The sequence below is a fragment of the Mesorhizobium sp. M0045 genome (assembly GCF_040323385.1).
GTDB lineage: Bacteria > Pseudomonadota > Alphaproteobacteria > Rhizobiales > Rhizobiaceae > Mesorhizobium.
The window spans coordinates 168,140-223,131 of the sequence record NZ_JAMYUY010000007.1 but is presented as its reverse complement, the minus strand read 5'-3'; the positions used below and the strand labels follow the sequence as shown (position 1 = coordinate 223,131).

The 54,992-nt window shown below is 62.9% G+C and carries 56 protein-coding genes and 2 pseudogenes (2 of these 58 running past the window's edge); 29 read left to right on the top strand and 29 right to left on the bottom strand.

The genetic code is table 11. The features are described 5' to 3' along the window. Together NKJ72_RS14505 and NKJ72_RS14500 are read left to right on the top strand one after the other, a co-directional pair. On the top strand, positions 1–267 hold the final stretch of the coding sequence (locus tag NKJ72_RS14505; protein WP_352477693.1) for a helix-turn-helix transcriptional regulator. The gene continues 564 nt to the left of window position 1, outside the view; 267 of the gene's 831 nt are visible here — the last part of the coding sequence; its start codon lies off the left edge, out of view; the stop codon is at positions 265–267. 70 nt (positions 268–337) lie between these two features. After that, entirely contained in the window at positions 338–769 is a 432-nt protein-coding gene (locus tag NKJ72_RS14500; RefSeq protein ID WP_352477692.1) for a cupin domain-containing protein, read from the top strand. A gap of 55 nt (positions 770–824) precedes the next feature. Here the strand turns inward: NKJ72_RS14500 and NKJ72_RS14495 are convergent, their stop codons facing one another. The 3 genes from NKJ72_RS14495 to NKJ72_RS14485 form a co-directional block, all read right to left on the bottom strand. Continuing rightward, positions 825–1,271, bottom strand: a complete 447-nt coding sequence (locus NKJ72_RS14495) for a nuclear transport factor 2 family protein (protein ID WP_352454540.1) — start codon at positions 1,269–1,271, stop codon at positions 825–827. Between the two features lie 147 nt (positions 1,272–1,418). Then, a complete protein-coding gene (locus NKJ72_RS14490; protein ID WP_352477690.1) occupies positions 1,419–1,760 on the bottom strand; it encodes a nuclear transport factor 2 family protein in 342 nt (113 codons plus the stop codon). 137 nt (positions 1,761–1,897) lie between these two features. Beyond that, positions 1,898–2,806 (bottom strand): LysR family transcriptional regulator, encoded by a 909-nt coding sequence (locus tag NKJ72_RS14485; protein ID WP_254818258.1) that lies wholly within the window; start codon positions 2,804–2,806, stop codon positions 1,898–1,900. Between the two features lie 168 nt (positions 2,807–2,974). Here NKJ72_RS14485 and NKJ72_RS14480 point away from each other — a divergent pair, with 168 nt between their 5' ends. Then, positions 2,975–3,673 carry a type 1 glutamine amidotransferase domain-containing protein gene (locus NKJ72_RS14480; protein ID WP_352477689.1) on the top strand — a complete coding sequence of 233 codons (699 nt, stop codon included), beginning with the start codon at positions 2,975–2,977 and terminating at the stop codon, positions 3,671–3,673. Positions 3,674–3,910: 237 nt separating this feature from the next. On the opposite strand, the gene NKJ72_RS14475 is transcribed toward NKJ72_RS14480, so the two are convergent. Genes NKJ72_RS14475 through NKJ72_RS14465 form a run of 3 tightly spaced genes read right to left on the bottom strand, consistent with a single transcriptional unit; the run spans position 3,911 to position 6,008 of the window. Further along, the gene (locus NKJ72_RS14475) at positions 3,911–4,465 is read right to left on the bottom strand and encodes a nuclear transport factor 2 family protein (protein ID WP_352477688.1); all 555 of its coding nucleotides are present in this window, start codon (positions 4,463–4,465) and stop codon (positions 3,911–3,913) included. Further along, entirely contained in the window at positions 4,462–5,445 is a 984-nt protein-coding gene (locus NKJ72_RS14470; protein ID WP_352477687.1) for an alpha/beta hydrolase, read from the bottom strand. The genes NKJ72_RS14475 and NKJ72_RS14470 overlap by 4 nt, the downstream gene beginning before the upstream one ends. Positions 5,446–5,504: 59 nt before the next feature. Continuing rightward, a complete protein-coding gene (locus tag NKJ72_RS14465; RefSeq protein ID WP_352477686.1) occupies positions 5,505–6,008 on the bottom strand; it encodes a nuclear transport factor 2 family protein in 504 nt (167 codons plus the stop codon). A 128-nt stretch (positions 6,009–6,136) separates the two neighbouring features. On the opposite strand from NKJ72_RS14465, the gene NKJ72_RS14460 reads away from it, so the two are divergent. Then, positions 6,137–7,039 carry a LysR family transcriptional regulator gene (locus NKJ72_RS14460; protein WP_352477684.1) on the top strand — a complete coding sequence of 301 codons (903 nt, stop codon included), beginning with the start codon at positions 6,137–6,139 and terminating at the stop codon, positions 7,037–7,039. Here NKJ72_RS14460 and NKJ72_RS14455 read toward each other — a convergent pair. Together NKJ72_RS14455 and NKJ72_RS14450 are read right to left on the bottom strand one after the other, a co-directional pair. Next, a pseudogene (locus NKJ72_RS14455) lies at positions 7,021–7,457 on the bottom strand (carboxymuconolactone decarboxylase family protein). The gene NKJ72_RS14460 and the pseudogene NKJ72_RS14455 sit on opposite strands and share 19 nt — an antisense overlap. Before the next feature lie 72 nt (positions 7,458–7,529). Beyond that, positions 7,530–7,973, bottom strand: a complete 444-nt coding sequence (locus tag NKJ72_RS14450; protein ID WP_352477683.1) for an SRPBCC family protein — start codon at positions 7,971–7,973, stop codon at positions 7,530–7,532. 226 nt (positions 7,974–8,199) lie between these two features. Between NKJ72_RS14450 and NKJ72_RS14445 the strand changes: the two genes are divergently transcribed. Both NKJ72_RS14445 and NKJ72_RS14440 read left to right on the top strand, forming a co-directional pair. Further along, positions 8,200–8,964: a copper homeostasis protein CutC gene (locus tag NKJ72_RS14445; RefSeq protein WP_352477682.1), complete on the top strand. Its 765-nt coding sequence runs from the start codon at positions 8,200–8,202 to the stop codon at positions 8,962–8,964. A 20-nt stretch (positions 8,965–8,984) separates the two neighbouring features. Continuing rightward, the gene (locus NKJ72_RS14440; RefSeq protein ID WP_352477681.1) at positions 8,985–9,482 is read left to right on the top strand and encodes a GNAT family N-acetyltransferase; all 498 of its coding nucleotides are present in this window, start codon (positions 8,985–8,987) and stop codon (positions 9,480–9,482) included. Between the two features lie 20 nt (positions 9,483–9,502). Here NKJ72_RS14440 and NKJ72_RS14435 read toward each other — a convergent pair whose 3' ends face one another. After that, the gene (locus NKJ72_RS14435; protein ID WP_352477680.1) at positions 9,503–10,525 is read right to left on the bottom strand and encodes an acyltransferase family protein; all 1,023 of its coding nucleotides are present in this window, start codon (positions 10,523–10,525) and stop codon (positions 9,503–9,505) included. Between the two features lie 317 nt (positions 10,526–10,842). On the opposite strand from NKJ72_RS14435, the gene NKJ72_RS14430 reads away from it, so the two are divergent. From NKJ72_RS14430 to NKJ72_RS14415, 4 genes are all read left to right on the top strand, one after another. Then, the gene (locus NKJ72_RS14430) at positions 10,843–11,982 is read left to right on the top strand and encodes an FIST N-terminal domain-containing protein (protein WP_352477679.1); all 1,140 of its coding nucleotides are present in this window, start codon (positions 10,843–10,845) and stop codon (positions 11,980–11,982) included. Between the two features lie 10 nt (positions 11,983–11,992). After that, positions 11,993–13,333 carry an ATP-binding response regulator gene (locus NKJ72_RS14425; protein WP_352477677.1) on the top strand — a complete coding sequence of 447 codons (1,341 nt, stop codon included), beginning with the start codon at positions 11,993–11,995 and terminating at the stop codon, positions 13,331–13,333. A 60-nt stretch (positions 13,334–13,393) separates the two neighbouring features. Next, entirely contained in the window at positions 13,394–13,864 is a 471-nt protein-coding gene (locus NKJ72_RS14420; RefSeq protein WP_352477676.1) for a hypothetical protein, read from the top strand. 862 nt (positions 13,865–14,726) lie between these two features. After that, positions 14,727–14,954 (top strand): hypothetical protein, encoded by a 228-nt coding sequence (locus NKJ72_RS14415; RefSeq protein ID WP_352477675.1) that lies wholly within the window; start codon positions 14,727–14,729, stop codon positions 14,952–14,954. A gap of 50 nt (positions 14,955–15,004) precedes the next feature. Here NKJ72_RS14415 and NKJ72_RS14410 read toward each other — a convergent pair whose 3' ends face one another. After that, positions 15,005–15,688 (bottom strand): response regulator, encoded by a 684-nt coding sequence (locus NKJ72_RS14410; protein WP_254818245.1) that lies wholly within the window; start codon positions 15,686–15,688, stop codon positions 15,005–15,007. A gap of 223 nt (positions 15,689–15,911) precedes the next feature. Here NKJ72_RS14410 and NKJ72_RS14405 point away from each other — a divergent pair, with 223 nt between their 5' ends. From NKJ72_RS14405 to NKJ72_RS14395, 3 genes are read left to right on the top strand one after another with little or no spacing between them, the layout of a single operon-like run. Beyond that, positions 15,912–16,622, top strand: coding sequence for a fumarylacetoacetate hydrolase family protein (locus NKJ72_RS14405; RefSeq protein ID WP_352477674.1), 711 nt, complete (start codon positions 15,912–15,914; stop codon positions 16,620–16,622). 4 nt (positions 16,623–16,626) lie between these two features. Further along, complete coding sequence (gene maiA, locus NKJ72_RS14400; protein ID WP_254818243.1) at positions 16,627–17,277, top strand: maleylacetoacetate isomerase; 651 nt, start codon at positions 16,627–16,629, stop codon at positions 17,275–17,277. 33 nt (positions 17,278–17,310) lie between these two features. Continuing rightward, complete coding sequence (locus NKJ72_RS14395; RefSeq protein WP_352477672.1) at positions 17,311–18,351, top strand: zinc-dependent alcohol dehydrogenase family protein; 1,041 nt, start codon at positions 17,311–17,313, stop codon at positions 18,349–18,351. Positions 18,352–18,370: 19 nt separating this feature from the next. On the opposite strand, the gene NKJ72_RS14390 is transcribed toward NKJ72_RS14395, so the two are convergent. Further along, complete coding sequence (locus tag NKJ72_RS14390; protein WP_352477746.1) at positions 18,371–19,264, bottom strand: LysR family transcriptional regulator; 894 nt, start codon at positions 19,262–19,264, stop codon at positions 18,371–18,373. Positions 19,265–19,403: 139 nt separating this feature from the next. Here NKJ72_RS14390 and NKJ72_RS14385 point away from each other — a divergent pair, with 139 nt between their 5' ends. Continuing rightward, positions 19,404–20,825: an MFS transporter gene (locus NKJ72_RS14385; protein WP_502901848.1), complete on the top strand. Its 1,422-nt coding sequence runs from the start codon at positions 19,404–19,406 to the stop codon at positions 20,823–20,825. Here NKJ72_RS14385 and NKJ72_RS14380 read toward each other — a convergent pair. Both NKJ72_RS14380 and NKJ72_RS14375 read right to left on the bottom strand, forming a co-directional pair. Next, the gene (locus NKJ72_RS14380) at positions 20,803–21,660 is read right to left on the bottom strand and encodes an alpha/beta fold hydrolase (protein WP_352477670.1); all 858 of its coding nucleotides are present in this window, start codon (positions 21,658–21,660) and stop codon (positions 20,803–20,805) included. The two genes, NKJ72_RS14385 and NKJ72_RS14380, sit on opposite strands and share 23 nt — an antisense overlap. 180 nt (positions 21,661–21,840) lie before the next feature. Further along, a complete protein-coding gene (locus NKJ72_RS14375; protein WP_352477669.1) occupies positions 21,841–22,749 on the bottom strand; it encodes a DMT family transporter in 909 nt (302 codons plus the stop codon). Between the two features lie 104 nt (positions 22,750–22,853). Between NKJ72_RS14375 and NKJ72_RS14370 the strand changes: the two genes are divergently transcribed. Further along, positions 22,854–24,257: an aminotransferase-like domain-containing protein gene (locus NKJ72_RS14370; protein ID WP_352477668.1), complete on the top strand. Its 1,404-nt coding sequence runs from the start codon at positions 22,854–22,856 to the stop codon at positions 24,255–24,257. A 38-nt stretch (positions 24,258–24,295) separates the two neighbouring features. Here the strand turns inward: NKJ72_RS14370 and NKJ72_RS14365 are convergent, their stop codons facing one another. The 3 genes from NKJ72_RS14365 to NKJ72_RS14355 form a co-directional block, all read right to left on the bottom strand. Beyond that, positions 24,296–24,793, bottom strand: a complete 498-nt coding sequence (locus NKJ72_RS14365; RefSeq protein WP_254818237.1) for a MaoC family dehydratase — start codon at positions 24,791–24,793, stop codon at positions 24,296–24,298. A 138-nt stretch (positions 24,794–24,931) separates the two neighbouring features. After that, on the bottom strand, positions 24,932–25,360 hold the full coding sequence (locus NKJ72_RS14360; RefSeq protein ID WP_352477667.1) for a phasin family protein: 429 nt from the start codon (positions 25,358–25,360) through the stop codon (positions 24,932–24,934). An 84-nt stretch (positions 25,361–25,444) separates the two neighbouring features. Next, a complete protein-coding gene (locus NKJ72_RS14355; protein WP_352477666.1) occupies positions 25,445–26,743 on the bottom strand; it encodes a DUF445 domain-containing protein in 1,299 nt (432 codons plus the stop codon). Between the two features lie 191 nt (positions 26,744–26,934). Here NKJ72_RS14355 and rirA point away from each other — a divergent pair, with 191 nt between their 5' ends. Continuing rightward, positions 26,935–27,396: an iron-responsive transcriptional regulator RirA gene (gene rirA, locus NKJ72_RS14350; RefSeq protein ID WP_352477664.1), complete on the top strand. Its 462-nt coding sequence runs from the start codon at positions 26,935–26,937 to the stop codon at positions 27,394–27,396. A gap of 13 nt (positions 27,397–27,409) precedes the next feature. Here rirA and NKJ72_RS14345 read toward each other — a convergent pair whose 3' ends face one another. From NKJ72_RS14345 to hemP, 5 genes are all read right to left on the bottom strand, one after another. Beyond that, complete coding sequence (locus NKJ72_RS14345) at positions 27,410–28,198, bottom strand: heme ABC transporter ATP-binding protein (protein ID WP_352477663.1); 789 nt, start codon at positions 28,196–28,198, stop codon at positions 27,410–27,412. Between the two features lie 155 nt (positions 28,199–28,353). Beyond that, the gene (locus NKJ72_RS14340; RefSeq protein WP_352477662.1) at positions 28,354–29,457 is read right to left on the bottom strand and encodes a FecCD family ABC transporter permease; all 1,104 of its coding nucleotides are present in this window, start codon (positions 29,455–29,457) and stop codon (positions 28,354–28,356) included. A 5-nt stretch (positions 29,458–29,462) separates the two neighbouring features. Then, positions 29,463–30,371 carry a heme/hemin ABC transporter substrate-binding protein gene (locus NKJ72_RS14335; protein WP_352477660.1) on the bottom strand — a complete coding sequence of 303 codons (909 nt, stop codon included), beginning with the start codon at positions 30,369–30,371 and terminating at the stop codon, positions 29,463–29,465. Between the two features lie 11 nt (positions 30,372–30,382). Next, positions 30,383–31,441, bottom strand: coding sequence for a hemin-degrading factor (locus NKJ72_RS14330; protein WP_352477659.1), 1,059 nt, complete (start codon positions 31,439–31,441; stop codon positions 30,383–30,385). Positions 31,442–31,450: 9 nt separating this feature from the next. Continuing rightward, positions 31,451–31,657 (bottom strand): hemin uptake protein HemP, encoded by a 207-nt coding sequence (hemP, locus tag NKJ72_RS14325; RefSeq protein WP_352477658.1) that lies wholly within the window; start codon positions 31,655–31,657, stop codon positions 31,451–31,453. A gap of 288 nt (positions 31,658–31,945) precedes the next feature. Between hemP and NKJ72_RS14320 the strand changes: the two genes are divergently transcribed. From NKJ72_RS14320 to NKJ72_RS14310, 3 genes are read left to right on the top strand one after another with little or no spacing between them, the layout of a single operon-like run. Then, on the top strand, positions 31,946–34,093 hold the full coding sequence (locus NKJ72_RS14320; protein WP_352477657.1) for a TonB-dependent hemoglobin/transferrin/lactoferrin family receptor: 2,148 nt from the start codon (positions 31,946–31,948) through the stop codon (positions 34,091–34,093). A gap of 5 nt (positions 34,094–34,098) precedes the next feature. Next, positions 34,099–34,530 (top strand): hypothetical protein, encoded by a 432-nt coding sequence (locus NKJ72_RS14315; protein WP_352477656.1) that lies wholly within the window; start codon positions 34,099–34,101, stop codon positions 34,528–34,530. Positions 34,531–34,566: 36 nt separating this feature from the next. Continuing rightward, entirely contained in the window at positions 34,567–35,865 is a 1,299-nt protein-coding gene (locus NKJ72_RS14310; protein WP_352477655.1) for a TonB family protein, read from the top strand. 69 nt (positions 35,866–35,934) lie between these two features. Here NKJ72_RS14310 and putA read toward each other — a convergent pair whose 3' ends face one another. Further along, positions 35,935–39,546, bottom strand: a complete 3,612-nt coding sequence (putA, locus tag NKJ72_RS14305; protein ID WP_352477653.1) for a bifunctional proline dehydrogenase/L-glutamate gamma-semialdehyde dehydrogenase PutA — start codon at positions 39,544–39,546, stop codon at positions 35,935–35,937. Positions 39,547–39,709: 163 nt separating this feature from the next. Here putA and NKJ72_RS14300 point away from each other — a divergent pair, with 163 nt between their 5' ends. Further along, entirely contained in the window at positions 39,710–40,162 is a 453-nt protein-coding gene (locus NKJ72_RS14300) for an Lrp/AsnC family transcriptional regulator (RefSeq protein ID WP_352477652.1), read from the top strand. 66 nt (positions 40,163–40,228) lie between these two features. On the opposite strand, the gene NKJ72_RS14295 is transcribed toward NKJ72_RS14300, so the two are convergent. Next, complete coding sequence (locus NKJ72_RS14295) at positions 40,229–41,428, bottom strand: cytochrome-c peroxidase (RefSeq protein WP_352477651.1); 1,200 nt, start codon at positions 41,426–41,428, stop codon at positions 40,229–40,231. Positions 41,429–41,435: 7 nt separating this feature from the next. Beyond that, on the bottom strand, positions 41,436–41,882 hold the full coding sequence (locus tag NKJ72_RS14290) for a FixH family protein (RefSeq protein ID WP_352477650.1): 447 nt from the start codon (positions 41,880–41,882) through the stop codon (positions 41,436–41,438). Between the two features lie 157 nt (positions 41,883–42,039). Between NKJ72_RS14290 and NKJ72_RS14285 the strand changes: the two genes are divergently transcribed. Continuing rightward, positions 42,040–42,969: a sugar kinase gene (locus tag NKJ72_RS14285; RefSeq protein ID WP_352477649.1), complete on the top strand. Its 930-nt coding sequence runs from the start codon at positions 42,040–42,042 to the stop codon at positions 42,967–42,969. Here the strand turns inward: NKJ72_RS14285 and NKJ72_RS14280 are convergent. Together NKJ72_RS14280 and NKJ72_RS14275 are read right to left on the bottom strand one after the other, a co-directional pair. Further along, positions 42,962–43,916, bottom strand: a pseudogene (locus NKJ72_RS14280) (NADP-dependent oxidoreductase). The gene NKJ72_RS14285 and the pseudogene NKJ72_RS14280 sit on opposite strands and share 8 nt — an antisense overlap. Before the next feature lie 53 nt (positions 43,917–43,969). Further along, on the bottom strand, positions 43,970–45,019 hold the full coding sequence (locus NKJ72_RS14275) for a LacI family DNA-binding transcriptional regulator (protein WP_352477648.1): 1,050 nt from the start codon (positions 45,017–45,019) through the stop codon (positions 43,970–43,972). 147 nt (positions 45,020–45,166) lie between these two features. Here NKJ72_RS14275 and NKJ72_RS14270 point away from each other — a divergent pair, with 147 nt between their 5' ends. The 5 genes from NKJ72_RS14270 (at position 45,167) to NKJ72_RS14250 (ending at position 49,975) form a co-directional block, all read left to right on the top strand. Then, complete coding sequence (locus NKJ72_RS14270; protein ID WP_352477647.1) at positions 45,167–46,207, top strand: ABC transporter substrate-binding protein; 1,041 nt, start codon at positions 45,167–45,169, stop codon at positions 46,205–46,207. 127 nt (positions 46,208–46,334) lie between these two features. After that, positions 46,335–47,372, top strand: a complete 1,038-nt coding sequence (locus tag NKJ72_RS14265; protein WP_352477742.1) for an ABC transporter ATP-binding protein — start codon at positions 46,335–46,337, stop codon at positions 47,370–47,372. Then, a complete protein-coding gene (locus tag NKJ72_RS14260; protein ID WP_352477646.1) occupies positions 47,369–48,256 on the top strand; it encodes an ABC transporter permease in 888 nt (295 codons plus the stop codon). Before NKJ72_RS14265 ends, NKJ72_RS14260 begins: the two co-directional genes overlap by 4 nt. Next, on the top strand, positions 48,249–49,040 hold the full coding sequence (locus tag NKJ72_RS14255; protein ID WP_352477645.1) for an ABC transporter permease: 792 nt from the start codon (positions 48,249–48,251) through the stop codon (positions 49,038–49,040). The genes NKJ72_RS14260 and NKJ72_RS14255 overlap by 8 nt, the downstream gene beginning before the upstream one ends. A 14-nt stretch (positions 49,041–49,054) precedes the next feature. Further along, positions 49,055–49,975 carry a phosphorylase family protein gene (locus NKJ72_RS14250; protein ID WP_352477644.1) on the top strand — a complete coding sequence of 307 codons (921 nt, stop codon included), beginning with the start codon at positions 49,055–49,057 and terminating at the stop codon, positions 49,973–49,975. Between the two features lie 111 nt (positions 49,976–50,086). Here NKJ72_RS14250 and NKJ72_RS14245 read toward each other — a convergent pair whose 3' ends face one another. From NKJ72_RS14245 to NKJ72_RS14235, 3 genes are all read right to left on the bottom strand, one after another. Then, positions 50,087–51,112 (bottom strand): aldose epimerase family protein, encoded by a 1,026-nt coding sequence (locus tag NKJ72_RS14245; protein ID WP_352477643.1) that lies wholly within the window; start codon positions 51,110–51,112, stop codon positions 50,087–50,089. 80 nt (positions 51,113–51,192) lie between these two features. After that, positions 51,193–52,650 (bottom strand): NAD-dependent succinate-semialdehyde dehydrogenase, encoded by a 1,458-nt coding sequence (locus NKJ72_RS14240; RefSeq protein WP_352477642.1) that lies wholly within the window; start codon positions 52,648–52,650, stop codon positions 51,193–51,195. Positions 52,651–52,820: 170 nt separating this feature from the next. Next, a complete protein-coding gene (locus NKJ72_RS14235) occupies positions 52,821–53,771 on the bottom strand; it encodes an AEC family transporter (RefSeq protein ID WP_352477641.1) in 951 nt (316 codons plus the stop codon). A 149-nt stretch (positions 53,772–53,920) separates the two neighbouring features. Here NKJ72_RS14235 and NKJ72_RS14230 point away from each other — a divergent pair, with 149 nt between their 5' ends. The 3 genes from NKJ72_RS14230 to NKJ72_RS14220 form a co-directional block, all read left to right on the top strand. After that, entirely contained in the window at positions 53,921–54,568 is a 648-nt protein-coding gene (locus tag NKJ72_RS14230) for a caspase family protein (protein ID WP_352477640.1), read from the top strand. A 98-nt stretch (positions 54,569–54,666) separates the two neighbouring features. Then, a complete protein-coding gene (locus tag NKJ72_RS14225; protein ID WP_352477639.1) occupies positions 54,667–54,870 on the top strand; it encodes a hypothetical protein in 204 nt (67 codons plus the stop codon). 106 nt (positions 54,871–54,976) lie between these two features. Beyond that, positions 54,977–54,992, top strand: partial view of a histidine phosphatase family protein gene (locus NKJ72_RS14220; protein WP_254818209.1) — the 5' end (the start) only. It continues 533 nt past the right edge of the window; 16 of the gene's 549 nt are visible here — the first part of the coding sequence; it begins with the start codon at positions 54,977–54,979; the stop codon falls past the right edge of the window.

Genomic DNA, 54,992 nt, shown 5'->3' with positions numbered 1-54,992 from the left:
GGCTCGCAACTCGACCTCAAGCGGCTTGCCGGCGCGGCTGGCGTGACCCGGTTCCAGGTCATCCGCGATTTCAACAAGGTAATTGGCCTGACGCCGGCGGCCTATATCCGCGACCGGCGATTGCGCCGGGCGAGCGCGCTGATCGAACAGGGATTTGGCCTCGCCGACGCCGCTATTACGGCGGGTTTCGCCGACCAGAGCCATTTTTCCCGTACATTCCGGGCCATGCATGGCATGACGCCGGGCATGTTCAGAAGAGCGGGATAAGGCGCTCCTGAACAGACAAGCTTGCGCCTCAAAGCTTGCTGCGCAATGCTGACGCAGTTCGGGGGGAATCATGCGCAAAATCTTGGCACCGACGCTGCTGCTCACGGCTGCACTGTTTGCAAACAGCGCCCAGGCGCTGGATGCCAGCGGGACGCCGGTTGTCGTGACCCCGCTTGCCTCTCGCACCGAGACCGCGTCTGGCCAGCCGATCACGCTGCCCCAGAAGAATGTCCAGGTCCTGGTCTCGGCCTATCAGATCGCGCCGGGCGCGACCTTGCCGGTCCACAAGCATCCGTTTCCGCGCTATGCCTATGTCGAGGCCGGCACGCTTCAGGTCACCAACGTCGAGACCGGCAAGAGCAACACCTATCAAACAGGTGATTTCATCATCGAGATGATCGGGCAATGGCATCAGGCGACCAATGTCGGCGCCGATCCGGTCAAGCTGCTGGTCATCGACCAGGTCGAAGAAGGTACCAAGAACACCGTGTTGCGCCAGTAGCTGCCACGTCTGAAAACGGCGTCCGTGGCGAATCCAGCGCAGCGCGTAATAGACGTCAGAACGCGAACCCCTCCGGCAAATTGTGATTCCAATAGCCTTCCTCGACAAGTTCACTTATGCGCCAGCCCTCGGACGTGCGTACGACGCGGTCGCGATACCAGAGCCCTTGGAAGAAGACCTGCCTTTTGCCTTCGCCGAGGTCGACCACCATCGGGCATGAACAATGCACGCGCGCGCTGGCCTCATCCCCTCGGAGGTCCAGAAGGATTGTCGAAATGGCGTGTTGCGAGATCAATATCTTCGAAAGGGCGCCTTTCATGTAAGCAACATGCTCATCCACACCGCTCCTGATTCCACCTGTTACAGTGTCGTCAAGCACGGCATCGGGTGTGAATATTTTGCGATAGGCTTCCCAGTCGCGATCATCCACCGCATAGCAATAGCGGACAAGCAGCTGTTCGATCTCAAGCCTATCGGAAACCTCCTGCAATGAAAGGGTCATGTCCTGTCTCCGCGGTTGGCGGCACGAATTCCGCATGCGCCAAGCCTGCCCCGACATTTCGATCAATATTCACGTTGCCGATGCTCCGAGCAACCTCGCCGCGCGACTGGGCATGCGCAAACCCGAACACTCATTTGGCCTCCGCCTTTACCCGGTCGGCAGCGGCGGCCAGAACGGCGCGATCCCCCTCTTCGTACAAGCGGCGGATGGAGATTGCCTTGACGCGCCAGCCTTCCGGCGTCCGCACCAGCCGGTGGAGATAGCTGCCATCGACCGTCCAGAACCGCCCGTGATCCAGTGGGCTGCGCGGACATGGCTGCGTGCAACCGCGTCATTGCCTGCGCCTTCGACAATGATGTTGGTGATGAGGTGCTGGGTGGCGTCGAAGCCCGGCAGCAGCCCTTGCCACTGCGCGATCAGCGCGTCGCGGCCACTGGTCGCGGCTGCGCCGCCGAAGAGGCTGGTATAGTCGGTCGTGACGGACAGCACTTAGTTGGCGGCATGGTGCGACCCTAGCTGCCGCTTGCTGATAGCTCGGGCAAGTCCGGATCTGGTGCTCAGCATACGCACGATGAATGGCCCGGTTTGGCCTTTGCGGACATCAACGCGAATACAAGAAAGCCGTCTTAGGTCTCCGACGTCATTTCTTTTGCCAATTCGCCGATCATCGAACGCAACCACCTGTGGGCTGGGTCGTGGCGGTAGCGAATGTGCCAAGCCATCTGCACTGGAAAAGTGCCGAGGTCGACGGGCGGCGGTAGTATCTTCAGGCGCGGATCCCTCTCAAGGCTGCGGCAGATCAGTCTCGGCAGCGTTGCGCAGTAATCCGTGACGGCAAGCATCTCTGGCACGGCCAGGAAGTGCGTGACAGAAAGGGCAATCTCTCGCTTGAGGTTTTGTTGCTCCAATGCCTGGAAGAGGCCCGCCCGCAGCCGGCCCGGCGGGAGCACGTTCACGTGCTTGAGCCTTTCATACTGTTCTCGGGAAATATGGTCTCGAACGTCGGGATGATCCTTGCGCACCGCGCAGGCGAGCCCATCGTCCATAAGATGCTGGACGACAAGATTGCCCGGCGGATCGACGATCCGGCCAATCACCATGGCCGTGGTACCGGAAATGACGCCGGTCTCGGCGAGATCGTTGCCAAATGCTGTCATGCGGAGCTTGATACCAGGCGCCAGCTCACGCGTCCTCGCGACGAGGGCCGGCATCAACACAAGCTCCACGTAACTGTTGGGGGCAAGCGTGAACAGCCGTTCGGCCTTTGCTGGCTGAAATTCCTGCTGGTTCAAAATGAGATCGTCCAGTTGCGCCAGCGCTGCTTCGATCGTCGGAGCGATCTCCTCAGCCAATTGCGTCGGCTTTATGCCATACCTTTCCCGGATGAATAGCGGATCCCGGAGGGTGTCGCGCAGGCGGTTCAACGAATTGGACAGCGCCGGCTGGGTGATGCCCAGTCGCGCTGCTGCCCGTGTCACGCTCCGCTCTTCCATCAGGGCGAGGAAAACCGGGAGCAGGTTCAGATCGTATCTCATCGAGATATAATCTGACATGAATATATAAAATAAATGAAATAAATTTCTGAAATACATGGGCAGGTGCCATTATCCGTGCATCGACAGGCCGACGCGGCCGATTGAGCTCCAAATCAACCAACTACGACGCCTCATCGGCGCGGCATCACCTGAGAAAAGGATCCGACAATGAAAGTCCTGATGGTACTCACCTCCCACGACACTCTCGGTAACACCGGCAAGAAGACCGGCTTCTGGCTCGAGGAACTGGCAGCCCCCTACTACGTCTTCAAGGACGCCGGCGCCGAGATCACCCTCGCCTCGCCGAAGGGCGGCCAGCCGCCTCTCGATCCGAAAAGCGACGAGCCTATGTTCCAGACCGACCTTACACGGCGCTTCAGTGCTGACGATGTTGCCAAGGCGCAGCTCGCAGAAACCGTGCGCCTGGACAGTGTCGACCAGAAGGACTTCGACACGGTCTTCTACCCCGGCGGCCACGGCCCGCTGTGGGATTTGGCCGAAGATCCGAATTCGATCAAGCTGATCGGATCCTTCATCGCGGCCGGCAAGCCGATCGCCCTCGTTTGCCACGCACCGGGCGTTCTGCATCGCGTGACCAGTCCCGACGGCACGCCGTTTGTGCAGGGACGCTACGTCACCGGCTTCACCAATAGCGAGGAGAAGACCGTAGGTCTCACGAATGTCGTGCCGTTCTTGGTCGAGGACGAGCTGATCAGCCTCGGCGCGGTTTTCTCCAAGGTCAAGGACTGGGGCGTCCACACAGTCGTCGATGGCCAGCTTATCACGGGTCAGAACCCAGCATCATCTAGCGAGGCAGCTGAGGCGCTGCTAGGCGCTTTGAGCCAGAGGAAGAGCAAGACCGCCTGAGCGGTCTGGAACAACCGTGATCTGCCGACGGCTCGCGTCGGCAGATCAACTTCAGAACCCGCTACAGTCTCAAGCCGATCCGAAACGTCTTGCCGTGAAAGGGTCATGTCTCGTGTCCGCGGTGGCGCCACTAATGCCGCATGCGCCAAGCCTGCCCCGACATCTTCGATCAATATTCACGTTGCCGATGCTCCGAGCAACCTCGCCGCGTGGCTGGGCATGCGCAAACCCGAACACTCATTTGGCCTCCGCCTTTACCCGGTCGGCAGCGGCGGCCAGCACGGCGCGATCCCCCTCTTCGTACAAGCGGCGGATGGAGATTGCCTTGACGCGCCAACCTTCCGGCGCCCGCACCAGCCGGTGGAGATAGCTGCCACCGACCGCCCAGAACCGCCCGCCGATCCAGTGGGTTGCGCGGACATGGCTGCGCGCAACCGCGTCATTGCCCGCGCCTTCGACGGTGATGTTGGTGATGAGGTGCTGGGTGGCGTCAAAACCCGGCAGCAGTGCTTGCCACTGCGCGATCAGCGCGTCACGGCCGCTGGTCGTGACCTCGCCGCCGAAAACGCTGGTATAGTCGGTCGTGACGCGGGCCGCGAAATAGGATTTGACCCGGTTCCAATCACGCAGATCGGCATGCAGCCCGATCCCCGCCACTGCCTCGGCGATGGCCATCCTGTCTTCAACCATCAGCGCAGCTCCCGAGGCGCTCGAAACGGACGCCGAGACGGCGGAAACCATCGCAGCGGAAACCGCCGAGGCCAGGACATGCCGGCGGGTGACGACGCTCATTGTCCCGCCTCCCCTGCACTGCCGAGCGTCGCGCGGAAGTGCGCGGCGGCGGCGTCGCTCGCCGCCTTCACCGGCGCGGCGCGATCGTAGAAATCGAACTGGGTGACGTTGTCGAGCCACAGCTCCTGCCTGGAACTGGTCAGCCGCGCGTAGAATTTGTGCGTACCCTGCGGAATGGCAGCCGCCTCGCTATGCACCATCAGAAAGGGCTGGTGCAGACGCGTGGCAGCCTGGATGGCGTCGAACGTCAGCCAGCCGCGCCAGAAGGCCGGATCGGCCTCGTTGCGCCAGGCCGGGATCATGCCGCGATCGGGTTCGGTGTAATAAGGCACCTTGAACATGATCGCGCGCTTGTCGGACAGGCTCGCAGCCGGCAGGAACGCCTGTTTGCCAGTGCGGCGATACGCGGCCTCGGCCGCATCGCTCGCGGCCTCAAGCCTGGCGACGCCGTGCCTGCCGCCGTAGGCCTGCTCCACCACTTCGGCATCCTGCAACCAGGGCGCAACGAGGGCGACCGATTTGATCGCGGCATTTTCGGCCGCTGCGGTGACCATATAGCCGGAGCTGGCGCAAATGCCGAGGCCGCCGATGCGGTCCTGATCGGTCTCGGGCCGGGTCGCGAGATAGGCGACCGCCGCTTCGATGTCGGCGATCTTGGCCTTAGGATCCTCGTACTGGCGGCGTATGCCGCCGCTTTCGCCCCAACCGCGAAAATCGAAGGTCAGGGCGACGAACCCGCGATCCGCCATCTCGCGGGCGTAGCGGGCCGGCATCTGTTCCTTCACCGTCATCCAGGCGCCGGTCACGACCAGCGCGGGCCGAGGTTTTGCCGCGTCCAGATCCTCAGGCAGATAGAGCTCGCCGACGAGCTGCTCACCGTGCGAGGAGAATGTGACGCGCTCGACCCGCGGTGCGGCGACGGTATTGGAGACGGCGAGCGCTACGGCGGTTGCTGCAGCAAATGTCAGGGCTTTAAACATTGCAAGTCTCCTTTGGCTTGGAGTGAGAAGCGCGGCGCGTAGCGAAAAAGACCGCCGTCTTAGCGCTCGCCAGCAAGTCGGCCGGGCAGTGGCTTCAGCAGGTAATGCGCCCAGTAGAAGGCGTCCGACTGGTACATGTCGGTCAAAAAATTCTGTGCCTCGGTGATCTTGCCGTCCTTGATGCGGAACATCAGGGCGTAGAGCTGGTCGATCTCGGGACCCGAGCCGACATTCGACCAGCCGCGATGGACATCGACGACAAGGTCGCCTTGCGCCTGGAAGAAAATCGGCTCGGCCTTGAATTTGCCGTCGGCCAGGCCGCGGAAGAAGGCGACCACCTCGTCCGGCCCGCGCTTGTCGCCGGCAAGCGGATGATGGCCGGGAATGCGCCACACGATGTCGGGCGCGAGGAAGGGCCGGACGGCCTCGGGATTCCCGGTCGCATAAGCGGCGTAGTAGTCCTTGACGAGTTGGATGTTGCTGTCTTCCAGCGGGCCGGCATTCGCCGGGGCGGCAGACACCGCCAGAAGAGCGGCGGCGGCGAGCGAAGCGAGCCTGGTCATCGGTCCTGTTTCCTTCCCTGTTCGAGCCGTTCCCAACACCGAGGCCCGTTCGTCGGACTCAACATGACGCCTTTTGTTCACCGGAAAAACCAGTAGAATTCGACAGGGCTATTTGGAAAATCCTTACAATGCGCCTCGACCAGTTCAGCGGCATCGTCGCCTTCGTAAAAGTTGCGGAGGCCAAAAGCTTCACCCGCGCCGCCGCCGAGCTCGGCGTCGCTCCGGCCTCGTTGAGCGAGGCGGTCAAGGGGCTCGAGGAGCGTCTGGGGGTGCGGCTGCTCAATCGGACGACTCGCAGCGTTGGCTTGACCGAAGCTGGCGCTCAATACCTCGACCACGTGCGCCCGGCAGCCGAAGATATCCGGGCGGCTGGTGCGGCACTGCGCGAAGCTCGCGACCGTCCCGCCGGCACGCTGCGCCTCAGCCTGCCCTGGATCGCCGCCCCGCTGCTGATCGAGCCACTGATGCGGCCGTTCATGGATGCTTATCCCGAAGTGCGGCTTAGTCTGATTTTCGACGACAGCTTCGTAGACATCGCCGCCGAGGGCTTCGATGCCGGTCTGCGCATCGGCGAGCTTCTCGACAAAGACATGATCGGCGCGCGCCTGGGCGGGCCTCTGCAGATGGTCGTGGTGGGCAGCCCGGACTATTTGGCGCGCAATGGTACGCCGAAGCGGCCGGCCGACCTCGCCGCCCATCGCTGCATCGCATTCGCCCTCACCCGCGCGATTTCGCCCTGGGAGTTCATCGTGGAGGGACGCGAAGTCGCATTTACGCCGGACGCATGTCTGGTCGTGAACACGCTTCCGCTGTGCATTACCGCCGCCGAGCAGGGGCTTGGCCTCGCCTTCGCGGTCGAGGGCCTCGCCGCGCCGCTTCTTGCCTCAGGCGCGCTGGTCAAGGTGCTGGAGCCTTTCTGTCCCGCTTACGAGCCGCTCCACCTCTATTATCCCAGCCGCCGCCTTGTACCGCCGAAGCTGCGGGCCTTCATCGACTTCGTGCGCGCGAACGCTCACAAGCTGCGCATCTGATGTGACCTTTCGAGAACCCGGCTCCGTTCAGCCCCAGGCGCCGACATCTGCCTGGTAGTTGCGTTGAGCCGGGTGAATGCGTTGATCAGGGCAATCTGGATGACCAGGGCGGCAAGGGCCTTTTCGGCACCGGATCCGGCCGGTCAGCCAACCGGGTTGCCGCCTCGGTCAGCGCCAGCGCGGCGCGCTCGGCGTCCGTGAAGTAAGGTGTTTCCCGCCAGGCGGACACGGTGAAGACGCGCTCGTCCTTTTCACCGGCCTTCTTCAATTCGCGCGCATGCATATCGATACAGACGCTGCATCCGTTGATCTGGCTGGCGCGCAAATGGACGAGCTTGCGCGTCACATAGGACAGATCGGCCGTTTCCGTCGACTTGTCCAGCGCGAACAGCGCCTGCAGGGCCCGGGGAATGAGCATCACATCCGGGGTCTCGACATCCTTGGCTCTGTCAGTTCGCCGGCCGCCGCGTTGCGGCGAGCGCAGGGATCTTCAGCTTTGCGAGGCAGTCACCTGCTCAAGCCGCTCGAGAATGCGCGGCCAGCCGCTTCCCATTCCGATGTACCCGCGCTCGTCCTCGGCCCGGAACCCGGAATGCTCCATGCGCACCCGGGTCGCCGTACCTTCGGGCGTCAACGACCATGTCACGACGGTCTTCAGACCGCTGTCGGATTCGGTGCCGTCGCCCCAGCTGTAGGCGAGTAGGCGCGGCGGCTCGATCTTCAGCACCTCGCAGTTCGTCACGCCCGACCAGCCCGGTACCGGCGTCGCGCGAAAGGTGAAGCGATGGCCTTGCACAGGCGCAAAGTCGTTCTTCATCAGCCATTCGGCAACCAGATGCGGCACGGTCAGTGCGCGCCATATCTTTTCAGCCGCGTGCGGTATGAGACGCTCGACGACAATGGATTTGGTTTCGACTGTAGTTGCTCCAGTCATAACTTCGGACCCGTTGTTTGCGGTTTGGCTGGTCTGTTCACCAACACGCTCTCCACGAGAACCAATAACCCACCAGCTATCGTTTACGTATAACCCTGAAGTTATGAATGTGTCAAGCGGCGGAATGGCAGGCGCGATCGCGAGCACATTGAGCCAACACTTCCGGCTTTCATCGCACCATGCCCGATGCTACCGCTGGGCAGCTGAAATCATCGACGGATCGCCTATGATCGAGACCGAACGCCCTCGCCTGCCGCTGATCGAGATCTGCGTCGAAGGCATAGACGGCCTGCTGGCCGCGCAAGCCGCCGGCGCCGACCGGGTCGAGCTCTGTGCCAGCCTGATCGAAGGCGGCATCACACCGAGCTTCGGCACGGTGCGCACGGCGCTCGAGCTGGCGACGATCCCGTTCCACGTCATCGTGCGGCCGCGCGGCGGCGATTTTCTCTATAGCGAAGCCGAGTATCGTTCGATGCTCGCCGATGTCGGCGCCCTTGCCGACACCGGCGTCGCCGGTGTCGTTATCGGCTGCCTTAATGCCGACGGAACGATCGATGAGCAGCGCATGAGCCAACTGGTGAAGGCGGCGGGAAGCTTGAACGTCACCTGCCACCGCGCCTTCGACATGACCCGCGACCCGACAGAGGCGCTGGAGACACTGATCCGCTGCAAGGTCGGCCGCGTGCTGACCAGCGGCCAGCGCGACACGGCGCTCGAGGGCGCTGACCTGCTCGCCGATCTTGTCAGGCAGGCCGGCGACCGCATCATCATCCTCGGCTGCGGCGGGCTTGACCCAGAGAACATCGGCAAGGTGCGGAGGAAAACCGGGTTGAGCGAAATGCATTTCGCCGCGCTCAAGAACGTGCCGAGTGCCATGTGTTACCGCAACCCAAGGGTCGGCATGGGCGGCACCGATCTCGACCGCGAATACCGCAACACCGTGACCGACGGGGCGATGGTGGCGGCGACCATCGCCGCCGTCCGGACATGATCCCGGAAGACAGAAAAAACATGATCGAAACGCGTTTGCCGATCGAGCGGGTTTCGCCGCGTGATGAGCCGGCCGTCCTCGCGCTCAACAACGAGCACGCCGCCGAATTGTCATGGCTCGAACCCGAGCGCCTTTCCTTCCTGCTCGGCGAAGCGTTTTACGCGCGCCGTATCGGTTCGCTCGAAGCCTTCATCATGACCTTCGACCAGGACGCCAGCTACGACAGCCCCAACTTCCTGTGGTTTCGCCAGCGCTATCCGCGGTTCGTCTATGTCGATCGCGTCGTGGTCGCCGCCGCAGCGCGCGGGCGCGGCCATGCCCGCCGGCTGTATGAGGATCTGTTCGAGCAGGCGTCGCGCGCCAGCCAGGCGATCGTCACCTGCGAAGTCAATGCCGAGCCGCCCAATCCGGCTTCGGACGCCTTCCATGCCGCACTCGGCTTTGCGGAAGTGGGCGACGCGGTAATCCACGGTGGCAGGAAAGCCGTGCGGTATTATGCAAGGCGGATCGCCGGCTAAAACGGCGGGCGCCGTTCGCCCTACCAATTGCGGTTCAGCCAGGAGCGGGCCGGCCTTTCGATGATGTAGTAGCTGCACAGCGCGCAAGCGAACGCCGCCGCCAGCATCAGCCACGGCGAACTGCCTTTTATGTCGACGAATTGATAAAAGGGCTGCTGCCACAGATAGAGCGAATACGACCACAGCCCCAGCATCGTCATTGGCAGGGACGACAGAAACCTGGTCAGGTAGCGGCTGCTGAAGTCGAGCAAATTGACGGCGAGCGCCAGCAGCGGCACCGCGACCAGATAGTGAATGGGGGTTGGCACGGCAGCCATGAAAAGGAGCACAGCCACGACTGTGGCCGCCAGGGCAACGTGCGGCCCCTTGAGCAGCGCCGGCAGCCTGTCGTCGGCCTTGAGCAGGCATAACACCGCCGACAGCAGGATCGAGGCGATGTGCACGTCGGTGCGCCAATAGGTGCCCTCGTAGCCTATTGCGAGCACCCAGTAGGAGATGGCGCCGTTCGCCATGGCCAGCAGCGACAATGCGCCGAGCAGCATGATGACGCGGGACCGTCCCGGGACGACGACGCTGATCAGAGCCAGAATGATATACGCATGCTCTTCGACGCAGAGCGACCAGATATGGTCGAGCGAGCCGGCGCGGGTAACGAGAACTCCGGCGTAATTGTAGGTGAACGTCAGCGCCGTCAGCGCCGCCTTCCACTTGAAGGCGATGAACGTGCCGGACAAGGCGATCATCGCGACGACGACGAAAACCAGCAGTGCCGGATAGATGCGAGAGAACCGGCGCTTGAAGAATTTCTTCAGCGGATAGTATTCGACGAACAGGATCTCGGCCATCAGCCGGCCGCTGAGCACGAAGAAGAATTCGACGCCCAGGACGCCGAGATTGATGCCGGGGACGGGGAAGAAATGGCCGATCAGCACCAGCGCGATCGACAGGCCGCGCCAGCCGTCGAGATAGGCAAGCCTCGCCCTTGACGATGTGTCGGCGACAGGCCTGGCCACGACAAGACGCGTCGCGGAGATGTCCGTCATGCCGGTCCCCTCTGCGAAAGGCGGGCTCAAGGCCGCATTCTCAGCTATATTGCAGTGCACTACAACTTTGTGCAAGTGCGAGATAACGACACGCCCGAAGTACGGGACGCACAGCTTCCGTCCGTGAGCGGCTGCGCTGACGCCGTCAAACGGCAGAAACTTCAAATCCATCATGTTGGCTGATTGCCAAAGCACCGCTTCAAGACAACAATGACCTCGACGCCGGCGCGCCAGACGCGCACAAAAAAGAGCGTTGGAGGAAATGGAGGAGGAAGCCGCTGGCCAAGTCACGGACGCGCTATGCATGCGGCCTTTCGGTGCTCACCACCGACGAATCCGATGCGGATGCGTTCGCCCGGGCGGTGGCAGCGGAAGCAGCGGCCATTGACGCCGGGTTTGCCCTCCTGTTTTTCTCGCAGAGCCTCATAGAGGCCGTCGCCCTGTCGGAAGCGCTGAAGACCCACGCGCCGGCGCTCCACTATGCCGGCTGCTCGACGGCCGGTGAGATAACGCCCAAGGGGCTGGAGGAAGGCCAGATCCTGGCTATGCTGCTTCCCTCCGCATCGTTTTCGGCAGCCAGCACCATGGTCGAAAATCTGTCCTCATCGGGCATGGACGGGATTACCGGCGAAGTCGAGGCGCTGAGGCGTTCGTTACGCGAGCGCCTCGGGCACGAGCGAGCCGACACCACTTTCGCGCTCTGCTTGATCGACGGGCTGTCCTATGCCGAAGAAGCGGTGACCTCCGCCATCCATTGGGGGCTCGACGATATTCCATTGATCGGCGGGTCGGCTGGCGATGACTTGAAATTCGAGACAACGCGGCTGATCTCGAACGGCAAAGTGACCTCCGACAGCGCCATCATCGTGCTGATCACCACGGAAATTCCTTTCCACGTGTTCAAGACCGACAATTTCGTTCCCACCGACGAGAAGCTGGTGGTGACGGCATCCGATCCCGACCACCGCATCGTGCGCGAATTCAACGCCACCATTGCCGCCGAGGAATATGCCGCCTCGGTCGGCGTCGTCGCGCAGATGCTGACGCCACTGAGTTTTGCCTCGCACCCGGTGGTGGTGAAAGTCGGCGGCGAATTTTACTGCCGTTCAATCCAGAAGATGCACGCGGACGGCTCGCTGTCGTTCTTCTGCGCCATCGACGATGGTGTCGTGCTTGCCGTCGCCCAGCCTAAGGACATGGTCGAGGCGACCCGCGCCGCTCTCAGCGACGTCAGCGAAAGGCTTGGCGGCATCGACCTGATCCTCGGTTTCGACTGCGTGCTGCGCCGGCTCGACGCGCGCAATCGGCAGGTCTATCGCGAGATTTCGGAACTCTACAAGGTCAACAACGTCCTCGGCTTTGGCACCTATGGCGAACAGTACCGTTCGATGCATCTGAACCAGACCTTCACCGGCATCGCCTTCGGTGAACGCAATGCGGCCGAAGCGGCGGAGTAGGAAATCCGGCATGCCGCTCAGGAACATCGACGACCTGGAAAGGCTGAAGAAGATCAACGCCGCGCTGATCAGCCGCGTCGAGCGCTCCATGGACCAGCAAGGCAATGCTTTTTCGCTGTTCCAGACTGCCATTTCGCTTGAGAGCCGGGTGCGCAGCCGCACCGAAGAGCTGCATTCGACCTTGCGCAGGCTGGAGCAGTCGAACATCGACTTGAACGCAGCCAAGGAAAACGCCGAGCTGGCGAACCTGTCCAAGACCAGGTTCCTTGCGGCGGCCAGCCATGACGTGCTGCAGCCGCTGAACGCCGCGCATCTGTCGGTCTCGGCGCTTGCCGAAGTACAGACCAGCGAGGAAGGCAGAAACCTGGTCCGCCAGGTCGAGCGATCGCTGGAGACGATGGAGGACCTGCTCCGCACCTTGCTCGACATTTCCAAGCTCGATGCCGGCGTCGTGCAGCCCGACATCACCGATGTCAGCCTGGAGACGCTGTTTTCGTCTCTGCGCTCGGATTTTCAGCCGGTCGCGGAGATGAAGGGGCTGACGCTGAAGTTCCGGCCGGTCGATGCGCTCGTTCGTTCGGACCGAACCTTGCTGCGCCGCATCCTGCAGAACATCCTGTCCAATGCACTGCGCTATACCCGCTCGGGCGGCGTGTTGGTCGGCACCAGGCATCGCGGCGACACGATCCGCATCGACGTCGCCGATACCGGCTGCGGCATCCCCGACGACCAGCGCGAGGCGGTGTTCGAGGAATTCCATCGGGGCGTGATCCCGACGGATGCCGGGCTTGCCGCCGGCGGGCTGGGGTTGGGGCTGGCCATCGTGCGCCGCATCGCCGCGGCGCTCGACCATCCCGTCACGTTTTCGTCGAAGGTCGGACATGGCACGATTTTCCATATCGACGTTCCGGTCGGGATCGGCGACACGGCCGATCCAATCGCCGGCACCGTCGACATGGAGCGGCCGCGCGGCTACGGTCTGTTCGGCACAAGGGTGCTGCTGGTCGAGAACGACATCGAGGTGCTGCAGGCGATGACCTCCCTGCTCGAGCGCTGGCAATGCCTGGTGCGCCCCGCCACCTCGACCGGTGACGCGCTCGACATGCTTGGCGATACCGACTGGTTGCCAGACATTGTCATAGCCGACCAGCATCTCGACGGCGGCGACCTCGGCACCACCACCATCGCCGAGGTCCGTGATTATCTCGGCCGCGCCGTGCCGGCGCTGATCGTCACCGCCGACGGTTCGGAGACCGTCGCCAACGCCGCCCGCGCCGCTGGCATCGAGCTGATGCGCAAGCCGCTGAAGCCCGCGCAGCTAAGGGCGCTGCTGGCGCATTTGCTGGCTTGATCCCATCTGAGGGCATGGGCGAACTGCATCAGGCAGAACCAAATTTTGAAAAGGCCAAGGATGTATTGGAGAATAGAAGAAAACGCCCGAGACTACTGTATTCTCGTCGACGACGGAAATACAAATGGATCCCAGGCTTTCCTCGAGATGGAGGAGGCTGGGCCTGTCGACAAAAGTAAGTTGCTTTTTCGCTTTGATGACGAGCGGCCGCTGCATATCTCGGATTTCGTACCAAGCTCTCATCCAGGCGTCTTGTTTGCAAAGCGCGAGATATTCGAGGCGTTTGGTCCGATTGTTTCGAGAAGCAAGCACCTCTTTTATACGGCCAAGACGGATAGGGGCGACTTGAAAATATATGTACCCATGGAGGAGATAAAAGGGTTCGACTTTTCCGAGTCTACTTTCGAAACATTTGAAGACGGAGACATATACCGCATTGATCAGCTAAGGCTTGTTGATGGTTTCTCGACCGAGTTTGATATTTTTCGCCTGAATGACAACTTCGGGACGAGATTCCATATAATTGTTTAAATTCAAGTACATGTATGAGTCGCATGGAATGACGGGGCTGCGGTTTTCTGCGACATGAGCCGCTGAAGCCGGCGCGACTGCGCGGCGTGCTGGCGCATGTGCTGGCTTGACGTCTCAGAGGCGTTAGCTTTGCGCAAGGGATCAGGTGTTCCATGTATACAATGGACACGACGAACGCTCGTTATTGGATTTTCGCATATTGGTCCTTGTTCACTTTGAGGGTTTGTAGGCAGTGCAAGAATTCCAGTTGCGATACGATCATGGTCTGGGCTCTTGGAGACGAGCAAGGGCTCCTACCCTCTCAGCGAGGTGAGAGATTTTTTCCGCTTTTTCATCCTCTTAGACGAACCGTTTGAGCGAGCGTCCAATATCATCGCTCGATCGCTAATTGGAGGCAGCGGCCAGCAGTTTCCTCTTTGGAAAATTGTGGCGGCGGCGTTTTTGTCGACGTCCGAAATCAATGCTCAGACGGCTCTGGTTGGCTGCCGTCACTCTCGAGCGAGGATCGATAATAATTACAGCCGTATTTGTCATCAATGTCATCGTCCCGATCGGCCAACCAGAAGACGCGCCACCTCGTAAGGAAATACGTCAATCGTGTTCCTTGAAGCGACAAGCTGCAGAATTTGGAACAAGCAATGACGCCAGGAATGAAAGTTCGGATCTAATAGATGCAATTACAGCAACAGTGCACTTTTCTACTGTTCGCCTGGCCGTAGTTGTCCGTAGATCGACTGCATGGCTCGCCTCGCCCGCCCTATCGTTCCCGGTCTGCCGCACTAAGTAACGCAGCTGACCGGGTTGCGCTGCAAATCGACAAAGCCGTGAACCCACGAAAAATAAGGCAGGCGACGCAAGAAACATGGTGCGCTGTCACCGGATTTGGATTGCAGACATTGAAGCCGTCGCGGGCAAGACCAAGAACGACGTTGCAGAATATCTGATGATTAACTCTGTCGGATTCAACTACGATAAAACGTTTGACAGCGATTCAGACCGCGGTCTTCGCCTGCACGATGGAGGAAGTATTCATTTCTATAACAAAGATGGAATATTCTATCTTGGTTCAGTTTTTTTGATGAAAATTTAGAACAACAGAAGGCGTGAAGAGTCCGTCTTTATTCGCAGACGACCGTGCGATCAAAACCCCGCCGGATCGCGAAACAGCTCGGCATTGTCCAGCTTCGAGACCTCGATCACCGCCTGGGTGCGGCTGTAGACGTTGAGCTTGCGCAGGATTTCCGAGACATGCGCCTTGACGGTGGTCTCGCCGACCTGCAGCTCGTAGGCGATCTGTTTGTTGAGCAGGCCCTGGCGCAGCATCTGCAGCACCTTGAGCTGCTGCGGCGTCAGCGTGGCCAGGCGCTGTACCATCTCGGCGCGGTCGGTGCTGTCGGCGTCGGGCGGCCGGCCCTCATAGGTCTGGGGAACATAGATCGCACCTTCCATCACCGAGCGGATGGCCGCGGCAAGATCGCTCTTGCGTGCCGATTTCGGGATGAAGCCGGCCGCGCCGTAGGACAGCGCCTCGGAAATGATCTTCGGCTCCTCATAGCCGGACACGATGACGACCGGCAGGCGCGGATAACGCGTCCTGAGCTGCAGCAGCCCGTCAAAGCCATGCACGTCGGGCATACTGAGATCGAGCAATGCGAGGTCGAACGGCTTGGCATCCGTCAGAAGCTCGAGCGCCTCGGCAATCGAGCGCGCTTCCACCGTGTCGACCTCCGGATAGGCCATCTGCACTGCGCTGTGCAGGGCCTCGCGAAACAGCGGATGGTCGTCGATGATGAGGAACCGGGCGCGATCGTTGACTGCGGTCATTAGCTTCACTTCGGTTCGGTCTGGTCTGGTCTAGAATAGTCCGGCAACCATGGCCAGCTTATTGCCAAATAGTACATTGCCATCTTGGCTGGCTAAAGCAGGATGGACCGACGATTTCCGCGGCACCGTGCGGCAGGCCTGCTCTTCCGCCATCCAATGCCTTGCCCGTTTGCCCAAATCGGCCGAATGTGCCGGCGACAGATCCACTGAACAGAGACAGTGCATGACCGGCTTCGTCCTTCCCCTGCCCGCAACCCCGTCGGTGGCCGTGGCCGGCTCGCCGGAGCGTTTTGCCGTGCGCCGCATTTTCTGCGTCGGCCGCAACTACGCCGCCCATGCCCGCGAGCTCGGCAATGACGAGCGCGATCCGCCCTTCTTCTTCACCAAACCGGGCGACGCAGTGGTCGACGCGGTAGTCGGTTCGGGCACCACGGTCCCCTACCCGCCGCTGACCCAAAACCTGCATCACGAAATCGAGCTGGTCGTCGCCATCGGCAAGGCCGGCTTCCGCATCCCGCGCGAGCGGGCGCTGGAGCATGTCTGGGGCTACGGCGTCGGCGTCGACCTGACCCGCCGCGACCTTCAGGACGAGGCGAAAAAGGCGGCACGACCGTGGGACTGGTCGAAATCCTTCGACCGTTCAGCACCCTGCGGCCCGCTGGTCCCGGCGCAACAATCCGGTCATCCCGAAAACGGCCGCATCTGGCTCGCGGTCGACGGCGAGATCAGGCAGGACGGCGACCTTGCCGAACTGATCTGGCCCGTTCCCGACATCGTCTCGATTTGCAGCGAGGCGGTAGAACTTAGGCCCGGCGACCTGATCTTCACCGGCACGCCGGCCGGCGTCGGCGCCGTTGGGCCGGGCGAAAAGATCACCGGCGGCGTCGACGGCATCGGCGAAATCGAACTGACCATCGGCCAACCGAGCCCGTGACACAATGAGCGATATCGTCCTTCACAACTACTACCGTTCCTCGACCTCTTACCGGGTGCGGATCGCGCTGGAGATGAAGGGCTTGGCCTACGAGTACGTGCCGCATCATTTGCGCCACGGCGAACATCTGGATCCCGCCTACCTCGCGGTCAATCCGCAAGGGCTGGTGCCGGCGCTGGTCCTAGGCGATGGCACGCTGCTGACGCAATCGCTGGCGATAATCGAATATCTCGACGAGACCACGCCCGAGCCGCCGCTGCTGCCCAAGGATGCGCCTGGCCGCGCCCGCGTCAGAATGCTGGGGCAGATGATCGCCTGCGACATCCATCCGGTGAACAATCTGCGCGTGCTGACCTCGTTGCGCACGCTGTTCGGCGCCGGCGACCAGGATGTCGTCAACTGGTTCCGGCACTGGGTCAACGAAGGCTTCCAGCCGCTTGAAAAGATTCTGGCTTCCTCCCCCGAGACCAAGACATTCTGCCATGGCGACACGCCGGGGCTGGCCGACATCTGCCTGGTCGCACAGGTCACCAGCAATGCCCGCTTCGGCGTCGACATGACGCCCTACCCGACGATCGCACGCATCCACGCCGCCTGCATGGCGCTGCCGGCATTCCGGAAGGCCGCGCCGGAGAACCAGATCGATGCCGAATAGACCGCAATTGCATGAAGTGATGAGGAACTGCCGATGAAAGCCGTCGTTTTCGAAAAGTTCGGCGAAACGCCAACGATTCAGACGGTGCCGGATCCGACGCCTTCGCCGGAAGGCGTCGTCATCAAGGTGGAGGCGACTGGCCTCTGCCGCAGCGACTGGCATGGCTGGATGGGCCACGACGACGGCATCCGGCTGCCGCATGTGCCGGGCCACGAACTGGCCGGCGTCGTGGTCTCCGCAGGCAACCGGGTGACCCGCTGGAAGGGCGGCGAGCGCGTCACCGTGCCGTTTGCCGTCGGCTGCGGCCGCTGCTTCGAATGCACGTCGGGCAACCACCAGGTCTGCGAGCACCAGTTCCAGCCCGGCTTCACCGCCTGGGGGTCGTTCGCCGAATATGTCGCCATCGACCATGCCGATACCAATCTCGTACGCTTGCCCGACGAGATGGAATTCGCCACCGCCGCCAGCCTCGGCTGCCGCTTCGTCACTTCGTTCCGCGCCATCGTCGATCAGGGCCGCGTGACGCCCGGCGAATGGGTGGCCGTACATGGCTGCGGCGGCGTCGGCCTGTCGGCGATCATGATCGCCAGCGCCATGGGCGCCAATGTCGTCGCCATCGACCTCACCGACGAGAAGCTGGACTTTGCCAAAAAGATCGGCGCGGTGGCGACGATCAACGCGGCGAACACGCCGAACGTGGTCAAGGCGGTCAAGCAGATTACTAATGGCGGCGCGCATATGTCGATGGACGCGCTCGGCCACCCGACAACCTCGTTCAACTCGATCGCGAACCTGCGCCGCCGCGGGCGCCACGTGCAGGTCGGCCTGATGCTCGGCGACCATGCCAGGCCGCAGATTCCGATGGACAAGGTGATCGCATTCGAGCTCGAAATTCGCGGCAGCCACGGCATGCAGGCGTTTCGCTACGAGGCGATGATGGAGATGATCCGCACCGGCAAGCTCAAACCCGAACTCCTGGTCGGCAACAAGATCAGCCTCGAGGAAGCGCCGGCCGCTTTGATGGCGATGGGCGGCTTCGAAGGCATCGGCATCGGCGTGGTTACCAGATTCTAGATCACGCCCCGACTCTGGATCAACGAAACGACGCGCAGACCTCCCGCACGCAGGCTCGCAGCCAGCGCTGCGCCGGATCGACATCGAGCCGCGGATGCCAGAGCATCGAAATGGTGACCTCCTCGATATCGACTGGCAACGGGAAGCTGTACATGCCTGCGCGCGCGCCCAGCGTGTGCCGTTCGGGGACGCTGGCGATCAGATCGGAGGCGCGCGCCATGGCGAGCGTGGCCGAGAAGCTGGAAACCATGCACGCAACCGTCCGCTGGAGACCCAGCAGTTTCAAGGCCTCGTCGATCGGGCCCTTTTCGCGGCCACGCCGCGACACGCTGATGTGGCGACCGGCCGCATAACGTTCCGGGCTCACCGGGCCCTCGCTCAGTTTATGTCCCGTTCGCACCACACCGATGAAGCGGTCGCGAAACAGCGCCTGAATGCGCATTTCAGGGCTCGTTTCACTGGCAACCCCGATTTCGAGATCAATCGCCGCGTCGCGCAACGACGTGTCGCTCTTGTCGGATTTCGGCGCAAAACGCAGCCGCACGCCGGGCGCATCCGCTTCGACACGGGTCACAAGACGCGGTGCGAACTCCTCGACAAAACTTTCGTTGGCGCGCAGCGTGAAGACCTTGTCGAGAGCGGAGAGGTCGAGGGGCCTGGCCGGGCGGAGCAGCGCTTCCGCATCCTGCACGACGCGGCCCACTTGCTGCTGCAATTCGAGCGCGCGCGGCGTCGCAACCAGGCCACGGCCAGCCCGAACCAGCAATGGGTCGCCTGTCGCCTGGCGCAACCGCGCCAACGTCCGGCTCATCGCCGAGGGACTGAGGCGCAGCCGCCCGGCGGCGCGCGCGACGCTGCCTTCGCTCAGCAGCACATCAAGGGCGACAAGCAGATTGAGATCGGGCGATGACATGGAAGGACCGTAGCACAGCTCAGCCGTAATGTGGCGTTTCATGCACGAATAAGATGCAAATACTGCGCCTTCCGCCACATCATGCGAGGGAATAGCCTCCGACAGCTCCGATTTGGGGCTGACGGCAAAGGAGTTCACCTTGGCATCGACCGCTGAAAAGACCTGGGGCGAAGTTGCCCCGGTGAGCGCCCGCTCGACCCGATGGGCATTGGCAAGCCTGTCGCTTTCAACGCTGCTGTCGTCGCTCGCCACCAGCATCGCCAGCGTCGGGCTGCCATCGCTGATGCAGGCGTTCGGCGCATCGTTCCAGCTCGTCCAATGGGTCGTTCTTGCCTATCTGCTCGCCATCACCACCTTGGTCGTCAGCGCCGGGCGGCTCGCCGACATATTCGGCCGCCGCCCGCTATTGCTCGGCGGCATTGCCCTGTTCACCTTCGCATCCGTGCTTTGCGGGCTTGCCCCGACGCTCTGGCTGCTGATCGCCGCACGGGCGGCACAGGGGCTCGGCGCGGCTGTCATGATGGCTCTTACGCTGGCCTTTGTCGCGGACACGGTTCCCCGGGGAAAAACGGGCAGCGCCATGGGCCTGCTCGGCGCCATGTCGGCGATCGGCACCACGCTTGGCCCGTCGCTTGGCGGATTGCTGATCGCCGGCCTCGGCTGGCGCGCGATCTTCCTCATCAATCTGCCGTTGGGGGCGCTGGCTTTCGCGCTTGCCTGGCGCGTCCTGCCGGCCGGAAAAAAGACGCCAGATCGGCGCGGTTTCGACGGCATAGGCACGGCTTTGCTCGCGCTGACGCTGGCCGCCTATGCGCTCGCCATGACTCTTGGGCGCGGCAGTTTTGGTTCTCTCAATATCGGCTTGCTGATTGCCGCCGCCGTGGGTGGCCTGCTGTTCGTGATTGCGCAGACAAGGGCCGAGAACCCTTTGATTCAGCCTGGGAGGTTCCGCGATCAGGCGTTGAACGCAAGCCTCGCCATGAGCCTGATCGTCGCCACCGTGATGATGGCGACGCTGGTGGTCGCGCCGTTCTATCTGTCGCGTGCGCTCGGACTGGACGCAGCCATGGTCGGGCTGGTTCTGTCGACCGGCCCTCTGGTTACCGCACTGGCGGCGCTGCCGGCCGGACGCCTGGTCGATCGTTTCGGGGCGCACCGGATGACGATCGTCGGCCTGTTCGATCTCGCTATTGGTACTTTTGCTCTGTCGCGGGCGGAATTCGGTGTTGCCGGCTATATCGTGCCGATCATCATCGTCTGCACCGGCTACAGCCTGTTTCAGACCTCCAACAATTCAGCCGTGATGACCGGCGTGGCACCCGACCAGCGCGGCGTCGTCTCCGGCCTTCTCAATCTCTCGCGCAATCTCGGCCTGATCACCGGTGCGTCGGTGATGGGCGCGGTGTTTGCCTTCGCATCGGCTGGCGGAAGCGAAGGTACCGGTCAGCAGATATTGGCATCTGCGACAGCCGCACGCGGCATGCAGGTCACTTTCCAGGTCGCGACGGCCCTGGTAATGGCGGCGCTGATCCTTGCGATTATTTCGGGTCGCCGCGGCTAGCGCGCTTAGCTGAGCCGCCAGCGACGAACTCCAGCATCAGTTCAGCAGCTTTGAGCGCATGCGTCTCTAGGAGGAAATGGCCTGCGTCGAAGACGTGAGCCTCCATCCGGGGAAGATCCACAAGCCAGGATTGAACCTCTGCAATGTCGAAGAAGGCATCGTGGCGACCCCAAAGAAGCATCGCTCGGGGCTGATGCTTCGCCAGATAATCAGCCACTTCCCCGAACCGGTCGACATACCGGCCGTAGTCGGCAATGAGCGCCTTCTGCAGATCAAGTCGTCCCGGCAGGCACATGACCCGCCAGTCTTCAATCCAACCACCTGGATCGATCTGCGCCGCGATCTCGCCGGGCAGGCCGGCGACATACTGGTCGCGGGTTCCCTCGAGGGTCAGATGGGCGGTGGCGGCCTGCTCATTCGCCGCATTCGGCGCAGCCCAGAAGTCCAATGTGTCTGCCCATTGCGGACCAAAACCGGAGCGGTGGGCATTGGCATTCTGGATAACGAGGCCTTCGACGAGTTCCGGCGCGCGCATGGCGAGATGAAGCGCTACCGGGGTTCCGAAATCATGAAGATAAAGAAACCTGCGGCCAACGTTGAGACGCGAGAGCAGCTCGTCAATCGCGCCGGCCAGCATGTCGAACGATGGCTCGGGCGGCAGATCGGACGCGCCGAAGCCCGGCAGGTCAGGCGCCACGACATAGGCGCTGCCGGAGAGCGGCGCGATCACGTCGCGAAACGTCCGCGAAGAGCTAGGAAAGCCGTGCAGCAGCACGAGCGCGGGCTTGGAAGCGTCACCAGCCGTCCGGACGGCCACCTCGCCGCCGGAGGACAAGACTATCTTCTGGACCCCGGGCACCAAAATCGTCCCTTTTTCCTCCACGCCGACATGAGGCCACCTCGCGCCTTGTGCCACTCTGGCCGACTCGGCACCTCGAGACGCCGTTCCGCCAGGTCGGCAGCTCTTGGTATCAATTGGACGCGATTGTATCGAGTCAAGAGTGTGCTGGCGCACCTATTTTGCATATCTCTTGGCACCGACGACGCAAAGTACGACGGCGGCGGTGACGGCGATCATGGCGGGACTGACCTGCTCATGCAGCAGCGCTGCCGCCAGCCCAAGGCCGAAGAAGGGCTGCAGCAGCTGCAACTGCCCGACCGCGGCGATGCCGCCTTGCGCCAGGCCGCGATACCAGAACACGAAACCGATCAGCATGCTGAACAGCGAAACATAGGCCAAGCCTATCCATGCGCCCCTGCCGGCACTTTCGAGCGACGGCGGCATAGTGATGAACGTCAGCGCCAGCATGAAGGGCAGCGACAGCACCAGTGCCCACGAAATCACCTGCCAACCGCCGAGTTTGCGCGACAGCGCCGCTCCTTCGGCATAGCCCAATCCACACACGATGATGGCGGCCAGCATCAAGATGTCGCCGAGCGGCGAGACCGACAGACCTTGGGTGACTGCGAAACCGGCGACAAGGGCGCTGCCGAGGCACGAGAACAGCCAGAACGCCGGCTTCGGGCGATCGCCGCCTCGAACCACGCCGAAGATCGCGGTCGCCAACGGCAACAGGCCGACGAAAATGATCGAGTGAGCCGACGTGATGTGCTTGAGCGCCAGCGCCGTCAGCAGGGGAAAGCCGACCACGACGCCAAGCGCCACGATCGCCAGCGGGAACAGATCTCGCCGCTCCGGGCGCTTCTGGCGAAAGAGAAGCAGCAGCGCCAGGCCGAGGATGCCCGCCGAAGCCGCACGGGCGACCGTTACGAACACTGGATCGAAATCCATCACCGCCACGCGCGTCGCCGGGAGCGAACCGCTGAAGATCAGCACGCCGATGAACCCGTTGACCCAGCCACTTGCCGCCCAGCCACTCGCCGCCCAACTGCTCGCCGCCCAGCTACTCGCCGCCTTGTCCATAGATGCCCCGCTGATTTCGCCCTCTATCGGGCCGAGCGTATGGCTCCACCAGAGACAATCGGGTACAGTTTGACAAAACTGTCATGGTGGGGCGAGCAGTACGGATGGACGAGCAGACGACAACAGATGAAGGCAACCGAACGCTTGTCGAAAGCGTCATGGCGACGATCAGGCACAGGATCGCCTCGCGCAGCCTGACACCGGGAATGCGGCTGCCTTCGATCCGGGCTTTCGCCAAGGCCATGCAGGTTTCCAAATCCACCGTGGTCGAAGCCTATGAACGTCTTGCGGCGGAAGGCATGATCCGCTCGCGGCCAGGCTCGGGCTTCTATGCCGCCGGACCGCTGGCTCCGCTGTCGCTGGCCGAGATCGGCCCCAGGCTTGACCGTGCTGTCGACCCGCTCTGGGTCTCGCGCCAATCGCTGGAAGCCGGCGACGGCGTCCTGAAACCGGGTTGCGGCTGGTTGCCGGCGTCATGGATGCCCGAGACCGGATTGCGTCGCGCGCTGCGGACGATGGCCCGCGCCGACGACGCAGCGCTGACCGATTACGGCACGCCGCTCGGGTTGCCGGCGTTGCGACATCTGCTGGCGCGGCGCATGGCCGAGCACGGCATCGAAGCGTCCCCGGAACAGATCATGCTGACGGCATCGGGCACTCAGGCGATCGACCTGCTGTGCCGGTTCCTGCTCGAACCGGGTGACACGGTGTTGGTCGACGATCCCTGCTATTTCAACTTCCATGCCCTGTTGCGCGCCCATCGGGCCAAGGTGATCAGCGTCCCCTACACGCGCTCGGGGCCGGACACCGAACTGTTCGCGCAGGCGCTGAACGAGCACCGGCCGCGCCTCTACATCACCAATTCGGCGCTCCATAATCCGACCGGTGCGATATTGTCCCCGGTCGTTGCCCATCGGGTGCTGAAGCTCGCCGATCAGTCGGGGCTGACGATCATCGAGGACGATATCTTCGCCGATTTCGAACACACGCCCGCGCCCAGGCTGGCGGCCTTCGACGGCCTCAGCCGGGTCATCCATATCGGAAGCTTTTCCAAGACGCTGTCGGCATCGGTGCGCTGCGGCTTCATCGCCGCTCCTCGCGACTGGATGGAAGGTTTGACCGATCTCAAGATTGCCACATCCTTTGGCAGCGGGCGACTTGCATCCGAACTGGTGCTGACGTTGCTGAAGGACGGCCTCTATCGCAAGCACGTCGATCTGTTGCGCGCGCGGCTCTCGCGCGCCATGGAAGAAACCGGCACCCGGCTCAGAGCAATCGGCATTGTGCCGTGGATAGATCGGCCGGCCGGCATGTTTTTATGGTGCAGGCTGCCGGAGGGAATAGATGCCGCGGACGTCGCCCGTCACGCTTTGTCGGCCAACGTCGTGCTTGCGCCCGGCAATGCGTTCAGCCTGTCCCGTTCGGCCAGCCGTTACATGCGCTTCAACGTCGCCCAATCGGGAGACGACCGGATTTTCATGGCGCTTGAAGAGGCGATGTCGCGTTGATTGCGCTGCCGGAAGCCTGCTGGCCTGAGGCTGTGCCCTCAGGCCCCTGCCCGCTTGCGGCGTGCATAAAGCATGACGAGCGTCTCGGCGGTCAGCGCCGGCTTTTGCTCGCCTTCGATCTCGACTGTATTGGCGGCCTTCATCAAATACTGCCCCGGACCTTTATCTTCCATCGACAACAGCGTGGTGCGCAGCCTGATTCGCGAGCCGACCCTGACCGGTGCCACGAAACGCACTTTGTCGAAACCGTAGTTGAACGCGGCCTGCGTGTTTTCGGGCACGATCCCCATCTCGAGCGCCAGCGCGCCGATGATCGACAGGGTCAGATAGCCATGCGCGATCGTGGTGCGGAACGGGCTTTGCCGCTTCGCCCGTTCGGGATCGACATGGATCCATTGATGATCGCCAGTGCATTCGGCAAACTGGTCGATGCGGTGCTGATCGACCAACGTCCAGTCCGAAACGCCCAACTCCTGCCCGGCCATCGCCCTGAGTTGCTCGAAGGTCGGCGGCGTCCTCGGCCGTATCTGCGTCATTCCTGCTTTCCCGATCGCTTGCCTGTTCCGGACCACGACCGGCCGCCCCTGTCAATTCGCCAGTGCGATTCCAGCCCATAATCTTCGGCCGCGAACCGCCGGTCTTCGCTGCCGGCAAGCGTGCTGCCGGGGAACAGCTTACCCCTTGTGGTGGCCGGCGCGGATCTCCTCCATCGCCTCCTTGATGCGGCTGCGCAGGATTTCGATCGATTCGGTGCCGGACGCCCTCGCCAGTTCGGCCATCTCGCCGGCATTCTTCAGCGCGGTCTCGAAGGATTTCCTGGCGAACGCCGCCTGCTTCTGCATCATTTCCTGGGGATTGCCGGGCGCCCTGTAGTTTTGTGCCATGTCGGTGATTTCGCGCAGCGTGTCCTGCAGCATCTCGCGTTGCCTGGACAACAGCGCCGACGCTCCGGCGGCACTCGCCCGGGCCGACTTCTCCAGCGCTTCCAAGTTTTTGCGGTTGTGAGCGAGGATCGCCTCGACGTCGACATTCGGCAGCTTCAGGTCGCGGCCGAACTTGCCGAACATGTCGATGAAGGACTCAGACTCCGGTCGTTTTGCCATGCTGGTTCTCTCCCCCCTGTTGCCGTGAACGCCGACACTGCACCGAAGATAGTGCAGCGAAGCTCAGCGGTCCATTCGGACGAGTCAGCCGACGAGAAAGAGCCGTTCGGCGATGTAGAGCACGAGCCCGGCAAGGCCACCGATGATCATGCCGTTGAAGCGGATATATTGCAGGTCCTTGCCGATGTTCATTTCTATAAGCCTTGTCAGTTGCGCGAGGTCCCAGCGCTTGACCTGGTCGGCGATGAACTTCGACACGCCGCTTTTCTGGCTTTCAACGAAGGAGGCCAGCGCCACGATGAAGCCCTGGTTCATGTCGGCCCTGATCTGCGCGTCGTCGGCAAGATGGCGGCCGACCTCGACGAACATGGTGGCGAGATGGTCACGGATCATCGAATTCGGCGCCTTGGCGTCCTGTTCGATGAACAGCCGCAGGCTGTCCCACATATCGCCGGCCAACGCGCTGAGCTCTGGCCGGGCAAGGAAATCGCGCTTCAGCTTTTCGGCGCGCCTGGCATATTGTTTGGATGTCCTCAACCGCTCGACGAAGGTTTCGACGAAAAGGTCGAATTCGGCTCGCATCGGGTGGTGCGGATCGGCCCGCACCTCATCGAGCAGCGAGCCGGCCGACGCAACGATCTTCTTCAACAGATAGGCGTCCGCGCGAAACAGGTTGAACAGCGACGGCAGTTCCTCGCGGATCTTCTCGCGCATCGTCGCCAGCGCCTGCTCGTCGCTCAGGAAGCGGCCGACCACCTTGGTGAACTCGTCGAATAATTTCTGGTGGCGGCGATCATCGGTCAGCGCCGACAGCAGCTCGGCGGCAAGCGGCGCCAGCGGTACCTTCTCGATCTGCTCCAGCATGCGGCTGGTGACGAATCCGCGCAGCCCGGATTGCTCGACCGCTGCCAGCGTCTGCGGCACCAGCCGGCCAACGAAACGCGACAAATCGGCGGCGCGGTTCGGGTCGGCCAGCCAGTCCGCGACCAGCGCCGAAAAGTCCACCTCGGCGAGCTTTTCGCGCACCGGTTCCGGCGCCAGGAAATTGACCTCGATGAAGCGGCCGAGATTGTCGGCGATGCGGTTCTGGTTTTCCGGGATGATGGCCGTATGCGGGATTGGCAGGCCAAGCGGCCGCCGAAACAGCGCCACCACCGCATACCAGTCGGCCAGCCCGCCGATCGTCGCCGCCTCGGCGAAAGCGGCGACGAAGCCCAGCCACGCATGCCGGCTCTCGAGCGATTTCGCCACCGCAAAGACCAGCACGCAAAACGCAAGTGCCGCGGCGGCAACGAACTTGGTGCGCCTGAGCGCCGAAAGCTTGGCATCGGCATCGAACCGGGCGGACGCGACAGATGCAAATGCCGGGGCTGGTCGAGACATGGTGGGCCGCTCCTGATCGTGTATGCGAACTTATCTAGTGCCGCCTGCCCCGGAAAGCGCGTCGCTGGTTTCAGCGCGCGCAATCGTGCACGCAAACTTGAGGCCGGAATTCATCTATTATGCAGCGCCAGTCTGGAATTGTTCCAAACTATAGGCCATATTGACGCCAACCACTGCTATGTGAGGACACGATGCGGCTTACCCGTCAGACAAACTACGCCATGCGCATTCTGATGTATTGCGCCGCCAACACCGAACGGTTGAGCCGCATCCCCGAGATCGCCGCCGCCTATTCGGTATCGGAACTTTTCCTGTTCAAGATCCTGCAGCCGCTGGTCGAGCACGGGCTGATCGAAACGGTGCGCGGCAGGAATGGCGGCGTCAGGCTCGGCCGTGCGGCCGAATCAATCAGCCTGTTCGATGTCGTGCGGGTGACTGAGGAAAGCTTTGCCATGGCCGAGTGCTTCGAGAACGATGCCGCCGAATGCCCGCTGGTCGACAGCTGCGCCTTGAATTCGGCATTGCGCGAAGCGCTCAACGCCTTCTTCGCGGTACTGTCGCGCTACACGATCGCCGATCTGGTGGCGGCGCGCCCGAATGTGCGGCACCTGCTCGGCATCGACATGCTGGTGCAAAGGGCGCCGGCCGCTTGAGTTCTCTGATTGCCTAAGCCGCCGATTGCGGCAGTACGAACGGCATGTTTGCCGCCGGCAACACGCCGACCTTCAGCCGGCAATCGAAGACCTTTTCGATCAGTTCGTCGCTGAGCACCTGTTGCGGCGAACCTGTAGCGGCGAGCCTGCCGCGATGCATGACGAAGATCCGGTCGGCATACATCGCCGTCAAATTGAGGTCGTGCAGGATGGCGACCACGCCGCCGCCGCGCCTGGCGAAATCACGCGCGATTTGCATGATGATCAGCTGGTGTTTGATGTCGAGGCTGGACACCGGCTCGTCGAGGAACAAATAGCGCGGCTTGCCGTCGAGCACCGGCGCCCATACCTGGCACAGAACGCGGGCAAGCTGCACGCGCTGCTGCTCGCCGCCGGACAGCTCCTGGTAGAAGCGGCCGGCAAAACCGTCGAGGTCGACGCGAGCCAGCGCCCGTTCGGGCAGGCGCTGGTCCTCGCCGGGCAACGCGCCGGAGCGCCCGCCGACCAGGCCTAGCCTGACGATCTCACGCACGGTGAACGGGAAGGACAGCGTCGTCGCCTGTGGCAGCACCGCGCGCACCGTCGCCGCCTCGACCGGCTTCATCGCGGATAGATTGCGGCCGTTGACGGTGACCTCTCCCGAATAAGCAAGATCGCCGGACAGTGCTCTGAGAAAGGTCGTCTTGCCCGAACCGTTGGGGCCGACGATGGCCGCGACCTCGCCGGGCCAAGCCGCGAAATCGATATGGGCGACAATGCGCTTGCCGCCGATCGCCACCGAGACATCCCGCGCTTCGATCATAAAAACCTCTTAGAGACTGTTTCGAAATTCGCTCTGGCGAGTCATATGGTGGTGGTTTCGAGAACCGGAGCGGAGCGGACATTTGTGTCCGTGAGCACCGGAAGCGCAGAAAACGCCATCAAATGGCCGCCAGAGTAGAGTTTCCAAACGGTCTCTCACAGGTCGATGACGCCGCGCTTACGCAGCAGGATCCACAGGAAGAACGGTGCGCCGGCGACCGCGGTGACGATGCCGATCGGCAATTCGGCCGGGGCGACGATGGTGCGGGCGACGGCGTCGGCCAAAAGCAGCAGCGCCGCACCAAGCAGTGCCGATGCAGGCAGCAGATAGCGGTTGTCCGGGCCAATCAGCAAACGTAGCAAATGCGGTACGACGATACCGACGAAGCCGATGCCGCCGCTGACCGCGACGGAGGCGCCGACCGCTGCCGAGACGCCGATGATGGCGGTGTATTTCAGGCGCTGCACCGGGATGCCGAGATGGCCGGCGGTGGCCTCGCCAAGTGCCAGCGCGTTGAGGCCCCGCGCCAGGAACGGCATTGCCGCCAGCGCCAGCACGATGACCGGCCCGACCGAGCCGATCTTCTGCCAGGTTGCGCCGCCCAGCGAACCGAGCTGCCAGAAGGTCAGGTCGCGCAATTGCCGGTCGTCGGCCATGAAAATCAGGATGCCGGTCAGCGCCATGGCAAGCGCCGCCAGCGCGATGCCGGCGAGCAGCATGGTGGCGACCGAGGTCCGGCCTTGTCGTGTCGCGACCCGATAGAGCAGCAATGTCGTCGCCAGCCCGCCGCAGAACGCAGCCAGCGGCAAAGCCGTCGTGCCGAGCGCTGAAGTCAGCGGCGCCAGCATGGTCGAACCAAGCACGATGACGGCGACCGCACCGAGGCTCGATCCAGCCGAAACGCCGATCAGGCCGGGGTCGGCCAGCGGATTGCGGAACAACCCCTGCATGACGGCACCGGAGACGGCAAGCGATGCACCGATCAGCACGCCCAGAATCATGCGCGGCAGACGGATGTCATGGATGATCAGGCGGTCGCGGGCGCTCAACGCCGCGTCGCCGGGCAACGCGCCGAACAGCCAGTTGTGCATGACGCCGATGGCCGAGGCATCGGACGCGCCGGAGGTCAGCGACAACAGCACGGCGATAGCCAGCCCGACGCAGAGCAGCACGATGACGATGCGGGCGCGCCGCGAACGGTCACCCTCGGCTGCCGTCGCCATGATGGCCACCGCACCGGCGATCGAATGATCGGCCATCGCGCTCAATCCGTGACCTGGCTGCCATAGAGCGAGACGGCGAGATCATGGATGGCGTCGGCCGTGCGTGGACCGAAGCCGAGCAGGTAGCCGCCGTCCATGCGGATCAGCGTGCGGGCTGCACCCGCCGGCGTCGAAGCGACGGCAGGGTTCGAAAACAATTCGTCATCCGCGGTGGCCGGCCCGGCGTTGTTCATCATCAGGATCACGTCGGGCCTGGCGGTGATGACTGCCTCGTCCGACAATTGCTTGTAGCCGGCAAATCCGTCGATGGCGTTGATGCCGCCCGAAAGCTTGATGATGCCGTCGGCGGCGGTGTCGCTGCCAGCGGCAAGCAGCTTGCCGCCCTGCATCGACAGCACGAACAGGATGCGCCTGCGCTCCTTGATCGAGGCGGTCTGCTTTTCAACTGCCTTCAGCTTGGCGTCTGTCTGGGCCGCCAGCGCATCGGCCTTGGCCTCGGTGCCGAGCGCCTTGCCGACGATGTGGATCTTTTCTAGAATGCCTTCGTGGTCGTAGCGCTCGGGCACCTCGATGAACGGGATGCTCGTTTTCTTCAGCACGTCGACGGCTTCCTTCGGTCCGCTGCCGTGCAGCGCCAGTATGCCCGACGGATTGACCGACAGCACACCCTCCGGCGACAGCTGGCGCATGTAGCCGACATCAGGCAGTTCCGCCGCCGCTTGCGGATAGCGGCTGGTCGAATCGCGGGCGACCAGCCGATCCTGCTCGCCGAGCGCAAAGACGATCTCCGTGATCGAGCCGCCGATGGCGGCTATCTTCGACGGGTCCGCAAAGACCTCCGTGCCTTCAGTGGCGTGGGCCGGCAGCAATGCGGCAAAGGCCAGGAAAAGGGCGATCGCCGGCCCGAGCGCCATTCTGAAAACACGCGCCCGTTTGAGCAAAGACACCATAGTCGTTGTCCTCAGGCTGCGGTCGGGCTTGGAATGCGCGGCAGGTTTTCGGCCAGAAAGCGCCAGTCTTCGCGCTCGCTTTCGCCTTCGTGCCGCTTACCGAAGAACTGGATGATCATCTTGCCGTCGGCGCCATAGACTTCGAGCGACGTGACATGGCCGTCCTTGGTCGGCTTGCGCACTGCCCAGACCTCATCGATGTGGTCGGTCCGCAGGTGCAGATGGAAGGTTTCGTCGAGCACGTTGAGCCATAGTCCCATCGGCTTGATCGAGGCGACGGGGCCGGAATGGATCTGGATGCAGCCGCGATTGCCGACAAAGCACATGATCGGAATGGCGCCGGCAGCGGCGTGGTTGAACATGGCGTTCACTGCATCCTTCTCGACCAGCCAGGCGTAGTCCTGGCCGACCATGCGCACCGCCTGTCGGCGACTGATCTTCAGTGTCTTCAGCATGCCGAAGAACTGGTGCACGTCGGTCAACTGGCTCCAGCGGTTGCGCAGATCGTCGACGCTCGCCGAATTGTCCGCAGTCTCGGTCTCGTCAGCCGTGCCCGCTGAAATCGCCACCGTCGGCTCCTGGTTCGGCGATTCCAGCCCGGCCACCAGTTTCTGATAGGCGTAGAGGTTGGAGGCTGGCCTGAGATGCACCTTGTGTACCGCCTCGCCTGCGGTGTCGAAGAACTGCAGGCTGCGGCGGATGTCGGCGCCATCGCGCTTTTCCAGGGCAAAGCCGTGCGCCCAGACTTTTGGGAAAATGCGCAGGTCGATGTTTTCGCCGAGCACCATGGCATTGTGATTGCCGGTGACGACCTTGTCGTAGACGCCAATCTTCTCGTGCACCGCGCTTTCGTTGCGGGTCAGCGCCATCACCTCACCGACAGCTTCGAGGCCAATCAAGAGGTCGTTGACACGCGGCTCGACGCGCACGACCCCGTCGCCGCAATGCGCGGCGACCAGTTCGGCCTCCGAAATCCTCAGCTGGGCGGCGAGGTCACGCTCGCGCATCTTCGGATTGTCTGCCCGTGCCCGCCGGATCTCGTGCGGGGCGGGTTTTACGCGCTGGTCCATTTCTACCACCTACTTGTTGAGAATGAGCTTGCCCTGCCGGGTGATCTTCAGCCGATACAGCGCACCGTGATGCTCGATGCCGATCTCGTGCTCACCCTGGAACAGCGTGTTGCTGGACAGCGTTCTCACGGCCGATTGGACCCGGTCGAAACGGATGGAATTTTCGTCGGAACGGCGGACGCGATAGCGAAAGTCGCTGGGATTGTGCGTATTCATTGGTTCGATCCCTTTCCTGTGCCGGGCATCTGGCTCGGCGCCTGCGTGAAATGCCGATTCAATTCTTGACTCGAATGGTCATGTTATTCTAGCAGTGCAATACCGGAGTAAATGAGTCAATATTTAAGGCGCCGGACGCGATGAAAAATGCCAGCGAGCCCAAGCCAGCCAGCATCGAACATGGATTCTTGGAGTTGCAGCATGGGGTTGGCGAATTGGGGACGGCTGGCGGGCAACGGCCTGACACACTGGTCGACGGCAAGAAAAATGGGGTCTATGGCAAGCAAAATGGCCGCGTTGCTGGCCGGCGCGGCGGCGATCCCGCTGCTCGCCACACCGGCCGGCGCCCAGCAGGCCGCCCAACCGGCAACCGGCCAGCAACGGACTGACCCGTCACAACAGCCCGAACAGGCAAAGCCGGCTTTGACGGGTACCACGCTGCTCGACAAGATCCTGATCCTCAGCCGTACCGGCGAGACGGCGATCGAGTCGCTTGCTTCAGCCAGCCATGTCGACGAGGAACAGCTCGAGCGCCGCATGGCGACGACGCCCAACGAAATGCTGTTCGGTGTGCCGGGTGTCGCCGTCCAGGCCGACGCGAGGCGTGTCAGCTCCAGCATCAACATCCGCGGCCTGCAGGATTTCGGCCGCGTCTCCGTCATTGTCGACGGCGCTCGTCAGAATTTCCAGCGCTCGGATCATGGCACGCAATCGATCTTCTACATCGATCCCGAATTAATCAAATCCGTCGACGTGATCCGCGGCCCGGTCGCCAACACCTATGGCTCCGGGGCGATCGGCGGCGTCGTCTTTTTCGACACCAAGGATGCGCAGGATTTCCTCAGGTCCGACGAGACCTGGGCGGCAGCAGCGACCGGGCGCTACGAAACCAACGGCGAAGGCTGGACCACCAGCGCCAGCGGTGCCTATCGGATCAACGAGAATTGGGACGTGCTCGGCAACATCGTCTACCGCGATTATGACGACTACAAGCATGGCGGCGGCGACACTGTAGCGGGCACCGGCTTCGACGTCTTGAGCGGGCTGCTCAAGACGACCATCCGCCCCAGCGACAACAGCGAACTGAAGCTCGGTTGGATCGGCTCGAACGACGGATGGACCGAAACCAGCGGCAGTGCGCCGGTGAACGACGCCGACCTGAAGGCGAATACCTTCACGGCCCGCTACAACATCACCGACGAAGACAGGAGCTGGCTCGATCTCCACATCAACGCCTCTTACAACAAGACCAAGCTCGATCTGACGACCCTTGTCGCGCAAAACCGGTTTGATCCGGTCACCGGTCTGCCCGTGGTTTTGCCGGCGGGTTCGAAATCGATGTTCGACATCGGCACCTCTGGCATCGACATCTGGAACACGTCGAGATTCGAGACCGTTGGAATCGCGCATGAGCTGACCTATGGCGGCGACTGGGTCGGCGACGATGTCGAGACAGGCGGCGCGGCGGGCGGCGACAGTTTCTACACGCCTTCGGGCGATAGAAACGTCTCCGGCGCTTACGTTCAGGACAAGCTCACCTGGTACTGGCTCGAGGTCATCGCCGGGCTGCGTTACGACAGCTACAAGCTCGACAGCGATGTCGGCGAAACCTCTGGCAACCGGCTGTCGCCACGCATCACAGTGGGCCTTTCGCCCTTCGAAACCGCCGGCCTTTCCGGGCTGCAATTCTACGGCACCTATGCGGAAGGCTACCGTTCTCCGTCGCTGTCGGAGACGCTGATCAGCGGCAATCATCCGTCAGGCGTCAGCTTCCCGTTTCTCCCCAATCCGAATTTGAAGCCTGAAATCGGCAAGACGGTGGAGTTTGGCGTCAATTACAGCACCAATGGCGTCATCGAGGCTGATGACGCGCTGCGGCTGAAGGCGGCCTATTTCAACAACAACGTCGACGACTACATCGACGGCGTGACGTTGTCGCCGTTCGACCCGACCAGCGGCTGCCCATTCGGTCCGGGCATCCCGATCTGCTTCCAGTACCAGAATTTCGCCAAGGCCAGGATCCACGGCTTCGAGATGGAGGGCGTCTATGACGCCGCCTGGGGCTTTGCCGGGCTGTCGGCGTCGGTCACCGACGGCCACACCATCTCCTATGAAGGCGAACGGGCGGATCTTGTCACGGTCCCCTCCTCCCAGGTCACCGGGCAACTCGGGTTTCGCTTCCTCGAGGACAGGCTGACTATCGGCGGCGAGGTGCAATACAACGGCAAGCCGCAGGGCAACGCGGTGGCCAAGGACTATACGCTGGTCAATGCCTTCGCCAGCTACCAGGCGACCAACAATTTCAAGGTCGATTTTCGCGCCGACAATCTGTTCGACGTCAAATACGCCAACCCGCTGAACGCATCGACGACGAGCGTCGTCTACGAGCCCGGCGTCACCCTGAAGCTGGCGGCGACCATGAGGTTTGGAGGCTGACGACAATGACAGGCATGACGGCATCCCTTCGTCTGTTCGCCGCGGTGCTGGCAATATCGCTTGCAGCGGCTCCGGCATGGACACAGCAGCCAGCGCCGGCGCTGAACCTAGAACTGAACGGCGCGCAACCATCCGACAAGGGCTGCCGCCTGACCTTCGTGGTCACCAACAATCTCGGTGCCGATCTGTCCAAGGCGGCATTCGAGGTCGCGCTGTTCAACGAGGTCGGTGTCGTCGATCGGCTGACCGTGCTCGATTTCAAAGAGCTGCCGGCAGGCAAGACCAAGGTGACGCGTTTCGACCTTGCCGGCACCGATTGCGGCAAGCTCAGCCGCGTGTTGATCAACAGCGCCACGGAATGCGCCGGCGCCGAGCCGAATGCCTGCATGCGCCGGCTGAAGACGCAGACCAGGACCGGCATCGCCTTCGGGGTCTGAATTTTGGGACTGGAACCCGCCTTCGCACGAAACGCCATGGCGTGGCCGCTAGCCGGTTTCCTGCCGCCGGAGCCGGACGATCCGGATTTCGCCATCCCGCGCGAGGCGCTGCGTGTTTCGCTGCGCGACAGACCGGAAGACAGTTACATCGTCGATGCCGACGGCAACTTGCATACGGTGCCTGTGGAGCCAATGCGGCAGGCACGACAGAAGCAGCGGCGCCGCAACTGGACGGTGGCGATCGCCTGCTCTTGCGCATTCCACGTAGCCGTGGCGCTGGCTTTTCTCACGCTGCCGGACGACCGGCCAAGGATCGAAGGTGCCGACCAGCAAGGCGAAATGCTGCTCGGCGCCGACCCGCAGCAGGCAGCCGGCGATGTCGGAGACGACCCGGACGTGGCCAACGTGACGATGGTGACGATGCTGGACGCCAGACCGGTGGAAACGGTCGAGGCACAGGCGACTGCGGCGGCGGAGACGCTCCAGCCGGTCACTGGCGCGGCCGAAGCTTCCGGAACAGAAGTGGCCGAGCCGGTCAGCGAGCCCGCCACGGAGGCTGCTGCGCCTGCCGATCGCACCGAGCCCGCACCTACCCAACCCGTCCGGCCAGCCCGCCAGGGCCCATCGCCCGACATTCTTGCGACCGACAGGCTGGTGCCTGCCGACGACAATGCCGTGCCGCCGCCAGTCAGCGCGGTCGAAACGGCCGAGCCTGCCGAGACGAGTGCTCCGGCACCGGCCGACCCGGCGCCGGCCGAAACGGTTCAGACGACCGAGACAGTCGGCGCGGCGGAAGAACCGAAGCCGGAAAGGCCGAAGCCCAAGCAACCGAAAAAGGCAACCGCACAGAAAAAGCCGGCCAGGAGGGCCGAACCAAACGAGCCCGAAAAGCCGGCCTTGCGCAAGAAAGCGAGCAAGGCACTTGCCAAAGCCGATTCCAAGAAGAAAAAGACCGGCTCTGGCGGCCGTGACGAAACGGATGTCGCGCGCGGCGCGGCCGACGGCAAGAAGGACGGCAAGATCCTGACCGCCAGCAGGGGCGGCAAATCAGGCGTCGGCAATGCGACCGTCACCAACTATCCCGGCAAGATCAGGTCTAAGCTGGTGCGGGCGTTCAATTCGACACGCACGCGCGCCACCGGCACGGCTACCGTTGCCTTTACCGTCGCATCGAATGGCAGCGTCCGGTCGGCCAGGCTGACGGGCAGTTCGGGTGTTGCCGCGCTGGACAAGGCCGCACTCGACGCAGTCCGCCGGGCTTCTCCGTTTCCCCCTATTCCAGATGGAGCCGGTCGCTCGGCCTGGCAGTTCGAAGTGCCGCTCGGTATCAGGTAGCGACCATCCCCATGCCGGCACCAAAGTCGGCGCCGCCGCTGCCGGCGATACGCGAACCCTGGCGAAACCCTACGCAGCGGCCAGCAGGCTGGCATTGCCGCCCGCCGCCGTGGTGTCGACGCAGACGGCGCGCTCGTGCGCATAGGCGGCCGGATAATAGACTTCGCTGACCAGCGGCACGATCGGGCCGGCGCGCTCGGCGATGACCTTGCGCACGATGCGCGCGGCCTCGGGCGTGCCGGAAAAGGCCACGACATCGACCCGCAGCGAGCGCGCTTCGACCGGGTCCGGCCGGCCGTCGATCGCCGCCAGCGGCAGGCCCTTGCCGGTCAGCGCTGATAGCGCTGCCGGCGCGCCGGGTGCGACGGCGAGCACGGCATTGCCGGCGGCCAGCGCCTGGATGGTCTGGGCAAGCAGCGTATCCGCGTCGGGACCGAGGCACAGCACGCGCCCGCGCGGCGACAGCGACAGCGTGTTGGCCTCGCCGGTCGGCCCGGGCAGGTCGACCTGGCCGAAATCGATCGCGGCTGCAGCGCCGATGGCCGCGGCGCCCTTGCCGCGCAGATGTTTCCTCAGGATGGCTACGCGGTCCGGCCGCGTCGACCAGCCGCCAAACGTCGGGTCCGGCAGATTGTCGGCGAGCTCGGTCGCCGTCACCTTGCGGCCTTCGGCAAGATGGGTGCCGGCCTCAGGCCCCTTGCGGAAGCGCCGGAGATAATGTGGTCCGCCGGCCTTCGGCCCGGTGCCGGAAAGCCCCTCGCCGCCGAACGGCTGCGCCCCGACGACGGCGCCGATCTGGTTGCGGTTGACGTAGATGTTGCCGGCATGGATGCCGTCAACGAAATGCTGGGCGCGGCCTTCGATGCGGGTGTGCAGGCCGAAGGTCAGGCCATAGCCCTTGCGGTTGATCGCCGCGATCACCGCATCGATCTCGTCGGCATCGAAGGTGGCGACATGCAGCACCGGCCCGAACACCTCGCGCTCCAGCTCCTCGATGCCCTTGACCCGAAAGACGTGCGGCGCAACGAAGCGACCATCCTTCGGTGCTTCGAGTTTGGCGATCAGCCGGCCCTGCAGGCCCATTTTGGTGCAGTAGTCGCGGATCGACGCTTGCGCCTCGTCGTCGATGACCGGGCCGACATCAGTCGATATCCGCCAGGGGTCGCCGAGGCTGAGTGCTTCCATCGCGCCTTTCAGCATCTCCAGCATCTTCTTCTCGACGTCCTTCTGCACGTAGAGAATGCGCAATGCCGAGCAGCGCTGGCCGGCACTCTGGAAGGCGGAGGCCAGGATGTCGCGCACCGCCTGTTCGGGCAGCGCAGTGGAATCGACGATCATGGCGTTCAGGCCGCCGGTCTCGGCGATCAGCATGGCATCGGGCGCAGCGGTCTCGGCGAGTTGCTTTTCGATCAGCTTGGCGACCTCCGTCGAGCCGGTGAAGCAGACGCCGGCAATGCGCGGGTCAGCGGTCAGCGGGCCGCCGACCGAGGGGCCGTCGCCGGGCAGAAGCTGGATGACGTCTTCCGGCACGCCGGCCTCGCGCAGCAGCTGGACGGCGCGAAAAGCGATCAGCGGCGTCTGTTCGGCAGGCTTGGCGATGACGGAATTACCGGTGACGAGTGCTGCCGCGATCTGCCCGGTGAAGATGGCGAGCGGAAAATTCCACGGCGAGATGCAGGCGATGGCGCCGCGCGCCTCGGTTCCCGCCTCGGCATTTGCGGCCTCGGCCGCATAGTAGCGCAGGAAATCGACCGCTTCACGCACCTCGGCAACGCCGTCGGCGAGCGACTTGCCGGCCTCGCGGGCGGCGAGTGCAAAGAACTCGACCGCGTTCGCTTCGTAGAGATCGGCCGCCCGGTTGAGGATGGCGGCGCGCTCGGCAACCGGGCGTTTTGCCCACGCCGGTTGTGCCTCGACGGCGATGCGCACCGCGGTCTCGACCTGCTTGGCGCCGGCCTCGCTGACCGTGCCGACCACTTCCGAAGGTTTTGCCGGATTGACGACCGGACGCTGCTTGCCGTAGCCGGCAGCGCGGCTGACCGGCTTGGCGTGCCAGCGCTCCGGCCCGGCGAACTCGGCCCTCGCCTTGTCGATCGCAGCCAGCGTCAGCGTGTCGGTGATATCGAAACCCTTGGAGTTGCGCCGGCCGGGACCGAAGATCGCAGACGGCGGCACGATCGCCGGATTGGCGGCGGGACCTTGCTTCTCCACCGTATCGAGCGGGTCGCGGGCAATGTCCTCGGGCTCGACCTCCTCGTCGGTGAGCTGGTGGACAAAGGAGGAATTGGCGCCGTTCTCCAGCAGCCGGCGGACTAGATAGGCAAGCAGGTCGGAATGGGCGCCGACCGGCGCATAGATGCGGCAGCGCGTGCCTTCGGCTTTGCGCACCGTCTCGTGCAGAGCTTCGCCCATGCCGTGCAGCCGCTGGAATTCGAATGTATCGCGGTCCGTCGTCATCGACAGGATGGCGGCGACGGTGTGGGCGTTGTGGGTGGCGAATTGCGGATAGATGCGATCGGTCATCGCCAACAGCTTCTTCGCGCAAGCCAGGTAGGAGACGTCGGTGTTGGCCTTGCGGGTAAAGACCGGATAGCCGTCGAGCCCGAGCGTCTGCGCCCGCTTGATCTCGGTGTCCCAATAGGCGCCCTTGACCAGCCGCACCATGATGCTGCGGTCATATTTCCTCGCCAGTTCGTAGAGCCAGTCGATAACGAACGCGGCGCGTGGGCCATAGGCCTGCACGACGACGCCAAAACCGTTCCAGCCGGCAAGCTCCGGCTCGGCCAGCACCCGCTCGATGACGTCCAGCGACAAATCGAGGCGGTCGGCTTCCTCGGCGTCGATGTTGAGGCCCATGCGCGAATGGCGCGCTGCGAGCGCCAGCGACAGCAGCCGCTCGGCCATGACCGGCAGCATCTTTTCCTTCTGCGTCACTTCATAGCGCGGATGCAGCGCCGACAGTTTGACCGAGATGCCGTGGTTCTGGCGGATGTCGGGGCCGTTGGCGCCGGCATCGAGCGACGAGATGGCGTCGGCATAGGCCTTGAGATAGCGCAAGGCATCGGCCTCGGTGCGGGCCGCCTCGCCCAGCATGTCGAAGGAATAGAGATAGCCCTTCTGCGTCATCGGCCGGCCGCGCCTGACCGCCTCGGCAATGGTGCGGCCGAGCACGAACTGCTCGCCCATTTCGCGCATGGCAGCCGCCACCGCCTTGCGGATGACCGGCTCGCCCAACCGGCGCACCATGGCGCGCAGCGTGCCTTCGATGCCGCCCTCGCCTTCGTCGAGCACCCGGCCTGTCAGCATCAGCGCCCAGGTCGACGCATTGATGAAGATCGAGCTCGAGCCGCCCGCATGCGCCGACCAGTCGTGCGGCGCGATCTTGTCGGCGATAAGGTCGTCCATCGTCTCGGTGTCGGGCACCCGCAACAGCGCTTCGGCCAGGCACATCAACGCCACGCCCTCCTTGGTCGAGAGGCCGTAGGCGGACAGGAAGACTTCCATCAGCCGCGGATCGGACGAGCCGCGCACTGCCCGCACCAGATCGGCAGCGCGGGCCGAGATCGCCTTTCGGTCTTTCCCTGAAAGCCCCGTCGCCTCGGCCAGCCGCTTCACAGCCTCGTCTTCGTCAGGCAGGTAATTGGCACGGATCTGCTGGCGGATGGCATCGAGCGCTGGCATGACGGTCCTGTAGAGCGAGCATCAGGGAGCGGGCCGGCGGTCGCCGGACCGAATGGCGCAAAGCTAGCACAAAGCCCGATCGCAGTCGGTCCAAAGAAATCGACAGCGCAGGTCGATTGATCTATCATGATGACTGATGCCCGTCAATTTGACCAGAATTTTCATGACAGAAGACCAATTGGACCGCATTGACAGGAACATCCTGTCGGCGCTGGGCAGCAATGGCCGGCTTTCCATGTCGGAACTCGCGGCAAAAGTCGGCCTGTCGAAGACGCCGGTGCAGGCGCGGGTGAAACGGTTGGAGAAGGACGGCTTTATCAGAGGCTACCAGGCGATCGTCGACCACGAGCGGATGGGCGAAGGTCATGTCGCCTTCGTCCAAGTGAAACTGTCCGACACCCGCTTGGCCGCGCTCGACGCCTTCAACCGCGCCGTGCAGGCGGTGCCGGAGATCGAGCAGTGCCACATGATGGCGTCGAGCTTCGACTATCTGCTGAAGGTCCGCACCACCGACATCGCCGCCTATCGCCGCGTGCTCGGCGAGCGGATCTCCGCCCTGCCGCACGTTGCCCAGACCTCGACGTTTGTCGCGATGGAGACGGTGAAGGATCGGTAGGAGAGCGCTGTTGCGGTAATGTTGGCGGGACAGCGAAGGATCGCTACACAGCGCGCTGAGCCACCCTCACTCCGCCAGTGTCTTCAAAAACGCCACCAGCGCCGCGCGTTCGCGGTCCGAAAGCTGCAGCGGGTGGATCTCGGATGTGCCCTCGACGCTTGCCGGTGCCTTGGAATAATGCGCCACCACCTCGTCGAGCGAGGAAAACTGCCCGGCGTGCATGTAGGGCGGCCGGGTGGCGGCACCCCGCAGCGACGGCGTCTTATACGCACGAACGAGTTCCGGCCCGGCCTTGACCATGAAGCGCAGTTCGCGGCAGGCGCTGGCACCGCCGTCGCGAAAGGCGCCGAAACAGTTGAACGGATCGGCCTCGACTTGGCGTACCGCGTCGACGCGGCCGCGATCCGGCGGCAGGCCCGCGACCGGCGGCACGCCGGTGTTGTGGAAGCTGCCGTCTGTAAAACGCGGGCCATTGTGGCAGGTCACGCAGTTGGCCTTGCCCACGAACAGCTTCAGGCCGAGGATTTCCTCCGGCGAAAAGGCGGCGTCGCCTTTCGGCTCGGCGCCCGCAGCCAGATCGATGGCAAAGCGGTCGAAGCGTGTCTGCGGCGGCGCGATCGAGCGCTCGAAGGCGGCGATCGCCTTGCCGATGTTGGCAAAGACGCGGTTGACCTCCTCGGCTTGGCTGGCGGGCATGGCTTTCCAGGCCGCCTTCTCGGCATCGGTGCCGAGCGGGCTGGCATTGGCCGGCACGCCCGAAAGGTTCGGCAGCGGGCCGAAGATGCGCTCATAGCGCTCGCCGAAGCGGGCCTTGATGTAATGCGCGAAGGCGGCGCGGTTGCCCGCCTGCTCCAGCGGATTTTCGAGGGGTGTCAGCGCTTGCGCCCACAGGCTGTCGCGCCGCCCGTCCCAGAAGAACCAGGGATCATGAGCGACGCCGGCCAACGGCATGGTACGACGATTGGTGCGGCCGACACCGACCGCTTGCGGCAGGTCGTCCTGGAATTGGCGGTCGATCTTGTGGCAGGTCGAGCACGATACCGTGCCGTCGCCGCTCATCCCGGTGTCGAAGAACAGCGTCGAGCCGAGTGCCGCGGCGGCCGGCACATCGGCGAAGCGATTGGTGGTGTCGGGCTTCAGCGGCGGCAGCCTGGACAGCGCCAATGAGGCGATGGTCTGCTTTTCGGCATCGGAAAACTCCGGTCTGCCGCAGCCGGCAAGCACGGCCACCACCACCAACACGAGAAGACTGGAAAACCGGCTCATCAGCGGCTCACAGCACCACGTTGAAGACGACAGTGTCCGAACCGGCCGCAGCGGAAATGGCAAAATGCAATTGCCACCACCCGCTCATCGTGAATTTGACCCCGTCGATGCGATAGCGCCCCGCGCCGAGGTAATCGGTCGCCTGCGGGCTGGTCGGCAGACCGTGCTTGTGCTGCGGCATGCCGCCGGAAATCGTTATCGCAGCACCTTCCACCGGCGCACCCTCGATGGTTTTCAGCGTCAGCAGCCAGGATTCCAGTTCGCCCTGCCGGATGACGCCTTTCTCGGGCTGGAAAGTCGCCACGAACAGCTTGTTCGCCGTCGTCTTGGAACGGCCTACGTCCGAGCTTGGTTGCGGCGCATGCGGCGCCGTCAGATAGACGAGGGCCAGCACGCCGGCAAGCAAGGCAGCCAGGCCGAGGCCTCCAAGAAGATAACGCCATAACGATGCCAAACCAATTCCTGTTCTGCGGATAACGTTTCGCTGGGCAGATCGCGTCCCGCGCCCCTGTGGGAAATCGCGCCCAGCGCAAGAATCCGCCGTCGGCAAGCATGGCGCTGCCGGCCGCAAAAAGCTACAGCACCGCAATTGCAGGATGGAGGAGTGCTTCATGGCAGGAAACGGCATCGCCTCGATTGGCGAGTGCATGCTCGAGCTTTCGGGCCAGGCCGGGCCGAACTGGCGCATGGGCTTTGCCGGCGACACGTTCAATACTTTATGGGCGCTGCATGCCTTGAGCAGCGAGCGGCCGGCGACCTACGTGTCGGCCTTCGGCGACGACCCGTTTTCGCGCGACCAGATCAAGTTCCTGGCCGAGAACGGCATCGGCATCGGCGCCAGCCCGGTGATAGCGGGCGCCCGCCCCGGCCTCTATGCGATCACGCTGACCGGCGCCGAACGTTCTTTCACCTATTGGCGGGCCGATGCGGCCGCAAGGCAGTTGGCTTCGGACCCAGCGGCATTGCAGAAAAGCCTTGAAAACCAGGCGCTTGTCTATTTTTCCGGAATCACTTTGGCAATTCTCGACGAGGGTCCACGCAAGGTACTGCTGACGGCCGTGGCCACAGCGCGCGCGGCCGGCTCGCTGATCGCCTTTGATCCCAATTACCGGCCGCGGCTGTGGCGCCGGCGCGAGGAAGCACAGGCCGCCATGCTCGAGGCGCTCGCAGTCGCCGACATCGCGCTGCCGACCTTCCCCGACGAGCAGGTGCTGTTTGGTGATACGACACCGCAGGAAACAGCCGAACGGCTGCGAAAGCTGGTCGGCGAAGTCGTCGTCAAGAACGGCGAGGAGCCGGCGCTGATCGCCCGGAACGGCAGCTTGCAATCGGTGCCGGCGGTGCATGTCGCCGCGCCGGTCGACACCACCGGCGCCGGCGACTCCTTCAACGGCGCCTACCTCGCCGCCCGCCTTGCCGGGCATGCCCCGGCAGAAGCGGTGCTGCGCGCCCATCGCGTCGCCGCCGCCGTCGTGCAGGTGCGCGGCGCCCTGGCACCGTTCGAGACGCTGAGGGGTGCGTTCGAGGCACCTGCTATCTGAGCTTGATGACGACCTTGCCCTTGGCGCGTCCTGTTTCGATATAGGCCAGGGCGTCATTGGTCGCTTCGAATGGAAAGACTCGATCCACAACCGGGCGGATCGCGCCGGCTTCGATGAGAGAGGTGATTTTGCTCAGCTGATCCCCCCTGCGCCCACATGAAAAGGAACGAAAACTGCACGCCGCGGCGCTTGGCTTTGGCCCGAATTCCGCGACTCAGCAAGCGCAGCACCAGTCTCAGCATCAAATTCAGTCCCTTTTCCGTGGCAAATTCGGGATCCGGTGGACCGGAAATGGAGATGAGCTTCCCACCCGCTTTCAGCACGCTCAGGGATTTTTCCAGTGTTTTGGCGTCCTGGCTGTTCAAGACGACATCGTAGCCCGACAGAACTTTCTCGAAGTCGTCTTTCCTGTAGTCGACGACGACATCGGCGCCGAGGCTTTTCAGCAGATCGGCACTCGCCGCGCTCGCGGTTGTCGCAACGGTCGCGCCGAGGTGCTTGGCCAACTGAATGGCGAACGTTCCGACGCCGCCGGAACCAGCCTGAATGAAGACCTTCTGTCCCTTCGTCAGATTTGCCCCGTCGATAAGCGTCTGCCAGGCGGTCAGTCCGACCAGGGGAATCGAGGCCGCTTCTTCCATGCTGAGATTCTCAGGCTTCAAGGCCACGTCGGCTTCATTCACGGCAATGAATTCGGCGAATGTCCCAATCCGGCCATCGCGCGGCCGCGCATAGACATCGTCGCCGCCTTTGAACTTGCGAACTTTCGATCCCACGCGGATAACCGTCCCAGCCACGTCGTGGCCCAGGATGAACGGGCGGCGATAGGGCAGGATGAGCTTGAATTCTCCGGTTCTGACCTTGGAATCGAGCAGGTTCACCCCAGCGGCATGGACCGCTATCAGGACATCGCCGTCCTGGAGCTCCGGTTCCGGCAGATGCCGCAAAGGCGCTGATCCGGCCGGTTCAAAACGAGGTGGCCTCCTGAGGGCCGCCCGGACTATTCGGCCGGCTCGAATCTGCCTTGCACCAAGACTGTCTCCACCGGCCCAAGCGGATTGATGATCCGGCTCTCCAGGACTTCGATAAGTTTGCGTCCAACACCCGCCATATCGACGGAATGAACTCCGATCTTTGCGGGCAGGAAGCGTGCCAGCCGCGTGCTGTCACGGGTGACGATGTGGACGTCGCGGCCTGCTGTAAGACCCCGCTTGCCGAGAGCGTGCAACGCTCCCAGAAGGCCCAGTTCGTTGGCGCACGCCAAGCCCGTTGGCGGATCTGATGACGCCAGCAAGCGATCGAACCAGCCGGCGCTCGATTCCATGGTGAACATGCCATGACCGATCAGCGATTGGTCGATCGGAATACCGGCCTCGGCCATTGCCCTTCCATACCCGGAAAGACGCATGGCACTCGCCTGGTCCTCCGGAACGAGAAGTTGCAGCGCAATGCGTCGACAGCCCTTATCCATGAGCCGCCGGGTCGCCTCGTAGGCAATCTGTTCATTGTCGACATCGACATAGGGATAGGCGATATCCAGGTCGGTTCTTCCAAACGCGACGAATGGCATGCGTTGATCCAGCAGCAGCCTGACGCGCGGATCAGCCGACACCAGGCGTGTGATGATCAGGCCGTCTGCGCTGCGCGCCTGAAGCTGCCGCTGCACACTCTCAACGGGATCGTCGTCGGGAGTGGTGGAATAGATGGACAGACTATAGCCAGCTTGCCGCGCCGCCAGCGTCATGCCTTCGATTAAAGGAAGCTTCAACAGATCGGACAGATGGTCTCGTGTCTCCATCGGGAGTACCGCCGTCAGCGTCTGCGTTCGACCCGTTTTGAGCGCGCGACCATGATGATTTGGTAAATAGCCGACCCGCCTAGCCGCCTCCTTGACGCGGGCTATGGTCGAGGGCTGCACTTCCGGCCCATCCTTCAGAGCGCGGGACACCGTGGTCACCGAGAGGGAAAGTTCCGCGGCGATCTGCTTTAGATTGGCCATTGTTCGCCCGACTTCATTTGCGAAAGCGCCGGCTGATTTGCTGACCGCCATAGCGTTACCGAATTCGACATCCCGGTCAATCCGAACTCCCATAGGAAGCAGCTTGACTCTAGCGTATCCAGATGCAATCGTAACGTTACGATTACAAAATAATGGCTCTTTCAAGCGATATTCCATAAAAGTTGGGGAGGAGAACCTATGTCCTGGCTACGCATTTCCTTAACAGCATTGGCAATCTCGGCTGCCCTGCCCGTGCATGCGCAGACGGTCACCATCACGACCGCGGGCGGCGACTATGGCAACGCCATCAAGGAGGCCATGTGGGGCCCGGCTGCAAAAGAGCTTGGCTATGATGTCCGCGAGGAGACGCAGAGCGACGGCCTGGCCGCCCTGAAGATGCAGGTTACCTCGGGTGCAGTCACGACCGATATCGTCCACCTGGGTTCGCCGGAAGGGGCGCAGGCTGCCGCGCAATCGCTGCTGGAGCCGCTCGACTACAAGATCATCGATCCGAAATCCGTGCCTGAGGGTGCGAAGTCCGACTACTGCTATCCGTTCGATTCCTATGGCACCGTCATGTCGTGGAACACCAAGACCTATGGCGAGAACCCGCCGAAGACGTGGGCGGAGTTCTGGGATGTTGCCAAATTTTCTGGCCGTCGCGCGTTGCGCGCCAATGCGCAAGACTCGATCGAGATCGCGCTTCTCTCCGATGGCGTGGCACCGGAGGACGTCTATTCCGTGCTCAGCACGCCGGAAGGGCTAGAGCGCGCCATCAAGCGGCTTGAAGCGATTAAACCAAACGTCGCCGTGTGGTGGACCTCGGGCGCCCAATCCGCGCAGTTGCTGAAAGACGGTGAGGCGGATTTGGTCATTACCTGGAACGGACGCGCCCAAACCGTGAAAGCAGATGGCGGCGCGGCTGACTACACGTTCAAGGGTTCGGTCATCGGCACGGACTGTCTTGGGGTGCCGAAGGGAGCGCCGAATAAGGAGGCCGCGATGAAGCTCATCGCAGCGATGACGCAGCCCGCGCGGGTTGCCAAGCTGACCGATTTCATTGCCTATGGCCCAGTCAATCCTGCGGCATATGAGGGTGGCCTTATTCCCGAGGACCGTCTGAAGACACTTGCGACCGCGCCTGAAAATGCTGGCACTTCGGTGTTTTCAAATTCAGAATGGTGGGTCAAGAATGGCGAGGCTGCCCAAAGAGCCTTCGATGAAATGATGGCTCGCTGACTCTCAGTTCTGACGCATGTAGCGCAAAAATGTGCAGCGCGCGACAACGACATGCATGAAAACAAGAACCTAAAGCGCGTCGCGTGAAGCCGGTCGAACGCGACGCGCTTCAAGGCTGGAGCACATGATGAAGTCGCTCGCGATCACCATCGAAAGCGTGCACAAGGCTTATGGGTCCTACGTCGCACTGGATGATGTTTCGCTCGACATTCAGGCTGGCGAATTCCTCACGCTGCTAGGGCCATCGGGATCGGGCAAGACCACGTTACTCATGGCTCTGGCCGGTTTTGTCCGGCCGGATTCCGGTAAACTTTTCCTGGGCGATCGAGACATCACCCGCCTGCCGCCCAACAAACGAGACATCGGCATAGTATTCCAGAATTACGCCTTGTTTCCCCACATGAACGTCCTGGCGAACGTCGCGTATCCGCTGGTGCTGCGCAAGGTACCGAGAGCGGAGGCGCGTCAGCGGGCGCTTGATACCTTGGCCCGCGTGAAGCTGCATGGCCTGGCGGAACGCAATGTTGCCGCACTATCCGGCGGCCAACGTCAACGGGTGGCATTGGCGCGGGCTATCGTCTTCGAACCGCGCGTGATGTTGATGGACGAGCCGCTGTCGGCGCTCGACAAGAATCTGCGCGAGACCATGCAGTATGAGATCCGGCGTCTGCATGATCATCTACGGATCACCACAATCTATGTGACCCACGACCAGCGCGAAGCGCTGATTATGTCTGACCGGATTGCGGTGATGAATTCCGGCCGCATCCAGCAGATAGATACGCCGCAGCGGATTTATGATCGTCCATCGACCCGCTTCGTCGCGGAGTTCATGGGCGAGGCCAACATTGTGGCCCCGGGCTCGGCGCGCAGAATCGACGGCGCCGAAGCATCACACGAAACGCTGATGATCCGCGCCGAAAGCTTCCATCTTGATGCGAAGCTCGTCGGGGGAGACGGAGTGGCTCTCGAAGGAATACTGCGCACCAAAGCGTTCCGCGGCGAGAACTGGCTTTTGACGCTGGCGCTTAACGGTGGGCAAGAGGTTCTTGTCTGCATTCCGGCAGCGCTGGCCGGCGGTTGCGCCGAGCTTGCCGCCGGTCAGCGGATGACCGCATATGCACCAGCAGCGAAGGTTCACGCGATACCGGGAGCGACGGCGTGACCGTCGTCCGGGATCCGGCGCTCGCAGCGGATGCACGGCGCGAGCGGCGGTTTTTTCTATCGCTTTCGCTCCCGGCGCTGTTCATCGTTGGACTGGCGGCGATACTGCCCATCCTTTGGATAATCCGGCAATCCTTCCTGACCACCGGAGGTGAGTACACCGTCGGCAATTACCAGAAGGTCCTTTCGAGCGGACTGACATGGTCGGCGCTCGTCACGACCCTCGAACTGTCTTTGGGTACGCTAGCGGCCTGCATTCTCCTCGGCACCCCTCTGGCGCTCGCTCTGGCCAGCGTCAGACCAAGGTTGGTCAACGTGCTCATGGCGTTCGTCATGCTGCCGCTGTGGACCTCCATTCTGGTGCGTACCTATGGTTGGCTCGTGCTTTTGCGGCGCGACGGCCTGATCAACGCGGCGTTGACCGGTTCAGGCCTGACGGCGGAGCCATTGCCGCTGGTCTACAACTTCACGGGAACGCTCATCGGCATGGTGCACTACATGCTGCCACTCTTTCTGCTGCCTGTTTATGCTGCGATGCGCGATATCGACCCAAATCTCATTCGCGCGGCAGCGAGCATGGGAGCCACTCTCAGGCAGGTCATCCGCACCGTCATTATGCCGCTTTCGGCGGGCGGCATCTTCTCGGGTTCGATCATCGTCCTCATCTACGCCATAGGTTTTTTCATCACGCCGGCGGTGCTTGGCGGCGGCAAGGTAAATCCGCTCTCTACCCGGATCGAGCGTACATTATCGACCTTCCAGGACTGGGGGTCGGCAAGCGTCCTGGGCATTCTGCTCCTCGTTCTTATGGCGCTGATCGGTGTGATGTTGCTGGCGGCACGCCGGCTGGTGGCCCAGAACACCGTGGAAGCCTCCCATGCTTGAAGCCTATCCGCAAAACAGGCTCGCCCGCATTTTGCTCTGGAGCTTTGCCGCTCTTGTCATGGCATTTCTGATGCTGCCGACGCTCGTGGTGGTGCCGCTTTCCTTTTCGGCGTCGAATCTCCTCGAGTTTCCGCCGCACGCCTACTCGTTGCGCTGGTACGAGAACTTCTTCGGCTCGGCAACGTGGATGGCCGCGCTGAGGACGAGTTTGATCCTTGGGACGTTGACGGCGTTGATCGCGGTGCCCTTCGCGCTGCTCGCCTGCATTTCAATGAACCGGCTGGGCGGAAAGACCGCTGCGGCCATCCAGAGCGTCCTGCTGACCCCCTCGATCACCCCAGGTATCCTGCTTGCGATCGGTCTCTTCTTTGTGTTGGCCGCACAACATCTGATCGGAACGCTATTGGGTGTGCTGGTCGGACATGTGGTGCTGGCCGTTCCGGTCGCCTGCATTGTGTTGCTACCCGCTCTCACCCGCTTTGACTGGAACCAGGTTCAGGCGGCGCGCAGCCTCGGTGCAAACTGGGCCAGAGCCATTGGCGGAATCATCGTTCCGCAACTTCGGATCAGCTTGCTGTCGGCGACATTGATGGCGTTCCTGACTTCGCTCGACGAGTCCGTGATTTCGATCTTCATCGCAAGCGGTCGCAACAGCACGATGCCGAAGCTTATGTTCCTGTCGCTGCGCGATCAGATCGATCCGACCATTGCGGCGATCTCGACATTGTGGACCGTCATCGTCGTGGCCGTGGTCCTGATTGTGACCCTTCGCCAAAAATCCTGACCGAGACTGGAAACATGCCCGCCAATTACCATGCAGCCGACGATCTGACGGATCATTCGACGGACATCCCTCAGGTAGGGTTGGCCATCATCACCGGGTCGGCAAACTGGGGGCTTGCCTTCCCGGAAGATGTCGAATTCGATGGTGTGCGCACCTTGCGGCGCGACATGAGTTTTGAAACACCTTTCGGTCGCACCGACAACTGGAAGCTGCTCGAGTTCGATGCGTCGATCACAGCGGAAGGGAGAGCGAAGCGCGCTCTGTGCATGTATTCGCACGGCAATCCCCGCGACCGTATCGACCATTCCTGCCATCGCCGCGCGTTCTGGGTATTGATGCGGGCGGGTGTACGGCAAGTTCTCGCCTGCTCGACTGTAGGCGCCGTCAACAAGGCGATCCAGCCGGGCGACATGGTGGTGACCGCCGATATCATCGAGCTGACGCAGACCCCGTTTTCACTGCTTCCTGACCGTCAGAGCTTTGACTGTTCGGGCAAGCAAATCGTGTGTCCAAGATGTGCGGCGGTTCTGGTCGAAACGGCCCGCCGTCATTGGCCAGCCGAATGCCGCGTTTATGGCATCGAACAGCAGTTGGTGGCTGCCCACTGTTATGGGCCCCGGCTGACAACGCCAGCCGAAGCCTTGGCGTATCGGGGCATGGGGGCGGATGTACTCAACCATTCCATTGCCCCTGAGGCGACCTTGTCGCGCGAGATCGGCGCGTGTTTCGTGCCTTGCGCGTTCGTGACGGCGGGCTTCAACGACTATATGGATCGCAATCGCCAGAAATTGCTGCAGGAGGACGTGCTGCCTAATCTTTCCATGACAGCCTCGCGGGTCGCGCTGGAGACCGCTGCGCGACTTCCCGCTGATCCGGAATGCTCCTGTCACCGCTTGAAGTCGCCTCAGCCGAAAGAACGCTCCAGCCGGTTCTGAGATAACCCGCCAGATAGCTGAAGCTCTGCCGCAGACCAAGGATCCCGAAGGCACCGCGCTGGGCATGTTCGCGACGCTCGAGTCGTACGCTTCGGCAGCGGCACTCCTGCCCTAAGGCAGCCTGAACCGGTATTCCGTCACGTGATGGTAGATCTGCCCGGGCCACAGCGTGGCTTGCGGGAAATACGGCCGGTTGGGCGCATCCGGCCAGATTTGCGGCTCCAGGCAAAAGCCCGAAAAGGCCTTGTACTGGCGTCCGCCCAATCCAGGCGAAGACGGCGCCAGGTACTGGCCGGTATAGAGCTGGACGCCCGGCTCCGTGGTCCAGAGCTCCATCTCGACGCCGGAATTCGCGCCCTGCGCCCATGATGCCTGTTTCAGCGGCCCGCGCGTCGAGGCGAGGCAGAAATTCTGGTCATAGGGGAGCTGTTCGCCCTCGGTCTCCATGCGCAGCGGCCGCGCCTGGCGAAAGTCGAAAGGTGTGCCGTCGACAGGCTTGACCGTGCCTGTCGGGATCAGATCGGCGTCGACAGGAAGATAAGCGCCGGCATTCAGCATCAGCCGGTGGTCGAGAATGTCGCCGGCGCCGCCGTCATCCAGGTTGAAATAGGAATGCTGGGTGAGGTTGCAGAGCGTCGGCTCCTCGCAGGTGGCGGTCAGTTCGACGCTGAGCGTGCCGGGGATCTTCAGCCGGTAGGTGCAGGTCACGTCGAGCGCGCCGGGAAAGCCCATCATGCCGTCCGGGTCGTGCAGGGTCAGCGTGACAAAATCCCTGCCATGTAGTGAAACCGCCCAGGCCCGGCGCGAAAAACCTTGCGAACCGCCATGCAGCGTGTGCTTTTCGAGGAAATTGCGCTCGGTCTGATAGCGTTTGCCGGCAAGCGTGAAGCGGCCGTCGCGGATACGGTTGGCATAGCGCCCGACGACGGTGCCGAAGAAGGCGGTGTCCTTCTCATAGTGCTCGAAACGATCATAGCCGAGCACCAGCGGCGCGTCGTGCCCGGCCAGACGCAGATCCTGGATGATCGCACCCAGCCCGATGATGTTGGCGGTAAGGCCGCCGCCACGGATGGTGAAGCGGCGGACGGCCTCGCCCGCCTGCGTCGTGCCGAAAACCTCGCCGTCCTTCATTGCCATGCTCGCAAGTTCGCTGCTCGATGCCAGCCTGGCCTTTCGAAGCGGCCCAGCGTCGTTTTCGGTATTACCGCATCAGGCTTCTAGAGACCAAGTCCGCCGATGCAGACATATTTGGTGTCGAGATAATCCTCGATGCCCTGATGGCCGCCTTCCTTGCCGAGGCCCGATTCCTTGACGCCGCCGAACGGCGCTTCAGGGGTGGTGATGAGCCCTTCATTGACGCCGACCATGCCGTATTTCAGCCCTTCCATGACCCGGAAGGCGCGGCCGAGATCGCCGGTGTAGAAATAGCAGGCTAGGCCGAACTCGGTGTCGTTGGCGAGTGCTACGGCCTCTTCCTCGGTCTCGAACTTGAATACCGGTGCTACCGGGCCGAAGATTTCTTCCTTCATGAAGCGCATCTTCGGCGTCGCATTGGCGATCACCGTCGGCTGGAAGAACGAGCCGCCGAGCGCGTGGCGCTTGCCGCCGGCGACGACCTTGCCGCCTTTGGCGGTAGCGTCGGCAATCAGCTCCTCGACCTTCTCCACCGCCTTCTCATCGATTAGCGGTCCCTGCTGGACACCCTCCTCGAGGCCGGAACCGACCTTCAGCCCGTTGCTCGCAGTAGCGAGCTTTTCGACGAACTGGTCATAGATGCCGGCCTGCACCAGGAAGCGGTTGGTGCAGACGCAGGTCTGGCCGGAATTGCGGTACTTGGCGGTGATGGCGCCAGCGACGGCCCGCTCGATATCGGCGTCGTCGAAGACGATGAACGGCGCATTGCCGCCGAGCTCCATCGACACTTTCTTGACGGTCACCGACGACTTCTGGATCAGGATCTTGCCGACCTCCGTCGAGCCGGTGAAGGTGATCTTCTTGACCAGCGGGTTGGCACAGATCTCGTCACCGATCTCACCGGCGGCACCCGTCAGGATATTGATGACGCCTTTGGGGAAGCCGACTTCCTCGGCGAGCGCGCCCCAGGCAAGCCCGGAATAAGGCGTCTGCGACGCCGGCTTGACCACGGCGGTACAGCCGGCGGCAAGCGCCGGGCCAAGCTTGCGGGCCAGCATCGAGGACGGGAAATTCCATGGCGTGATGGCGGCGATGACGCCGACCGGTTCCTTGGTCACCAGGATACGGCGGTCCGCCCAGGGCGACGGCACGACGTCGCCATAGGTGCGGCGGCCTTCTTCGGCGAACCACAATATGTAGGACGCGGCCGAGCCGATCTCGCCCTTCGATTCGAACAGCGACTTGCCCTGTTCGATGGTCAGCAGTTCGGCCAGCACGTCCTGATTGTCCATCATCGCGTCGTGCAGCTTGCGCAACAGCTTCGAGCGTTCGAGCGCGGTGGTCTTGCGCCATGTCTGGAAGGCAACGTCGGCGGCTTCGATGGCGCGGCGGGTCTCGGCCTTGCCCGACTTCGGCACTGTGCCGATCTTGAGGCCGGTGGCAGGATTGTTGACGTCGATCGTCTGGCCTGAATCGGCCTGCACCCATTCGCCATTGATGAGATTGGCCTGCCGCATGAAATGGCTCGTTTTCTGAAGCATGATCTCGCCTCCGTTCGGCACCTGGCGGGCCGGTCGCTGATTTCGTGAATGGACGTGCGCGATAGCATCGCTAGAGCCACTGCTCTTAGCCCAGGGCAAGCCCCGCAAGCAATCACAAGATGGCATATAGGGTTTGGGCCAGCTAATGCGAGAGCGATGCAGCCGGGCTGTTATCCAAAAGCGACGACGACCACTGTCAGCCAAAACGCAGTGGTCACGACAGCACAGGCGGTGGCGATGGTCATCTGGTTCGACGCCAGCGCCTGGCCGGTGTTGAACTGCACCGCGATGAGATAGGAATTTATGCCGGACGGCAACGCCGCAACCATCACCGCCACCTTGGCCGTCAATGGCGGCAGGCCGATCAGCCACACCAGGCCGAGAACCAGCGCCGGCATAAGGAACAGTTTCAGCGCCGACAGCGCCAGCGCCGGCCTTACATTGCCGGAGATGCCAAAGCGGCGCAGGCTGAGCCCCATGGCAAACAGCGCAACCGGGGCGGCCGTGCCAGCCAGCGCGTCGCTCAGCCGCGTCGCAAGCACCGGCAGTGGCACACCGGTGAAGCGCCACGCCAGCCCGGCCAGTATGCCGATGATCAGCGGATTGATGAATACCCTCCTGAGAAAGCTCCTGACGACGCGGAGCGGATGCACAGGCTCGCTGCCGCCGCGGCCGAACATCTCGAACAGGATGATCGACGCCATCATCATCACCGGCAGGTGAATGGAGACGAGCAGGGACAGCACTTCGAACCCGGCCGGCCCGAACACGCCGATGATGAAGGGCGCGCCGAGCAGGACGACATTGGAGAAGGACGACGATACGCCGCCGACGACGCCGGCGCGGGCGTCCCGCCCGAAGATGCGCGTAACAACCAGATGGCCGGTGGCCCAGGTGAGCGCGACCGCCGCGAAATAAGCGCCCCATAGCGACCACGGCGCCACGCCGTGGAAATCGGCCTTTACCATGGTCTGGAACAGCAAAAGCGGCATTGCCACGTTGATGGCGAATTCGGATACGCCCTCACCGCTCGCCGGCTTCAAATAGCCGGTCAACCCGGCAAGATAGCCGAGCCCGACGAGACTGAAGACGAAGAGGACGGTTTCGGTAAGCGGAGACATTTTTCCCGTGATAGGCGAGGCCCGGCGGCGGCGCAACCGCCCTTCCCTCGCGAATGTACCGGCCAACAATCCGGCCGCTCGGATCTTGTCCGAATTTGCCCATGGTTGGATGCCAGCGCTATACAGGGCTGTCGGGGGACACGCGGCGAATGGGCCTTGTCGGAAATCAGCACTTCTTCAAGCAGGCGTGGCTGACGGCTTTCGTCGGCGCCATGCTTTGCCTCGTGGTGACCTCGGCTCATGCCGCGGAGCCGGAGAGCCTCAAGGGCGTGGCGCTGATTGTCGGCCAGTCGAAATACCAGCACATAGCGGCTCTTCCCAACCCCGCCAACGACGCCCGCGACATCGCCAAGATGCTGACCGATCTCGGCTTCGGCGCGCGCAGCGTCACCGACCGCGACGCGGCAAAGCTGAAGCGCGACCTCGAGCGTTTCGCTGAGGATGCCGAGGACGCCGACGTCGCCTTGATCTACTATTCCGGCCACGGCATCGAGGCCGGCGGCGAAAACTATCTGGTGCCGGTCGACGCCGACGTTTCTTCATTGAAGGACGCCGATCAGGCCCTGGTGCCGATCTCCGCCGTCATGGACGAATTGAAGACGACCGTGCCGGTAACGATCATGCTGCTCGATGCCTGCCGCACCAACCCGTTTCCGGCGGATGCGGTGCTGCGCCGGGCGCCCACCGCCTCGGCCTCGCCGATCGGCGCCGGCGGGCTGGAGCCGATGCGCGGCGCCAGGGCACTGGCGGACGTTACCGCGACGGAAAATCTGGGGGCGGTGATCGGCTTTGCCTGATCAATCTCGGCAATCTCGAACGGACCGGCAAATATCTGGACGAAGCCGAAGCCGCCTTCGAGGCGACGCTCAAGGTCTTCACCCGCGAAGGCCAGCCGATGCAATGGGCCTTCGAGCAGAACAATCTCGGCGACGTCCACTGGAACCGCGGCAGCTATGGCGGCGGCAATGCCGAATACCAAAAGGCGATCGAATTCTTCGAGAACGCCAAGCAAGGCTTTACCGAAGCCGGCTACACACTCCCCATCCCGCTGATCGACCGCAAGATCGATCTGGTGAAGAAGCAGATAGCGAAGAAATAGGCGTCTCGGCCGCAGGTTGCACTCGGCTTGTCTTTCAGCCGGCTTTGCCGTCCCTATATGCCGGTCACCGGGGACCTGCCTGCCGGTCACCCGAAAAGGATGTCTGATGCTTCGATTTGTGC

Bases quoted from the DNA above. Each gene is read 5' to 3' on its own strand.
- NKJ72_RS14500 (WP_352477692.1), top strand. From the start codon at position 338: ATGCGCAAAATCTTGGCACCGACGCTGCTGCTCACGGCTGCACTGTTT.
- NKJ72_RS14495 (WP_352454540.1), bottom strand. From the start codon at position 1,271: ATGACCCTTTCATTGCAGGAGGTTTCCGATAGGCTTGAGATCGAACAG.
- NKJ72_RS14485 (WP_254818258.1), bottom strand. From the start codon at position 2,806: ATGAGATACGATCTGAACCTGCTCCCGGTTTTCCTCGCCCTGATGGAA.
- NKJ72_RS14480 (WP_352477689.1), top strand. From the start codon at position 2,975: ATGAAAGTCCTGATGGTACTCACCTCCCACGACACTCTCGGTAACACC.
- NKJ72_RS14475 (WP_352477688.1), bottom strand. From the start codon at position 4,465: ATGAGCGTCGTCACCCGCCGGCATGTCCTGGCCTCGGCGGTTTCCGCT.
- NKJ72_RS14470 (WP_352477687.1), bottom strand. From the start codon at position 5,445: ATGTTTAAAGCCCTGACATTTGCTGCAGCAACCGCCGTAGCGCTCGCC.
- NKJ72_RS14465 (WP_352477686.1), bottom strand. From the start codon at position 6,008: ATGACCAGGCTCGCTTCGCTCGCCGCCGCCGCTCTTCTGGCGGTGTCT.
- NKJ72_RS14460 (WP_352477684.1), top strand. From the start codon at position 6,137: ATGCGCCTCGACCAGTTCAGCGGCATCGTCGCCTTCGTAAAAGTTGCG.
- NKJ72_RS14450 (WP_352477683.1), bottom strand. From the start codon at position 7,973: ATGACTGGAGCAACTACAGTCGAAACCAAATCCATTGTCGTCGAGCGT.
- NKJ72_RS14445 (WP_352477682.1), top strand. From the start codon at position 8,200: ATGATCGAGACCGAACGCCCTCGCCTGCCGCTGATCGAGATCTGCGTC.
- NKJ72_RS14440 (WP_352477681.1), top strand. From the start codon at position 8,985: ATGATCGAAACGCGTTTGCCGATCGAGCGGGTTTCGCCGCGTGATGAG.
- NKJ72_RS14435 (WP_352477680.1), bottom strand. From the start codon at position 10,525: ATGACGGACATCTCCGCGACGCGTCTTGTCGTGGCCAGGCCTGTCGCC.
- NKJ72_RS14425 (WP_352477677.1), top strand. From the start codon at position 11,993: ATGCCGCTCAGGAACATCGACGACCTGGAAAGGCTGAAGAAGATCAAC.
- NKJ72_RS14420 (WP_352477676.1), top strand. From the start codon at position 13,394: ATGTATTGGAGAATAGAAGAAAACGCCCGAGACTACTGTATTCTCGTC.
- NKJ72_RS14415 (WP_352477675.1), top strand. From the start codon at position 14,727: ATGGTGCGCTGTCACCGGATTTGGATTGCAGACATTGAAGCCGTCGCG.
- NKJ72_RS14410 (WP_254818245.1), bottom strand. From the start codon at position 15,688: ATGACCGCAGTCAACGATCGCGCCCGGTTCCTCATCATCGACGACCAT.
- NKJ72_RS14405 (WP_352477674.1), top strand. From the start codon at position 15,912: ATGACCGGCTTCGTCCTTCCCCTGCCCGCAACCCCGTCGGTGGCCGTG.
- maiA (WP_254818243.1), top strand. From the start codon at position 16,627: ATGAGCGATATCGTCCTTCACAACTACTACCGTTCCTCGACCTCTTAC.
- NKJ72_RS14395 (WP_352477672.1), top strand. From the start codon at position 17,311: ATGAAAGCCGTCGTTTTCGAAAAGTTCGGCGAAACGCCAACGATTCAG.
- NKJ72_RS14390 (WP_352477746.1), bottom strand. From the start codon at position 19,264: ATGTCATCGCCCGATCTCAATCTGCTTGTCGCCCTTGATGTGCTGCTG.
- NKJ72_RS14375 (WP_352477669.1), bottom strand. From the start codon at position 22,749: ATGGACAAGGCGGCGAGTAGCTGGGCGGCGAGCAGTTGGGCGGCGAGT.
- NKJ72_RS14370 (WP_352477668.1), top strand. From the start codon at position 22,854: ATGGACGAGCAGACGACAACAGATGAAGGCAACCGAACGCTTGTCGAA.
- NKJ72_RS14365 (WP_254818237.1), bottom strand. From the start codon at position 24,793: ATGACGCAGATACGGCCGAGGACGCCGCCGACCTTCGAGCAACTCAGG.
- NKJ72_RS14360 (WP_352477667.1), bottom strand. From the start codon at position 25,360: ATGGCAAAACGACCGGAGTCTGAGTCCTTCATCGACATGTTCGGCAAG.
- NKJ72_RS14355 (WP_352477666.1), bottom strand. From the start codon at position 26,743: ATGTCTCGACCAGCCCCGGCATTTGCATCTGTCGCGTCCGCCCGGTTC.
- rirA (WP_352477664.1), top strand. From the start codon at position 26,935: ATGCGGCTTACCCGTCAGACAAACTACGCCATGCGCATTCTGATGTAT.
- NKJ72_RS14345 (WP_352477663.1), bottom strand. From the start codon at position 28,198: ATGATCGAAGCGCGGGATGTCTCGGTGGCGATCGGCGGCAAGCGCATT.
- NKJ72_RS14340 (WP_352477662.1), bottom strand. From the start codon at position 29,457: ATGGCCGATCATTCGATCGCCGGTGCGGTGGCCATCATGGCGACGGCA.
- NKJ72_RS14335 (WP_352477660.1), bottom strand. From the start codon at position 30,371: ATGGTGTCTTTGCTCAAACGGGCGCGTGTTTTCAGAATGGCGCTCGGG.
- NKJ72_RS14330 (WP_352477659.1), bottom strand. From the start codon at position 31,441: ATGGACCAGCGCGTAAAACCCGCCCCGCACGAGATCCGGCGGGCACGG.
- hemP (WP_352477658.1), bottom strand. From the start codon at position 31,657: ATGAATACGCACAATCCCAGCGACTTTCGCTATCGCGTCCGCCGTTCC.
- NKJ72_RS14320 (WP_352477657.1), top strand. From the start codon at position 31,946: ATGGCCGCGTTGCTGGCCGGCGCGGCGGCGATCCCGCTGCTCGCCACA.
- NKJ72_RS14315 (WP_352477656.1), top strand. From the start codon at position 34,099: ATGACAGGCATGACGGCATCCCTTCGTCTGTTCGCCGCGGTGCTGGCA.
- NKJ72_RS14310 (WP_352477655.1), top strand. From the start codon at position 34,567: ATGGCGTGGCCGCTAGCCGGTTTCCTGCCGCCGGAGCCGGACGATCCG.
- putA (WP_352477653.1), bottom strand. From the start codon at position 39,546: ATGCCAGCGCTCGATGCCATCCGCCAGCAGATCCGTGCCAATTACCTG.
- NKJ72_RS14300 (WP_352477652.1), top strand. From the start codon at position 39,710: ATGACAGAAGACCAATTGGACCGCATTGACAGGAACATCCTGTCGGCG.
- NKJ72_RS14295 (WP_352477651.1), bottom strand. From the start codon at position 41,428: ATGAGCCGGTTTTCCAGTCTTCTCGTGTTGGTGGTGGTGGCCGTGCTT.
- NKJ72_RS14285 (WP_352477649.1), top strand. From the start codon at position 42,040: ATGGCAGGAAACGGCATCGCCTCGATTGGCGAGTGCATGCTCGAGCTT.
- NKJ72_RS14275 (WP_352477648.1), bottom strand. From the start codon at position 45,019: ATGGCGGTCAGCAAATCAGCCGGCGCTTTCGCAAATGAAGTCGGGCGA.
- NKJ72_RS14270 (WP_352477647.1), top strand. From the start codon at position 45,167: ATGTCCTGGCTACGCATTTCCTTAACAGCATTGGCAATCTCGGCTGCC.
- NKJ72_RS14265 (WP_352477742.1), top strand. From the start codon at position 46,335: ATGAAGTCGCTCGCGATCACCATCGAAAGCGTGCACAAGGCTTATGGG.
- NKJ72_RS14255 (WP_352477645.1), top strand. From the start codon at position 48,249: ATGCTTGAAGCCTATCCGCAAAACAGGCTCGCCCGCATTTTGCTCTGG.
- NKJ72_RS14250 (WP_352477644.1), top strand. From the start codon at position 49,055: ATGCCCGCCAATTACCATGCAGCCGACGATCTGACGGATCATTCGACG.
- NKJ72_RS14245 (WP_352477643.1), bottom strand. From the start codon at position 51,112: ATGGCAATGAAGGACGGCGAGGTTTTCGGCACGACGCAGGCGGGCGAG.
- NKJ72_RS14240 (WP_352477642.1), bottom strand. From the start codon at position 52,650: ATGCTTCAGAAAACGAGCCATTTCATGCGGCAGGCCAATCTCATCAAT.
- NKJ72_RS14235 (WP_352477641.1), bottom strand. From the start codon at position 53,771: ATGTCTCCGCTTACCGAAACCGTCCTCTTCGTCTTCAGTCTCGTCGGG.
- NKJ72_RS14230 (WP_352477640.1), top strand. From the start codon at position 53,921: ATGGGCCTTGTCGGAAATCAGCACTTCTTCAAGCAGGCGTGGCTGACG.
- NKJ72_RS14225 (WP_352477639.1), top strand. From the start codon at position 54,667: ATGCAATGGGCCTTCGAGCAGAACAATCTCGGCGACGTCCACTGGAAC.